51 protein-coding genes and 1 riboswitch (1 of these 52 running past the window's edge) are annotated in these 57362 nt (G+C 63.1%); of the genes, 14 read left to right on the top strand and 37 right to left on the bottom strand.

The features are described from left to right. The 11 genes from AAZU54_RS15365 to AAZU54_RS15315 form a co-directional block, all read right to left on the bottom strand. Positions 1–855, bottom strand: partial view of an adenylosuccinate synthase gene (locus tag AAZU54_RS15365; RefSeq protein WP_012316474.1) — the 5' portion only. Its footprint begins 438 nt before the window's first position; the window shows 855 of its 1293 coding nt (coding positions 1–855); its start codon is at positions 853–855; its stop codon lies beyond the left edge, outside the window. 57 nt (positions 856–912) lie between these two features. Next, positions 913–2100: an ATP phosphoribosyltransferase regulatory subunit gene (locus AAZU54_RS15360; RefSeq protein ID WP_186555598.1), complete on the bottom strand. Its 1188-nt coding sequence runs from the start codon at positions 2098–2100 to the stop codon at positions 913–915. 272 nt (positions 2101–2372) lie between these two features. After that, positions 2373–3242, bottom strand: a complete 870-nt coding sequence (gene hflC, locus AAZU54_RS15355; protein WP_186555599.1) for a protease modulator HflC — start codon at positions 3240–3242, stop codon at positions 2373–2375. Continuing rightward, a complete protein-coding gene (hflK, locus tag AAZU54_RS15350; RefSeq protein ID WP_186555600.1) occupies positions 3242–4423 on the bottom strand; it encodes an FtsH protease activity modulator HflK in 1182 nt (393 codons plus the stop codon). Before hflK ends, hflC begins: the two co-directional genes overlap by 1 nt. A gap of 96 nt (positions 4424–4519) precedes the next feature. Then, positions 4520–5821, bottom strand: a complete 1302-nt coding sequence (gene hflX / locus AAZU54_RS15345) for a ribosome rescue GTPase HflX (protein ID WP_312154262.1) — start codon at positions 5819–5821, stop codon at positions 4520–4522. 12 nt (positions 5822–5833) lie between these two features. After that, positions 5834–6094 (bottom strand): RNA chaperone Hfq, encoded by a 261-nt coding sequence (gene hfq / locus AAZU54_RS15340; protein WP_028631835.1) that lies wholly within the window; start codon positions 6092–6094, stop codon positions 5834–5836. A gap of 92 nt (positions 6095–6186) precedes the next feature. Beyond that, positions 6187–7158, bottom strand: a complete 972-nt coding sequence (gene miaA / locus AAZU54_RS15335) for a tRNA (adenosine(37)-N6)-dimethylallyltransferase MiaA (RefSeq protein ID WP_186555602.1) — start codon at positions 7156–7158, stop codon at positions 6187–6189. A 1-nt stretch (position 7159) separates the two neighbouring features. Further along, positions 7160–9052, bottom strand: a complete 1893-nt coding sequence (gene mutL / locus AAZU54_RS15330; RefSeq protein ID WP_434727340.1) for a DNA mismatch repair endonuclease MutL — start codon at positions 9050–9052, stop codon at positions 7160–7162. Then, the gene (locus tag AAZU54_RS15325) at positions 9049–10488 is read right to left on the bottom strand and encodes an N-acetylmuramoyl-L-alanine amidase (protein ID WP_312156019.1); all 1440 of its coding nucleotides are present in this window, start codon (positions 10486–10488) and stop codon (positions 9049–9051) included. Before AAZU54_RS15325 ends, mutL begins: the two co-directional genes overlap by 4 nt. Continuing rightward, positions 10489–10962, bottom strand: a complete 474-nt coding sequence (tsaE, locus tag AAZU54_RS15320; protein ID WP_434727339.1) for a tRNA (adenosine(37)-N6)-threonylcarbamoyltransferase complex ATPase subunit type 1 TsaE — start codon at positions 10960–10962, stop codon at positions 10489–10491. Next, positions 10950–11810: an NAD(P)H-hydrate dehydratase gene (locus tag AAZU54_RS15315; protein WP_434727338.1), complete on the bottom strand. Its 861-nt coding sequence runs from the start codon at positions 11808–11810 to the stop codon at positions 10950–10952. Before AAZU54_RS15315 ends, tsaE begins: the two co-directional genes overlap by 13 nt. Before the next feature lie 63 nt (positions 11811–11873). Here AAZU54_RS15315 and queG point away from each other — a divergent pair, with 63 nt between their 5' ends. Next, complete coding sequence (gene queG, locus AAZU54_RS15310) at positions 11874–12950, top strand: tRNA epoxyqueuosine(34) reductase QueG (RefSeq protein ID WP_186555607.1); 1077 nt, start codon at positions 11874–11876, stop codon at positions 12948–12950. 49 nt (positions 12951–12999) lie between these two features. Here queG and AAZU54_RS15305 read toward each other — a convergent pair whose 3' ends face one another. Then, the gene (locus AAZU54_RS15305) at positions 13000–13611 is read right to left on the bottom strand and encodes a trimeric intracellular cation channel family protein (RefSeq protein ID WP_186555608.1); all 612 of its coding nucleotides are present in this window, start codon (positions 13609–13611) and stop codon (positions 13000–13002) included. Positions 13612–13703: 92 nt separating this feature from the next. Next, complete coding sequence (orn, locus tag AAZU54_RS15300) at positions 13704–14246, bottom strand: oligoribonuclease (protein WP_312154954.1); 543 nt, start codon at positions 14244–14246, stop codon at positions 13704–13706. 145 nt (positions 14247–14391) lie between these two features. Here orn and rsgA point away from each other — a divergent pair, with 145 nt between their 5' ends. Further along, a complete protein-coding gene (rsgA, locus tag AAZU54_RS15295) occupies positions 14392–15423 on the top strand; it encodes a small ribosomal subunit biogenesis GTPase RsgA (RefSeq protein ID WP_405130001.1) in 1032 nt (343 codons plus the stop codon). Between the two features lie 182 nt (positions 15424–15605). Continuing rightward, the gene (locus AAZU54_RS15290; protein WP_434727337.1) at positions 15606–16085 is read left to right on the top strand and encodes a molecular chaperone Tir; all 480 of its coding nucleotides are present in this window, start codon (positions 15606–15608) and stop codon (positions 16083–16085) included. Between the two features lie 32 nt (positions 16086–16117). Here AAZU54_RS15290 and motB read toward each other — a convergent pair whose 3' ends face one another. Together motB and motA are read right to left on the bottom strand one after the other, a co-directional pair. After that, on the bottom strand, positions 16118–17125 hold the full coding sequence (gene motB, locus AAZU54_RS15285) for a flagellar motor protein MotB (protein ID WP_186555612.1): 1008 nt from the start codon (positions 17123–17125) through the stop codon (positions 16118–16120). Between the two features lie 3 nt (positions 17126–17128). Further along, positions 17129–17980 (bottom strand): flagellar motor stator protein MotA, encoded by an 852-nt coding sequence (gene motA / locus AAZU54_RS15280; protein ID WP_186555613.1) that lies wholly within the window; start codon positions 17978–17980, stop codon positions 17129–17131. A gap of 130 nt (positions 17981–18110) precedes the next feature. Here motA and AAZU54_RS15275 point away from each other — a divergent pair, with 130 nt between their 5' ends. The 3 genes from AAZU54_RS15275 to asd are packed head-to-tail and all read left to right on the top strand — an operon-like array spanning position 18111 to position 21376. After that, positions 18111–19646 (top strand): HDOD domain-containing protein, encoded by a 1536-nt coding sequence (locus AAZU54_RS15275; protein WP_434727336.1) that lies wholly within the window; start codon positions 18111–18113, stop codon positions 19644–19646. Between the two features lie 47 nt (positions 19647–19693). Further along, positions 19694–20503 (top strand): thiosulfate sulfurtransferase, encoded by an 810-nt coding sequence (gene rhdA / locus AAZU54_RS15270; RefSeq protein ID WP_186555615.1) that lies wholly within the window; start codon positions 19694–19696, stop codon positions 20501–20503. Positions 20504–20512: 9 nt separating this feature from the next. Further along, a complete protein-coding gene (gene asd, locus AAZU54_RS15265) occupies positions 20513–21376 on the top strand; it encodes an archaetidylserine decarboxylase (protein ID WP_186555616.1) in 864 nt (287 codons plus the stop codon). A gap of 92 nt (positions 21377–21468) precedes the next feature. On the opposite strand, the gene serB is transcribed toward asd, so the two are convergent. Further along, entirely contained in the window at positions 21469–22683 is a 1215-nt protein-coding gene (serB, locus tag AAZU54_RS15260) for a phosphoserine phosphatase SerB (protein ID WP_434727335.1), read from the bottom strand. A 135-nt stretch (positions 22684–22818) separates the two neighbouring features. Between serB and AAZU54_RS15255 the strand changes: the two genes are divergently transcribed. Beyond that, the gene (locus AAZU54_RS15255) at positions 22819–24282 is read left to right on the top strand and encodes a histidine kinase (RefSeq protein ID WP_186555618.1); all 1464 of its coding nucleotides are present in this window, start codon (positions 22819–22821) and stop codon (positions 24280–24282) included. Positions 24283–24355: 73 nt separating this feature from the next. Here the strand turns inward: AAZU54_RS15255 and AAZU54_RS15250 are convergent, their stop codons facing one another. From AAZU54_RS15250 to AAZU54_RS15210, 9 genes are all read right to left on the bottom strand, one after another. Next, positions 24356–25066 (bottom strand): PqiC family protein, encoded by a 711-nt coding sequence (locus AAZU54_RS15250; RefSeq protein ID WP_312151606.1) that lies wholly within the window; start codon positions 25064–25066, stop codon positions 24356–24358. Between the two features lie 173 nt (positions 25067–25239). Continuing rightward, the gene (gene parC, locus AAZU54_RS15245) at positions 25240–27498 is read right to left on the bottom strand and encodes a DNA topoisomerase IV subunit A (RefSeq protein ID WP_312151605.1); all 2259 of its coding nucleotides are present in this window, start codon (positions 27496–27498) and stop codon (positions 25240–25242) included. 10 nt (positions 27499–27508) lie between these two features. Next, a complete protein-coding gene (locus AAZU54_RS15240) occupies positions 27509–28027 on the bottom strand; it encodes a retropepsin-like aspartic protease family protein (protein ID WP_186555621.1) in 519 nt (172 codons plus the stop codon). After that, positions 28024–29010, bottom strand: a complete 987-nt coding sequence (locus AAZU54_RS15235; RefSeq protein ID WP_186555622.1) for an esterase-like activity of phytase family protein — start codon at positions 29008–29010, stop codon at positions 28024–28026. Before AAZU54_RS15235 ends, AAZU54_RS15240 begins: the two co-directional genes overlap by 4 nt. Continuing rightward, entirely contained in the window at positions 29007–30911 is a 1905-nt protein-coding gene (gene parE / locus AAZU54_RS15230) for a DNA topoisomerase IV subunit B (RefSeq protein ID WP_186555623.1), read from the bottom strand. The genes AAZU54_RS15235 and parE overlap by 4 nt, the downstream gene beginning before the upstream one ends. Before the next feature lie 35 nt (positions 30912–30946). Next, a complete protein-coding gene (locus AAZU54_RS15225) occupies positions 30947–31555 on the bottom strand; it encodes a YqiA/YcfP family alpha/beta fold hydrolase (RefSeq protein ID WP_186555624.1) in 609 nt (202 codons plus the stop codon). A gap of 150 nt (positions 31556–31705) precedes the next feature. Beyond that, positions 31706–32506: a 3',5'-cyclic-AMP phosphodiesterase gene (gene cpdA / locus AAZU54_RS15220; RefSeq protein WP_312151602.1), complete on the bottom strand. Its 801-nt coding sequence runs from the start codon at positions 32504–32506 to the stop codon at positions 31706–31708. A gap of 85 nt (positions 32507–32591) precedes the next feature. After that, the gene (locus tag AAZU54_RS15215; protein WP_186555626.1) at positions 32592–33044 is read right to left on the bottom strand and encodes a DUF1249 domain-containing protein; all 453 of its coding nucleotides are present in this window, start codon (positions 33042–33044) and stop codon (positions 32592–32594) included. Beyond that, a complete protein-coding gene (locus AAZU54_RS15210; RefSeq protein ID WP_434727334.1) occupies positions 33035–33652 on the bottom strand; it encodes an NUDIX domain-containing protein in 618 nt (205 codons plus the stop codon). The genes AAZU54_RS15215 and AAZU54_RS15210 overlap by 10 nt, the downstream gene beginning before the upstream one ends. A 184-nt stretch (positions 33653–33836) precedes the next feature. Here AAZU54_RS15210 and AAZU54_RS15205 point away from each other — a divergent pair, with 184 nt between their 5' ends. Further along, on the top strand, positions 33837–34583 hold the full coding sequence (locus tag AAZU54_RS15205) for an RsiV family protein (RefSeq protein WP_186555628.1): 747 nt from the start codon (positions 33837–33839) through the stop codon (positions 34581–34583). Here AAZU54_RS15205 and cytX read toward each other — a convergent pair. Continuing rightward, positions 34552–35835 (bottom strand): putative hydroxymethylpyrimidine transporter CytX, encoded by a 1284-nt coding sequence (gene cytX / locus AAZU54_RS15200; protein WP_186555629.1) that lies wholly within the window; start codon positions 35833–35835, stop codon positions 34552–34554. The genes AAZU54_RS15205 and cytX overlap by 32 nt on opposite strands. Before the next feature lie 145 nt (positions 35836–35980). After that, on the bottom strand, positions 35981–37867 hold the full coding sequence (gene thiC / locus AAZU54_RS15195) for a phosphomethylpyrimidine synthase ThiC (RefSeq protein WP_186555630.1): 1887 nt from the start codon (positions 37865–37867) through the stop codon (positions 35981–35983). Positions 37868–38023: 156 nt separating this feature from the next. Further along, positions 38024–38130, bottom strand: a riboswitch (TPP riboswitch). Between the two features lie 161 nt (positions 38131–38291). Between thiC and AAZU54_RS15190 the strand changes: the two genes are divergently transcribed. Then, positions 38292–39728, top strand: a complete 1437-nt coding sequence (locus tag AAZU54_RS15190; protein ID WP_405129996.1) for a TolC family outer membrane protein — start codon at positions 38292–38294, stop codon at positions 39726–39728. A gap of 127 nt (positions 39729–39855) precedes the next feature. On the opposite strand, the gene waaA is transcribed toward AAZU54_RS15190, so the two are convergent. Together waaA and AAZU54_RS15180 are read right to left on the bottom strand one after the other, a co-directional pair. Beyond that, complete coding sequence (gene waaA, locus AAZU54_RS15185; protein WP_186555632.1) at positions 39856–41127, bottom strand: lipid IV(A) 3-deoxy-D-manno-octulosonic acid transferase; 1272 nt, start codon at positions 41125–41127, stop codon at positions 39856–39858. Positions 41128–41229: 102 nt separating this feature from the next. Further along, a complete protein-coding gene (locus tag AAZU54_RS15180; protein ID WP_434727333.1) occupies positions 41230–42120 on the bottom strand; it encodes a LysR family transcriptional regulator in 891 nt (296 codons plus the stop codon). A gap of 86 nt (positions 42121–42206) precedes the next feature. Between AAZU54_RS15180 and AAZU54_RS15175 the strand changes: the two genes are divergently transcribed. The 4 genes from AAZU54_RS15175 (at position 42207) to AAZU54_RS15160 (ending at position 45611) form a co-directional block, all read left to right on the top strand. Then, on the top strand, positions 42207–42539 hold the full coding sequence (locus AAZU54_RS15175) for a DMT family transporter (protein ID WP_010221561.1): 333 nt from the start codon (positions 42207–42209) through the stop codon (positions 42537–42539). An 87-nt stretch (positions 42540–42626) separates the two neighbouring features. Next, positions 42627–43802 (top strand): NAD(P)/FAD-dependent oxidoreductase, encoded by a 1176-nt coding sequence (locus tag AAZU54_RS15170; protein WP_434727332.1) that lies wholly within the window; start codon positions 42627–42629, stop codon positions 43800–43802. After that, positions 43799–44611 carry an aldo/keto reductase gene (locus tag AAZU54_RS15165; RefSeq protein ID WP_312153097.1) on the top strand — a complete coding sequence of 271 codons (813 nt, stop codon included), beginning with the start codon at positions 43799–43801 and terminating at the stop codon, positions 44609–44611. The genes AAZU54_RS15170 and AAZU54_RS15165 overlap by 4 nt, the downstream gene beginning before the upstream one ends. Positions 44612–44648: 37 nt before the next feature. Beyond that, entirely contained in the window at positions 44649–45611 is a 963-nt protein-coding gene (locus tag AAZU54_RS15160) for a metal ABC transporter ATPase (RefSeq protein WP_405129995.1), read from the top strand. Positions 45612–45714: 103 nt separating this feature from the next. Here AAZU54_RS15160 and hldE read toward each other — a convergent pair whose 3' ends face one another. Both hldE and msbA read right to left on the bottom strand, forming a co-directional pair. Next, a complete protein-coding gene (gene hldE / locus AAZU54_RS15155; protein ID WP_186555637.1) occupies positions 45715–47136 on the bottom strand; it encodes a bifunctional D-glycero-beta-D-manno-heptose-7-phosphate kinase/D-glycero-beta-D-manno-heptose 1-phosphate adenylyltransferase HldE in 1422 nt (473 codons plus the stop codon). Positions 47137–47264: 128 nt separating this feature from the next. Further along, positions 47265–49073, bottom strand: coding sequence for a lipid A export permease/ATP-binding protein MsbA (gene msbA / locus AAZU54_RS15150; RefSeq protein WP_434727345.1), 1809 nt, complete (start codon positions 49071–49073; stop codon positions 47265–47267). 147 nt (positions 49074–49220) lie between these two features. Here msbA and AAZU54_RS15145 point away from each other — a divergent pair, with 147 nt between their 5' ends. After that, positions 49221–49826 (top strand): toluene tolerance protein, encoded by a 606-nt coding sequence (locus AAZU54_RS15145; protein ID WP_186555638.1) that lies wholly within the window; start codon positions 49221–49223, stop codon positions 49824–49826. Here AAZU54_RS15145 and AAZU54_RS15140 read toward each other — a convergent pair. The 6 genes from AAZU54_RS15140 to AAZU54_RS15115 all read right to left on the bottom strand — a co-directional run bounded on the left by AAZU54_RS15140 (position 49815) and on the right by AAZU54_RS15115 (position 57223). After that, positions 49815–50918 carry a glycosyltransferase gene (locus AAZU54_RS15140; protein WP_434727331.1) on the bottom strand — a complete coding sequence of 368 codons (1104 nt, stop codon included), beginning with the start codon at positions 50916–50918 and terminating at the stop codon, positions 49815–49817. The genes AAZU54_RS15145 and AAZU54_RS15140 overlap by 12 nt on opposite strands. Positions 50919–51049: 131 nt before the next feature. Next, positions 51050–52006, bottom strand: coding sequence for a glycosyltransferase family protein (locus AAZU54_RS15135; protein ID WP_312153090.1), 957 nt, complete (start codon positions 52004–52006; stop codon positions 51050–51052). A gap of 49 nt (positions 52007–52055) precedes the next feature. Further along, positions 52056–53459, bottom strand: coding sequence for a PIG-L deacetylase family protein (locus AAZU54_RS15130; protein ID WP_434727330.1), 1404 nt, complete (start codon positions 53457–53459; stop codon positions 52056–52058). Beyond that, positions 53456–54352: an antimicrobial resistance protein Mig-14 gene (locus AAZU54_RS15125; RefSeq protein WP_434727329.1), complete on the bottom strand. Its 897-nt coding sequence runs from the start codon at positions 54350–54352 to the stop codon at positions 53456–53458. Before AAZU54_RS15125 ends, AAZU54_RS15130 begins: the two co-directional genes overlap by 4 nt. Further along, positions 54352–55482: a glycosyltransferase gene (locus AAZU54_RS15120; RefSeq protein ID WP_434727328.1), complete on the bottom strand. Its 1131-nt coding sequence runs from the start codon at positions 55480–55482 to the stop codon at positions 54352–54354. The genes AAZU54_RS15125 and AAZU54_RS15120 overlap by 1 nt, the downstream gene beginning before the upstream one ends. Then, the gene (locus AAZU54_RS15115; protein ID WP_186555644.1) at positions 55466–57223 is read right to left on the bottom strand and encodes a carbamoyltransferase family protein; all 1758 of its coding nucleotides are present in this window, start codon (positions 57221–57223) and stop codon (positions 55466–55468) included. Before AAZU54_RS15115 ends, AAZU54_RS15120 begins: the two co-directional genes overlap by 17 nt. Positions 57224–57362: the final 139 nt, after the last annotated feature.

Here is a 57362-nt window from a genome sequence, read left to right as displayed (position 1 = left end):
GTCGAACAGCTCGGTCGGGAACGGACCGGAACCGACACGAGTGGTGTAGGCCTTGGTAATACCGAGGATGTAGTCCAGGTACATCGGGCCAACGCCGGAACCGGTGGAAATGCCACCAGCAGTGGTGTTGGAGCTGGTGACGTACGGGTAGGTACCGTGGTCGATATCCAGCAGCGAGCCCTGGGCACCTTCGAACATGATGTCCTTGCCGGCGCGACGCAGGTTGTGCAACTCGGCGGTGACGTCGAGCATCATCGGCTTGAGCTGCTCGGCGTAGGCCATGCACTCGTCCAGGGTCTGCTGGAAGTCGATGGCCGGCTCTTTGTAGTAATTGACCAGCTGGAAGTTGTGGTAGTCCAGCAGCTCACCGAGCTTGGCAGCGAAACGCTCGCGGTGGAACAGGTCGCCCACGCGCAGGCCGCGACGGGCCACTTTGTCTTCGTAAGCTGGGCCGATACCACGACCGGTGGTGCCGATCTTGGCTTCGCCACGGGCCTTTTCACGGGCCTGGTCCAGTGCTACGTGGTAGGACAGGATCAGCGGCGCAGCCGGGCTGATGCGCAGGCGCTCACGTACCGGTACACCCTTCTCTTCGAGCTTGGTGATTTCACGCATCAAGGCATCGGGAGCAACGACTACGCCGTTGCCGATCAGGCACTGCACGCCTTCACGCAGGATGCCGGAAGGAATCAGGTGCAGAACGGTTTTCTCACCGTTGATCACCAGGGTGTGGCCCGCGTTGTGACCGCCCTGGTAGCGCACTACGGCGGCAGCATGTTCGGTCAGCAGATCAACGATCTTGCCTTTGCCCTCATCACCCCATTGGGTGCCCAGGACGACGACATTCTTACCCATAACACTTGTCCTCATTCACGCAAACTTGGTTGCCGGCCTACTGCCGACCGAAAAATCTCAATGGGTCAGCGGCAGAACCTGCCAGCGCCCGTCTTGCTGAATCAATTGCCGATCACAATCCGCCTCAAGGGCAGCACTCAGCGGTTGCCCAGGCAGAGCCTGGACCACACGCTGGCCCTCGTTGCGCAACTGGCAGACCATCTGCCAGAGGGCCGCGTCACCGCTGTCGGGCATCCAGATCCCGCCAGACGGCAATACGACCTCCGCTCGCCCCAGTGTGACCAGGGTCTTCAAATCCGTGGAGAAACCGGTGGCCGGGCGTGCCCGGCCAAAGTCGGCGCCGATGTCGTCGTAGCGTCCGCCCTGGGCGATCGACTGACCGACCCCCGGTACGAACACGGCGAACACCACGCCGGTGTGATAGTTGTAACCGCGTAGCTCGCCAAGGTCGAAGTACAGCGGCAGGTCCGGATAACGCGCTGCCAGGCGATCAGCGATCGCCAGCAGGTCATCCAGGGCAGCCAGCACACTGGCCGGCGCACGGCCCAGGCGTACACGGGCCTCGGCCAGCACTTCGCGACCACCGCACAGCTCGGTGAGGGCGCGCAGCATATTGCCGACGTCCTTGGGCAGGTCGGCAGTCAACGCGTTGACTTCATCGACCGCCTTGCGCTGCAGGGCATCGAACAGCTGCTGCTCGGCATCGCCCGACAGGTTGGCGGCGCGCGACAGGCCGCGGTAGATACCGACGTGGCCCAGGTCCATGTGCACATCCGGCACGTCGGCCAGCTGCAGCATCGCCAACATCAGGCTGATGACCTCGACGTCGCTGGTTGGGCTGGCATCGCCGTACAGCTCGGCGCCCAACTGGATCGGGCTGCGCGAGGTGGACAACTGGCGTGGCTGGGCGTGCAGCACGCTACCGGCATAGCACAGGCGGCTCGGGCCTTCACGGCGCAGGGTGTGCGCATCGATGCGCGCGACCTGTGGAGTGAAGTCGGCACGGAAGCCCATCAGGCGGCCAGACTGCGGGTCGACCACCTTGAAGGTATGCAGGTCCAGGTCCTGGCTGGCACCGGTGAGCAGCGATTCCAGGTACTCGATATGCGGGGTAACGACCAGTTCGTAACCCCAACTCTGGAACAGGTCCAACACCTGGCGACGCGCGATCTCGATGCGCGCGGCTTCAGGTGGCAGTACTTCCTCGATGCCATCTGGCAGCAGCCAGCGGTCTACCGTTGCCATTACGCCATTTCCCCTCTGGTCCGGGCGGCCTGCCAATGGGCGAGCCGTCAGTGAAGCAGGCATTGGCCCACAGCAGCAGGCAGCACTAATCCCAGCGCTACCGCCGTGCCAATTACCCTCGAATTACTAGCGCGCTGGCTGATCCCTAATGGGCAATCAACCTTGCAGACGCAAAAAAGCCGGGAAATTTCCCGGCTGACTCATCATACACCCCTTTTCTGTCAGGATGCACCCCGCCGGCAGTTTTAGCTGCCAGGCGGGGTTTACCCGAGTCAGGGCTTGCTCTTGTCCAGGTAGCGGAAGAACTCGTTCTTCGGATCCAGGACCAGCACATCGCTCTTGTTCGAGAAGCTTGCGCGGTAGGCCTGCAGACTACGGTGGAACGCATAGAAATCAGCGTCCTGGCTGTAGGCCTTGGCATAGATGGCAGCCGCCTGGGCGTCACCATCACCGCGGGTTTCTTCGGACTCACGATACGCTTCGGCGAGCAGTACGCGACGCTGACGGTCGGCATCGGCGCGGATACCTTCAGCCAGCTCGTTACCCTTGGCGCGATGCTCACGCGCTTCACGCTCACGCTCAGTGCTCATACGATCGAACACGCTGCGGTTAACTTCCTTCGGCAGGTCGATGGCCTTGACGCGCACGTCGACCACCTCGATACCCAGCTCTTTGTTAGCCATGCGGTTCAGCGAAGCGGTGATGTCAGCCATCAGCGCGTCACGTTCACCGGAAACCACCTCGTGCAGGGTGCGTTTACCGAACTGGTCACGCAGACCGCTTTCCAGACGACGCGACAGACGCTCATCAGCGATCTGCTTGAGGCCCGAAGTCGCGGTGTAGAAGCGATCGGAGTCCTTCACGCGCCATTTGGCGTAGGCGTCGACCATTACCGCTTTCTTCTCAAGGGTCAGGAAGCGCTGGGTCGGAGCATCCAGGGTCATCAGGCGGGCGTCGAACTTGCGCACCTGGTTGACGTACGGGATCTTCACATGCAGACCAGGCTGAACATCGGCCTGAACCACACGACCGAATTGCAGCAATACCGCACGCTCGGTCTGGGCCACGATGTAGAAGCTGTTCCAGGCCACGATAGCCAGCACAACTGCGGCGATCAGGGCGATCAGCGATTTATTGCTCATCAGCGGCTCTCCCTAGTACGCAGCGACTGTTGTTGCTGTTGCAGGTCCTGCGCTGCACGCACGGCCGCATCGTTGACCGATGGCGACGCGCTGCTGCCGGCCGCGGCGGACGTGTTGCGGCTGCCTTCGACCATCTTGTCCAGTGGCAGGTAGAGCAGGTTGTTCTGCCCGTCCTTGGTTGCCACCATGACCTTGCTCGAGTTGCTGTAGACCTCTTGCATGGTCTCCAGGTACAGACGCTGACGGGTGACGTCCGGCGCCTTGCGGTACTCGCTGACCAGCTTGGTGAAGCGGTCGGCCTCACCCTTGGCGCGGGCAATCACTTCATCGCGGTAGCCGTTGGCATCCTCGATGATGCGCTGGGCCTGACCACGGGCTTCCGGCACCACGCCATTGGCGTAGGACTCAGCCTGGTTGCGGGCACGTTGCTCGTCTTCCCGGGCACGGATCACGTCGTCGAAGGCTTCCTGCACTTCACGCGGGGCTGCCGCGCTCTGTACGTTGACCTGGGTGACGGTGATACCGGTACGGTAGGTGTCGAGGAAGCGTTGCAGGCGTTCGCGGATATCCACGGCCATCTGCTCACGGCCTTCGGTCAGCACCTGATCCATCGAGGTGGAACCCACCACGTGGCGCAGGGCGCTGTCGGTCGCATGCTGCAAGCTCACTTCCGGCTGGTCGACGTTAAGCACGAAGTCCTGCAGGTTGGTGATCTTGTACTGCACGGTCAGCGGCACCTCGACGATGTTCTCGTCTTCGGTGAGCATCTGCCCCTGCTTGGTGTACGCACGCTCACGCGTGACGTTCTCCATGTACTTGCGGTCGATCGGCGGGAAATAGATGTTCAGGCCTGGACCCACGGTCTCATAGTACTTGCCGAAGCGCAGCACGACGGCCTGCTCCTGCTCGTCGACCACGTACACGGCACTGTACAGCCAGATCGCAGCCAACACCGCCAGGCCTATGCCCAGCAGCCCGTAGCCGCCACCCTTGCCGATATTGCGGTCACCACCGCCGCGTTTTTTGCTGCCGCCGAACATGCCGTTCAGGCTGTCCTGCAGCTTGCGGAAGGCCTCGTCGAGATCCGGTGGTCCTTTCTTGTCGCCACCACCGCCGCCGCCACGGCGGCCGCCCCAGGGATCCTGATTGTTCGAGTTGCCACCCGGCTCGTTCCAAGCCATAGCGCTCTCCATCTGATAAAGCAAAGACGCGCCCACGGCGCGCCGTCCAATGCTACAGAATGCCTGTCACGGCTGCCCGGCGACCTCGACGGGCATTTATTGCAAAGTGTGTTGCGCAATGAACGCTTGCGGCTCCATGCCTTCGCGGCTGACCAGGCGATTGAGCTCGACCATGGGCAGGCGCACGCTCAACAAGCTGCTGCCTTCATCGTCGTGTTCCTCGCCTTGCACTGCCCCCAGTTCAAAGAATTGCGCGCGCAAGCGAGCAAAACGCTGTTCGAGGCGCAGGGTTCCGACAAACAGATCATCCCCCAGCAATTCGGCAATCGCCTGGCCTACCAACTCCAGGCCACGTCCATCACGTGCCGATACCCAGACCCGCTCCGGCTTGCCATCGGCATCGCGCTGGATCTGCGGCTCGACATCTTCGAGCAGGTCGAGTTTGTTATAGACCTCAAGGATCGGCAAGCCTTCAGCACCGATCTCGCCCAATACTGCCAACACTTGCTCGATCTGCTCCATGCGCTCAGGCTCATGGGCGTCGATCACATGCAGCAGCAGGTCGGAGTTGCTCGACTCTTCGAGCGTAGCCCGAAATGCCTCGACCAGCTTGTGCGGCAAGTGGCGAATGAAGCCCACAGTGTCGGCCAGCACGATCGGCCCCAGGTCATCGAGCTGCAAACGGCGCAGGGTCGGATCGAGGGTGGCGAACAGTTGGTCGGCGGCGTAGACGTCGGATTCGGTGAGGGCGTTGAACAAGGTCGACTTGCCGGCGTTGGTATAGCCCACCAGCGACACCGACGGGATATCCGCGCGCTTACGCCCGCGCCGCGCCTGCTCACGCTGACTGCGAACCTTCTCCAGGCGTGCCTTGATCTGCCGCAGGCGTACCCGCAGCAAGCGCCGGTCAGTCTCAAGCTGGGTTTCACCCGGACCGCGCAGGCCGATACCACCCTTCTGCCGCTCAAGGTGGGTCCAGCCGCGCACCAGCCGCGTGCTCATGTGCTCCAGCTGGGCCAGTTCGACCTGCAGCTTGCCTTCATGGGTACGCGCCCGTTGGGCGAAGATGTCGAGAATCAGCCCGGTACGGTCGAGCACGCGACACTCGAAGACTCGTTCGAGGTTGCGCTCCTGACTGGGCGTGAGGGTGTGATTGAAAATCACCAGATCTACCTGTTCGGCTTTGACCAGGTCGCGTAACTCTTCGACCTTGCCGCTGCCAATCAGGTATTTGGCGGTAGGCTGGTGCCGCGTCACTGTAGACAGCGAAACGATCTCAGCTCCGGCCGACAGTGCCAGTTCCTGAAACTCCTGCGGGTCTTCGCGCGCCTCAGGGTTCTGACCTTCCAAGTGAACGAGCAGCGCTCGCTCACCACCACCGTGGCGCTCAAAGAACAATGCAGGCTCCTATCAGGCGTTGCCTGGCTCGCTGTCGCCGCTCTCGGAATCGGACGGGCTTGGCAGGCGAACCGGACGAGCTGGGACCACGGTCGAGATAGCGTGCTTGTAGACCATCTGGCTGACGGTGTTCTTCAGCAGTACCACGAACTGGTCGAAAGATTCGATCGAGCCCTGCAGCTTGATCCCGTTGACCAGATAGATCGAAACCGGGACCTTTTCTTTTCTCAAGGTGTTCAAGTAAGGGTCTTGTAGCGAATGCCCTTTTGACATATGCCGCACTCCTGTAAGGATCAATAGTAAAAAACACGAAAATTCGATAATTACGCCGCCCATTCGCAAGAGTAGACGGCAATTGCAGGGACTCAGCTCAATATGGAGACGGACCCAAGGTATTTCAAGGTGCGGGACAGATTGTCGCAGGCCAGGCTATCCAGCCAGTGTACGTCGGACCAGCCGCGCAACCAGGTGAACTGCCGTTTGGCCAGCTGGCGAGTGGCAATGATACCGCGTTCGCGCATCTCATTCTCATCTAGCTTGCCATCCAGGTAATCCCAGACCTGCCGATACCCCACTGCCCGTATAGACGGCAGCCCCGCGTGCAAGTCACTTCTGGCGCGCAGCTTTCGGACCTCGTCGACGAAGCCCTGTTCCAGCATCTGCGAAAATCGTAGCGCAATTCGCTGATGCAAAATGTGACGATCTGTAGGAGCAATCGCCAGGCTGGCGACAGTATAGGGCAAATGTCCGCCCGCGCCTGCGTCTGCGCCGCTACTTTCGGCCAATTGCCGCTGGCGATGGGCCGTCATGCTCTCGCCGCTGACCCGATACACTTCCAGCGCTCGGATCAGCCGTTGCGGGTCATTGGGGTGGATGCGTGCAGCCGACTCGGGGTCGACCTCAGCCAACTGCCGGTGCAGCTCAGCCAGGCCCAACGCACTGGCCTGGGCCTCAAGCTCGGCGCGTACTGCAGGGTCGGCAGCAGGCATGTCAGCCAAGCCATCGATCAACGCCTTGTAATAAAGCATGGTGCCGCCGACCAATAGCGGGATCTTGCCGCGCGCGGTGATCTCGGCCATGGCGGCCAGGGCATCGGTGCAAAATTGTGCGGCGGAGTAGCTCTGAGCCGGGTCGATGATGTCGATCAAGCGGTGCGGATAGGCGGCCAATAGCGCCTTGGAAGGCTTGGCGGTGCCGATATCCATGTCGCGGTAGACCAGCGCCGAGTCGACACTGATCAACTCGCACGGCAAGACCTTGGTCAGTTCGATAGCAAGGTCGGTCTTGCCGGCCGCTGTCGGGCCCATGAGGAATATTGCTGGGGGTTTACCGCTCATTTCATCGACCGCGCAGGAAGAGTTTGTCCAGATCGTCCAGGCCCATCTGGGTCCAGGTCGGTCGACCATGGTTGCACTGGCCGCTGCGTTCGGTGTTTTCCATGTCACGCAGCAGCGCATTCATCTCGGGAATGGCCAAGCGCCGGTTGGCGCGCACGGCGCCGTGACAGGCCATGGTGCCGAGCAGCTCGTTGAGGTGCGCCTGGATGCGGTCGCTGGTGCCGTATTCCATCAGGTCTGCCAATACGTCCTGGACCAGGCGATTGGCTTCGGCCTGCTTGAGCAGTGCCGGAATCTGGCGGATAGCCACGCTTTCCGGCCCCAGGCGCTGCAACTCGAAGCCCAAGCGCTGGAACCACTGCGCATGCTCTTCGGCGCAATCGGCCTCGCGCTGGCTCAGTGCCAGACACTCCGGCACCAACAGTGGCTGGCCGCTCAAGCCTTCGCTGGCCATGGCCACCTTGAGCCGCTCGTACATGATCCGCTCGTGGGCGGCATGCATGTCCACCAGCACCAGACCGACGGCGTTTTCGGCCAGGATGTAGATGCCTTTGAGCTGAGCCAGGGCATAGCCCAGTGGCGGTACATCACCCTGGCTTTCGGGCAAGGATGACGGTGCACCGCCAGGCAGTGGCGCGAAGAACTCGCGGTAGGCTGCCTGGGCTTCGGCAACGGGCAACGGCTGCGATGGGCGCGGCGTGTACTGATACTGATACCCGGCGCCAGCACCGGAGCTGGAAAACTGCTGCGGTTGTGCCTGCGGCTGTTCCAATACCGGTGAGGCCAGGCGCATTTCACCTTGCGGGCCAAATTCGCCAGCCTGCTGACCACTGGGCCGGACCATCTCACTGGCCGCCGCCGGGGCCGCCAGCTGGTCTTCCGGCCGTACATCGGCCAAAGCCCGGTGCAAGGTGCCGTAGAGGAAATCGTGCACTGTGCGGCCTTCGCGAAAGCGCACCTCATGCTTGGTCGGGTGAACGTTGACGTCGACGCCGTTGGGCTCAAGCTCAAGGAACAACACGAAGGTCGGGTGGCGGCCATTGAACAGCACATCGCGGTAGGCCTGGCGCACCGCGTGGGCGACCAGCTTGTCGCGCACGGCGCGGCCGTTGACGAAGAAGTACTGCAAGTCGGCCTGGCTGCGCGAGAACGTCGGCAGGCCAACCCAACCCCACAAGCGCAAGCCATTGCGCTCGACATCGATCGGCAGCGCCTGCTCAAGAAAGCCCGGGCCACAGATCGCACCGACCCGCCGCGCCCGCGCAATCTCGTCGGGGGCATCGTGCAGGCTGAGAATGGTCTTGCCGTTGTGGCGCAGGTGGAAGCCGACATCGAATCGAGCCAGGGCCAGACGCCGGATAACTTCCTGAAGATGGTCGAACTCGGTCTTCTCGGCCTTGAGGAACTTGCGTCGAGCCGGCGTATTGAAGAACAGGTCGCGAACCTCGACCGAGGTGCCCACCGGGTGCGCCGCAGGCTGCACCCGCGGGGTCATGTCGCGGCCTTCGGTCTCGACCTGCCAGGCCTCGCTGGCATCGGCCGTGCGCGAGGTCAGGGTCAGGCGCGCCACCGAGCTGATCGACGCCAGCGCCTCACCGCGAAAGCCCAGGCTCAACACCCCTTCGAGGTCTTCCAGCTCGCGGATCTTGCTGGTGGCATGGCGTGCCAGGGCCAGCGGCAAGTCATCAGGCGAGATGCCGCTGCCGTTGTCACGCACGCGCAGCAGCTTGACGCCGCCCTGCTCGACCTCGACCTCAATGCGCTTGGCGCCAGAGTCGAGGCTGTTTTCCAGCAGCTCCTTGGCCACCGAGGCGGGCCGTTCGACCACTTCGCCGGCGGCGATCTGGTTGGCCAGTCGCGGGCTGAGCAACTGGATGCGCGAACCACCACTCATTGTTGCGACGCCAGGGTCGTGCCCGGAATATCCAGGTGCTGGCCCACCTTCAGCTCATCAGTCTTGAGGCTGTTGCTGCTGCGCAGGCTGGCCACGCTGACCTGGTAACGCACGGCGATCATCGCCAGGGTTTCGCCTGGACGCACAGTGTGGTCGCGCGGGCCTTGGGCGATCTTGCCGCTGTCACGCAACCAGGCAATGTAGGTGCCAGGTGGCGGGCTTTGCTGGAAGTACTGGCGTACGCCGGTATGGATCGAGCGGGCCAAGGCCTGCTGATGGCTCCTGGTCGCCAGCTTGGCGGCTTCGTTGGCGTTGGAAATGAAGCCGGTCTCGACCAGGATCGAGGGAATATCCGGCGACTTCAACACCATGAAGCCTGCCTGCTCCACGCGTCGCTTGTGCAGCGAAGTGATGCGCCCCATGTTGCCCAGCACCTTCTGCCCCACATCGAGGCTGGAGCTGAGGGTGGCGGTCATCGACAGGTCGAGCAGCACGCCCGCGAGCATACGGTCCTTGTCGTCCAGGCTGACGTTGCCCGCGCCACCGATCAGGTCGGAACGGTTTTCGGTGTCTGCCAGCCAGCGCGCAGTCTCGGACGTAGCACCCCGGTCAGACAGGGCGAACACCGAGGCGCCGAAAGCAGCCTTGGAGGGTGCGGCGTCGGCGTGGATCGAGACGAACAGGTCGGCGCCCTTCTTGCGGGCGATCTCGGTGCGCTTGCGCAGCGGAATGAAGTAGTCACCAGTGCGCGTCAGTTCGGCCCGATAACCCTTCTCACTGTTGATCTGGCGTTGCAGCTCCTTGGCGATCTGCAACACGATGTCTTTCTCGTGCTGGCCACGCGAACCCGAGGCGCCCGGGTCTTCACCGCCGTGCCCGGCGTCGATGGCGACCACGATATCGCGCTTGCCGCTTGGCGCCGGTGGCAGCTTGATCGCAGGCTGGGTCGGCGTTACCGGGACAGCCGGAGTGGTAGCCGGGGTTTGTGCCGGTGGCGGCGTCGGCGTGCTGGCCGCAATGGCATCGGCTTCCTGGTCGTACAAATCGACCACCAGGCGGTTGCCGTATTGGGCATTGGGAGCCAGGGTGAAGCTTTTCGGCGTGACCGCTTTTTTCAGGTCGACCACCACGCGCAGATCGGTAGGCGTACGCTGGGCCGAACGCACACTGCTGATCGGTGTATTGGATGTGGAGACGTTGAGCGGCGCGGCCAAGGTCGCACCGTTGATATCGATGACCAGCCGATCCGGCGCGCTCAGGGTGAACACGCTGTGCTGCACCGGGCCGGACAGGTCGAAGACCAGCCGTGTGTTATCTGGCGCGCGCCACAGACGCATGCTCTTGACTTGCGTGGCGGCCAGAGCGTTGACGGTGACCGCTGTGAGCAGCAGACCGACAACGGCGACCAGTGCGCGTATGCGCATACCTATCCCCATTTACTGTTTGAATTGTTCGGCCAGCGCGGTGCACCAGGCTTCGCCGCGAGGCCCCTGCGGCGACAGATACAGCGAGCGTCCGCCCGCTTGCGGGCTTATGGTAATGGTCAGGTCAGGCTTTGGCAAAACGCCCGCACCTTTCTGGGGCCATTCGAACAGGCACAAGGCATCATCCTCGAAGTAATCGCGGATCCCCATGAACTCCAATTCTTCCGGGTCGACCAGCCGATACAGGTCGAAGTGGAAAGCGCGCACCGCGCCAATCTCGTAGGGTTCAACCACGGTGAAGGTCGGGCTCTTGACCGGGCCAACATGGCCCAAGCCGCGAATCAGGCCGCGCGACAATGTGGTTTTACCGGCCCCCAGGTCGCCCTCGAGAAATATCACGCCATGACCGCCGGTCACCTGGGCCAATTGCCTGCCGAAGGCCACGGTGGCCTCTTCGTCGGCCAGAAACAGGGTTACACCTGACACGCTGAATGCTCCTCCAATAATTCACGAATGATCGGCAGCAGATCACTGGCTGCCAGGCCTCTGCCTTTTACCCCCAAGCGCTCGCCCGCACAGGCATGCAGCCAGACGCCCAGGCAAGCCGCCGACCAGGCGTCCAGGCCTTGCGCCAGCAGCGCCGCCAGCACCCCGGTAAGCACATCGCCAAGGCCTGCGCCGGCCATCGCAGGATGACCTCGCCCGCACAGCGCCAACTGCCCCGCCGGGTCAGCGACCAGGGTGCCAGCGCCCTTGAGCACACAGACGCTGGCATATTTGCGCGCCAGCTTGCGCGCAGCGCCGGGCCGGTCGGCCTGCACGGCTTCGGTCGACACCCCAAGCAACCGCGCTGCCTCGCCCGGGTGCGGGGTAAGAATGCTAGCGCTGGGCAGGGCCAAGGGCGTGCGGGCCAGCAGGTTAAGGGCATCGGCGTCCCACACTTGGGGGCGCTCGGCATTGGCAACTGCCGACAACAAGCTGCGCCCCCAAGCCGCCTGGCCCAGGCCAGGGCCTACCACCAGCACCGATGCCCGTTCCAGCAGGGTCATCAGCTGATTGGCCGAATTCACCCCCAGGCACATGGCTTCAGGTAGACGAGCAAGCGCTGCGGGCACGTGTTCGGGCCGCGTGGCAATGCTCACCAGCCCAGCCCCACAACGCAGCGCTGCTTCGCTACTGAGCAACACCGCACCGCCGGTACCCAGGTCGCCTCCGACCACCAACACGTGGCCAAAGTCACCTTTTTGGGCGTCTGGACGGCGCGGCGGCAGGCTGGCCAAGCTGGCACGGCTGAGCAGTTTTACCGGGTTGGCAGGGTGTTTGGTCTGGGGCATGGGGTCAAAGGCTCCGATGTCTGGCAGAATTATACGCACCTGAGCCTGTAATGCCTGTCATCCATGTCCGCTTGTACTCCTGACCTCGCCGCGCTGGCCCAATCGATCAAGGATTGGGGCCGTGAACTCGGCTTCGCCCATGTCGGTATCGCTGGTGTAGACCTTGGCGAGCATGAGCTGCACCTGCAACGCTGGCTCGACGCGGGCTATCAGGGCGAGATGGACTACATGGCTGCGCACGGCAGCAAACGCGCCCATCCCGACCAACTGGTGCCCGGAACCTTGCGCGTGGTCTCGCTGCGCATGGACTACCTGCCCGGCGACACGCGCATGGCGCAGTTGCTGGCGCAACCAGACAAAGCCTATATATCGCGCTATGCCCTGGGTCGCGACTACCACAAGCTGGTGCGCAAGCGCGTGCAGCATCTGGCCGATCGGGTGCAGCAAGCCATTGGCCCGTTTGGCTTTCGCGCCTTTGTCGACAGTGCCCCGGTGCTGGAGAAAGCCATTGCCGAGCAAGCCGGGCTAGGCTGGATCGGCAAGAACACCCTGCTGCTCAACCGCAAGGCGGGCAGCTACTTCTTTCTTGCCGAACTGTTCGTCGACCTGCCACTGCCGGTAGATGACGCGCAGGTCAGTGAGCACTGTGGGCGTTGCCAGGCATGTCTGGACGTGTGCCCGACCCAGGCGTTTGTCGGGCCCTACGTGCTCGATGCGCGGCGCTGCATCTCGTACCTGACCATCGAATTGAAGCAGGCGATACCGGTCGAGCTGCGACCACTGATCGGTAATCGGGTGTTTGGCTGCGATGATTGCCAGATCGTCTGCCCGTGGAATCGCTTTGCCCGGCCAACCCAGGAGAACGACTTCAAGCCGCGTCATGGCCTGGATAATGCTGAGTTGGCTGCGCTGTTTCTCTGGGACGAGGCGACCTTCCTGGGCAACACCGAGGGCTCGCCGCTGCGCCGGGCCGGTTATGAGCGCTGGTTGCGCAACCTCGCGGTGGGGCTGGGCAATGCGCCTTCGACGATCCCGGTGCTGGAAGCCTTACAGGCGCGCCGCGAGTATCCGTCGGAGCTGGTCAGGGAGCATGTGGAGTGGGCGCTGGCCCAGCATGAGGCGCGCACAGCCCCGCTCTGAACTCACGCGGGAGCGGGCTCGCCCCGCGATAGAATCGGCACTGACGAAATCACTGCTGGTCGTTGTAGTGGAACTTGGGCATTTCCCAATGGAAACGAATCGCCAGCAAACGCACCAGAAACCCGCCAAACAAGGTCAGCAGCATCGCCTGCTCCGCTGGCACCTGGAAGTGCACGCAGCCCAGGTAGAACCACGCAGCGGCAAACGACACGCTGGCATACAGCTCTCGGCGGAACACCAAGGGAATGTCGTTACAGAAGATATCCCGCAGGATGCCGCCAAACACCCCAGTGATCACCCCGCTGATCGAGGCCACCAGCATGCCCTGACCCATTTCCAGCGCGGTCATGCAGCCAATCAGGGTAAAGGCCACCAGCCCCAGCGCATCGAGTACCAGGAACAGCGAACGCAGGTGGCGCATCAACGGCGCGATGAAGATGGTCAGCAGCGCGGCGAAGCTGGTCAGTACCAGGTACTCGGGGTGCTTCACCCAGGTCAACGGGTAGTGCCCGAGCAGCACATCGCGCACCGAACCGCCACCCAGGGCAGTCACGCACGCGATTAGCACCACTCCAAACCAGTCCATCCCGCGACGACCGGCAGACAAGGCACCGGTCATGGCTTCGGCGGTAATGGCGATGAGGTAGAGCATCAACAACATGGTGGCTGTCCGTGCAGGAAAGGCGCGCAGTCTACCCAGTTGTTCGGAGCACCAAAAGAGGGCGCGCCGAGTCTGATCGGCGCACGCGATGCTCAGACCTTGATGAAGTGCTCGCGGTAGTGACGCAGCTCGGCGATCGACTCGCGAATATCGTCCAGGGCCAGGTGCGTGCTGCCCTTCTTGAAGCTGTCACGCACATCCGGCGCCCAGCGCGCGGCGAGCTCCTTGAGTGTGGAGACGTCGAGGTTGCGGTAGTGGAAATAGCTTTCCAGGGTTTTCATGTGGCGATACAGGAAGCGCCGGTCCTGGCAGATGCTGTTGCCACAGATCGGCGACTTGCCCTTAGGCACCCATTGTTCGAGGAACTTGACGGTTTCAGCCTCGGCCTCGGCCATGCTGATGCGGCTTTCGCGCACGCGCTGGGTCAGACCGGAGGCGCCGTGGGTGCGGGTGTTCCACTCATCCATGCGCGCCAGCACTTCATCGCTGTGGTGGATGGCGATCACCGGGCCTTCGGCCAAGGTATTGAGGTTGCTGTCGGTGACGATGGTGGCCATCTCGATGATGACGTCGTTGTCCGGATCCAGACCGGTCATTTCCAGATCGATCCAGATCAGGTTCTGTGTGTTGTCCATGAAGGCGCTCCTCGAATAGGCCATCATCTTACCCTAGCGGCCAATGTCGATGCAGTCGCGAGCAAAAAGGTAACCGGATGGCACACAGGTGGAGCGTGCTAAACTGCCAGCCGTTTTCTTTCTGCCCCGCCAACACGGAACCTTCATGGCCAAACGCCAGCTCAATCGCCGCCAGAACTGGCGCATCGAAAAAATCCAGGGCGAGCGCGCCGCACGCGCAGCCAAACGCGAGCAACATGCCTTGCAGGAACTGGAGGGTGGCGACCTGGGGCCCGAGCAATTTGGCCTGGTAATCGCCCACTTTGGCGTACAGGTCGAGGTCGAGGCGCAGGACGGCGAAGTCGCCGGGCAGATCTTCCGCTGCCACCTGCGGGCCAACCTGCCGGCACTGGTCACCGGTGACCGAGTGGTTTGGCGCGCGGGCAACCAAGGAATTGGCGTCATCGTCGCGCAGTTGCCGCGCAGCACCGAGCTGTGTCGGCCAAACAACCACGGCCAGCTCAAGCCGGTGGCGGCCAACGTCGACCTGATCGTAATCGTCTTCGCCCCGGCCCCCGAGCCCCACGCCAACCTGATCGACCGCTACTTGGTAGCCGCCGAGCATGCCGGCATCCGCCCCTTGCTGCTGCTGAACAAGGCCGACCTGGTCAACGAGGAAAACGGCCCAGGGCTGAACGCCCTGCTTGAGGTCTATCGCGACCTGGGTTATCCACTGCTAGAAGTTTCCGCGCATCAAGGCGATGGCATGCAGCGCCTGCAAGAGCTGCTCGATGGCCACATCAGTGTGTTCGTCGGCCAGTCTGGCGTGGGTAAGTCCTCGCTGGTCAACAGCCTGTTGCCCGCCGCCCAAACCCGCGTGGGCGATCTTTCCGAGTGGTCCGGACAAGGCACGCACACCACCACCACCGCCCGCCTCTATCACTTTCCCAATGGCGGCGACCTGATCGACTCACCGGGCATCCGTGAGTTCGGCCTAGTGCACGTCAGCCGCGATGATGTCGAAGCAGGCTTCATCGAATTCAGCGACCTGCTCGGCAACTGCCGCTTCCGCGACTGCAAACACGACCGCGAGCCTGGCTGCGCACTGCTCAAGGCGTTGGACGAAGGGCGGATCAAGCCGCAGCGGATGCACAGCTATCGCTCGATCATCGCCAGCTTGAGTGAAGATACCTACTAGATTTCCGTAGGAAAAACTACCGACGCAAGTAGGACGGCTCTCGTTTAATCGTCAGCTATTGTTCCGCCCCGGTCTTTCCTTGATGGTCATGGCTCAAGCCTCATCAGGGAAGAGCCGACTATGACCTCCACACCCGCAACATTCGCAAAGCGCCCCGCCCTCCATCAAGGAGGGCCTAGCTGATGCCCGTCGTCATCTGCTACCGCCACAATGAACGGCTCGACGCCTTCATTCTCAATGAGCGCTTGCTGCTTGAGGATGTTCCAGCTCAACTGGTGCAATTCGACAGTACCGGGCAAACCACCGAAGACCTTTGCGGCGGCCTTTGCCAGCAACTCAGTGATGCCACCCATCTGATTGGCGTGCTCTCCAGCGAGGGCGCGCAGCAATGGTGGACGGCATGGTTGATGGGCGCAGCGGTCATGGCCAGTCGGCGGGTCAGCCTGTACCAGAGTGGCGCGCAGTCATTGCCAGAACATCTAGGTAAGTGGCCGGTTATGCGCAGCCGTGAGCACATCGAGCTGTTTGTGCGCGCCTACCATGATGAACGGACCTTTGAGCGGGCGATGTCGCTGCCACCGGTGCGTTTGCACAGTGTCGACCGGAGTAATGCGGATTTCTTTCATGCCGATCTCAAGGCCAAGATTCGGCGGGGCTTTTGAATGAAGTGGGGCGCTTAGCGCCCCACTTGCCCTTATTCCTTGGGCTCATCCATCTTCAATGTGCCATCTTCGAAGATGTTCAGCTTCTGGCGCAACTCGCGAGGCTGCATCAGCTCGGCGGCTGCTCCAGGCGCTGCTGGCGCCGCAGCGCCCGGGGCGGCTGGCGCTGCCGGTGGTGCCTCAGGCGTACCCTGCTCGCCTTCGATGTTACGCTGGGCCTTCTTGGTCAAGACGATGATATCGATGCGCCGGTTGACCGGGTTGAACGGATCCTTGCGATCGAACAGCGACGACGAGGCATAACCGACCACGCGCGCCACCTGATCATCCGGATAACCACCCGCCACCAGTGCCCGCCGCGCAGCGTTGGCACGGTTGGCCGACAGCTCCCAGTTACCGAACTCCCCAGCGCCGGCATACGGTTTGGCATCGGTGTGGCCGCTGACGCTGATCTTGTTCGGCACCGCCTTGATGGTGTCGGCCATGGCCAGCAGGATGTCTTCGAAGTACGGCTGCAAGCGTGCGCTGCCGATATCGAACATCGGCCGGTTCTCGGCATCCATGATCTGGATGCGCAGGCCGTCCTGGGTGATCTCGAACAGGATCTGGTCCTTGAACTTCTGCAGCTGCGGGTTTTCCTCGACCTTGTTCTGCAACTCTTGCAGGAGCAGGTTCAAACGCTCCTTCTCGACCTGCTCGGCCATGGTCTCGACCTGGTCCTTGTCCAACTGAATGCTGGTGTCAGGGGTCGGCTCGGACTTTTCTTCTGGGTTGATGGTCTTTTCTGGCGCCAGCTGCGGCGAGCCGCCCAGGTCGATGACGTAGGGCGTGCCGCTTTCAGAGAAGCCAATCGGATCCTTGAAGTAGCCGGCAATGGCGATCTTCTGCTCAGGTGTGGCGGTCGACAGCAACCACAGCACCAGGAAGAACGCCATCATCGCCGTGGCGAAGTCGGCGAAGGCGATCTTCCAGGCGCCGCCGTGGTGCCCGCCACCAAAGCGCTTGACGCGCTTGATGATTATCGGCTGATTGTTTTCCATGACTCAGCGACCGCGAACCGCTTGTTCCAGCTCGGCGAAGCTCGGACGGTGCTTGGGATAGAGCACCTTGCGCCCGAATTCGACGGCCAGCGATGGCGGCATGCCAGAGGCCGAAGCAACCAGCGAAGCCTTGATCGCCTCGTACAGGTTGACCTCTTCCTTGGCGTCGTGCGCCAGGCAGGTGGCCAGGGGGCCGAAGAAGCCGTAGGCAGCCAGAATACCGAAGAAGGTACCGACCAGTGCCGCACCCACGTGCAGGCCGATCGAGGCCTGGTCGCCTTCACCCAGCGAGGCCATGGTCACGACGATACCCAGTACCGCGGCGACGATACCGAAACCAGGCATGCCGTCGGCGATGCCGGTCACCGCATGGGAGGGGTGATCGAGTTCTTCCTTCATGCTCAGCAGCTCCATGTCGAACAAGCCTTCGAGCTCGTGCGGGGCCATGTTGCCGGTGGACATGATGCGCAGGTAATCGCAGATGAACGCGGTCATGCGCTCATCACCCAGCACTGCAGGGTATTTAGCGAAGATCGGGCTGGCCGCAGCGTCTTCGATATCGCTCTCGATTGCCATCATGCCTTCACGACGGCTCTTGTTGAGGATCTCGTAAACCAGGCCAAGCACCTCCAGATAGAAGGTGTGGGAGAAGCGCGAGCCGAACATCTTCATCGACTTCTTGATCACATGCATGGTCATGTAACCAGGGTTGGCCTGCAGGAACGCGCCAAAGGCCGCACCGCCGATGATCAGCACTTCGAACGGCTGGATCAGCGCCGCGATCTTGCCGTGGGAGAGTACGTAGCCGCCGAGCACGCTCGCGAATACGACGATGATGCCGATAATTTTAGCCATAGGTTCAAAGCACTTGCTGTCGTGGTCAGGGTCGGGGACGGGAGCTTTAAAACTCTTCTTCTACTTATCGGCAGAACTGCGCCAGACTATAGCCACTCAAAGCGAAAAGCCAGTTTGGACTGATGTCAAAATGCCAATTGAAGCCAAGGTACCAGGTCAGATTCCGCGCACCCTCGATGGCTGGATAAAGCTGCTCGACAGCGTCCGCCTGCCGGTGCCGAAAGAAAGCCACGACCGTGTTTTAGCCGCAATCAATGACAGCCGTAGGTCCCTGCGCGAAATCGCCGAACTGATGCAGGACAGCCCGGCCCTGGTGCTTTGCGTGATGCGTGAGGCCAATCATCCAGCCAATGCCAGCCAGGCCGAGCCCGCCGAAAGCCTTGAGGTGGCCGTCAACCGCCTGGGCCTGGAGCGTACCGCCCAGTTGCTGACGCGCCTGCCCGCGCTGCCGGGCGACGACATCCCACCAGTGCTGCGCCAATTTCTACTGATCAGCCAACACGCCTCGCAGCAGGCCAGCGGCCTGTTCGCCAGCCGCCTGGCTCGACTGTGGCAGGAAATCCACTGGGGTAGCCTGTTGTTCCTGTCGCCGCTGTGGCCATTGGCCCTGAGCCACCCCAAGCTGCTGGACGCCTGGGAGCTGCGGGTGATCCACAAGGGTGAAGATGCCACCGAAGTCGAACAGGAGCTGTTCGGGGTGCGCATCATGGAGTTGTGCCAAGCCGTTGCCAGTCACTGGCGCCTGCCCGAGTGGGTGACCCAGGGCTATCGCTTGCTGACCAGCGAACGCGAGTTGCTCGCCCAAGTGCTGAACATCGCCCGCGAACCCGACAGCCTCACCCAGCAACACCGGCTGGATGAAGAGCCCGGCCTGCGCCGCTGGTTCAACCAGCCGGCCAACACCGTGCTACTGGCCAACGGCCTGGCCCTGGCCGCCCAGGTTGGCTGGGACAACCCGCACCTGCTGCGCTGGCAATTGCTGACTGCGCTGTATTTGCAAACCAGCCTCGATGACGTGCAGCAGCAGGTCCACCAACAAGCGGCGGCCAGCGCCCGCCACCATGCGCGCCACGCCCTGTTCCACCCAGCCGAAGCGCTGATCTGGCCGTGGCAGCAACGCCGGCCGCACCCCGACATGCTCACCCCGCCGCCGCCGCCCAGTGAAGACCTGGTCCGCTGGCGTAAGCTGTGCAGTGAACTGTTGGCCCAGCCAAGCCCTTTCAGCAACGCCGTGCACCTGGCTAGCCAGGCCTGCGAAGCGCTGTTGGCCTGCGGCATGCAGCGGATCATGCTACTGATGCACGATAAGCCCAATGACGCTTTGCTCGTGCAACAAGCGGCTGGTTTGCCCAGTGAAGCCGCAGCCCTGAACTTGCCAGTAGCCCAAAACAAACTGTTACAGCGCTTGACCAGTCAGGCCGGACAGCTGCGCCTGACCCCGGACAACCATGCGCAGTTTTCTGCCCTGCTGCCCGCAGCACTACGCGCGTTGTTCCGCGGCGAGCACCTACTGCTGCGCTCGCTGGCCGTCGATGGCCAGGTACTGATGCTGATGATTGCCGACCAGGGCGGTAAGCCGCTGGCTGATGTCGGTGTGCAAGCCTTTGGCAAAACCGCGCAGTGCGTAGAGCGTGCCCTGGCCACCTTCAGCAAGCCCAATCGTTAAGCCTTACGCTACAATCGCCCCCTCACGTTCCACCCTGGAGACTGTGGATGACTGACTTTTCCGGCTTGCCGCTGGTGATCGAACCGGCTGACTTGCTGTCGCGCCTGGATTCGCCACAGCTGATCCTGGTCGATCTGACCAGTGCCAACCGTTATGGCAGCGGGCACATTCCCGGCGCTCGCTTCGTCGACCCCAAGCGCACTCAGCTTGGCCAGCCGCCGGCCCCCGGCCTGCTGCCGGCACGTGCCGACCTGGAAAAACTGTTCGGCGAACTCGGCCACCGCGATGACGCCGTTTACGTGGTGTACGACGACGAGGGCGGCGGCTGGGCTGGGCGCTTCATCTGGCTGCTGGATGTCATTGGCCATAGCAAGTATCACTACCTCAATGGTGGTATCCAGGCATGGCCGGCTGACAAGTTGTCCACCGACGTGCCGGCCAGCGCTGGCGGCCCGCTGAGCCTGACCTTGCATGCCGAACCCACCGCCACCCGCGAATACCTGCAAAGCCGCCTGGGCGCTGCCGACCTGGCCATCTGGGACGCCCGCGCGCCCAGCGAATACCGCGGCGAGAAGGTCTTGGCGGCCAAAGGCGGACATATCCCTGGCGCGGTCAACTTCGAGTGGACCGCCGGCATGGACATGAATGACCATCTGCGCATTCGCAAGGACATGGCCGAGATCCTCCAGAACCTGGGCATCACCCCGGACAAGGAAGTGATCACCCACTGCCAGACCCATCACCGCTCCGGTTTTACCTACCTGGTGGCTAAATCCCTCGGCTACCCACGGGTCAAGGCCTACGCCGGCTCCTGGGGCGAATGGGGTAACCATCCGGACACGCCTGTAGACGTTTAAGGAAATTCAATGAAATCCCGCTTGTTCATCATCAGCCAGTACCTGCTGCCGCACCATTTGCTGTCGCGGCTGGCCGGTTGCATTGCCGAGTGCCGTGCGCGCTGGTTCAAGAATGCCTTCACCGCCTGGTTCGCCAAGCGCTATCAGGTCGACATGTCCGAAGCGCTGGTCGAAGACCTGAGCGCCTACGAGCACTTCAACGCCTTCTTCACCCGCGCCCTCAAGCCCGGTGCCCGCCCGTTGGATGAAACGCCAGGCGCCATCCTGTGTCCGGCAGACGGTGCAGTGAGCCAGCTCGGCCCGATTGAGCATGGCCGCATCTTCCAGGCCAAGGGCCACGGCTACAGCGCGCTGGAGCTGCTGGGCGGTGACCCGGCCCTGGCCGCGCCGTTCATGGGCGGTGAGTTCGCCACCATCTACCTGTCGCCCAAAGACTACCACCGCGTGCACATGCCGCTGGCCGGTACCTTGCGCGAGATGGTCTATGTGCCGGGTCGCCTGTTCTCGGTCAACCAGACCACCGCGGAAAACGTTCCAGAGTTGTTCGCTCGTAATGAGCGCGTGGTCTGCCTGTTCGACACCGAGCGCGGGCCAATGGCCGTTGTGCTGGTGGGGGCGATGATCGTGGCCTCGATCGAAACCGTCTGGGCGGGCCTGGTCACGCCACCGAAGCGTGAGCTGAAGACCTTCCGTTATGACGAAGCCAGCCGGGCACCGATTCATTTGGAGAAAGGTGCTGAATTGGGCCGCTTCAAGCTGGGTTCGACGGCGATCGTGCTGTTCGGGCCAGAGCAGGTGAAGTGGGCCGAGAGCTTGGGTGCTGGGTCGGCAGTGCGCATGGGCCAGCAATTGGCTGTGCCTAGCCAAGCCTGACCGTAGCGCAAAGAAAAGGCCCCGCATGACATCAGTCATGCGGGGCCTTTTTCATTTTTAGGGCCGCAAAGCGGCCCCATTACAGTATCGGATCAGCCGCGAGCGTCGCGATCGCGCAAGCCAAGCAGATACAGCACGCCATCCAAGCCGAGGGTAGAAATCGCCTGTTTGGCCGACTGACGCACCAGCGGCTTGGCGCGGAAGGCAACCCCCAGCCCCGCCAGCGACAGCATCGGCAAATCATTGGCGCCGTCGCCCACGGCAATAGTCTGTGCCAGTTGCAGGCCTTCCTTGCTCGCCAGCTCCTGCAGCAGATCAGCCTTGCGCTGCGCGTCGACGATCGGCTCGTTGGCCACGCCAGTCACCTTGCCATCGACCACTTCCAGCTCGTTGGCAAACACATAGTCGATACCCAGGCGCGCCTGCACTTGCTTGGCAAAATAGGTGAAGCCGCCCGACAGAATCGCTGTCTTATAGCCCAGACGCTTGAGCTCGGCGAACAGGTTCTCAGCACCTTCAGTCAGCCGCAGCGAGGCGCCGATCTCATCCAGCACGCCCACGTCGAGGCCCTTGAGCAGCGCCATCCGCTCTTTGAAGCTGGCGCGGAAATCCAACTCGCCGCGCATCGCCCGCTCGGTGATCGCGGCCACTTGCTCGCCGACGCCGGCAGCCTTGGCCAACTCGTCGATCACTTCGGCCTCGATCAGGGTCGAGTCCATGTCGAACACTGCCAGGCGACGGTTGCGACGGAACAGGTCGTCCTTCTGGAAGGCGATATCCACCGCCAGCTCTTGCGACAGGGCGAAGAACTCAGCACGCAGGGCCTGGGCATCGCTCGGCTCACCGCGTACGGAAATTTCCAGGCAAGCCTTGCCCTTCTCTGTTGGCGCATCCAGCACCACCCGGGCGGACAGGCGCTCGATCCGCTCGATGGTCAGGCCATACTGGCTGATCACCGCACTGACCCGCTGCAGTTGCTCGGGGGTGACCTTGCGGCTGAGCAGGGTGACAATCTGCCGGGCCTCGCCCTGGCTGTCGGCCCAATGCTGGTAATCGGCCTCGGAAATCGGCGTGTAACGCGCTTGCAGGTTGAGCTCGTGGGCCTTGGCTTGCACGCTCTGCAGCAGCTGAGTGGCCACTTCGTTGTCAGGAATGTCGACCAGAATGCCGAACGACAAGGTGCCGTGCATGACCGCCAGGCCGATGTCGAGGATGTTCACACCGCCCTGGAGCAGGACGCCGGTGATGGCGGCAGTGAGACCGGGACGGTCCTCACCGGTGATGTTGATCAGGACGATTTCGCGCACAACCTGGCTCCGACTTCGATGAAAAATGCGCATTCTACCGATTTTCCATGACTATCGGGCGCCGCTGATACTTTGCCGACAAATCCCGGCTCGCTATACTGCGCAGCACTTTCTCGCCATAAAGAGCCGCGCTCTGTGAACCGGCCCACGCCAGTTAAACCCGATAACTTCTTCCTGATGATCTTCCGTGCCCTGCGCCAGCGTCGCGTTCCCCTGGCACTGCGTATCGCCAGCACCAACATTTTCCTGGTGGCGCTGGCGCTGGTGATCTATGCCTGCGTGATGGGCCTGCAGTTCAAGCAGGCCATGCACGAGCAGGCCGATGCGCTCGGCCAGAGCCTGACCATCCAGACCGCTACCTCGGCTACCGAGCTGCTGGTGTCCAACGACATCCTCAGCCTCAACGTGCTGCTGGGCAACCTGGTGAAGAACCCACTGGTGGCCCACGCGGCGATCTACAGCGTCGACAACCGCATCCTCGCCGAGGCCGGCCAACGGCCGAAAAACAGCCTGCTGGGTGAGGCCGAAGGCCTCTATCAGACCAAGATCACCTTCCAGGATGTCACTGCCGGGCAACTGCGCATCAGCCTGGACATGAGCCAATTCCAGCAGCCCATGCTGATCAGCCTGCAAAGCATGGGCATTCTGGCGGCAATCCTGCTGGCGCTGGCGCTGACCTTGAGCCTGCGCCTGGGCCGCTTCATCTCCACTCCGCTGTTGCAACTGCGGGTCTGGCTACGTGATCCGCACCCCTATACCCCGGCGATCGATCGCCAGGACGAAATCGGCGATATCGCCCGTCAATTGCATGCCCGCCTTGCCCCTCCTCCTCCACCAGAACCGGAGGAGGAAGAGGAAGACGACGACGAAGCGTTCGACGATTTGCACGATACCCCTGTCGTCGCCAAAGCTGCGCCACGGGCAAAAGTGGCAGCGCATGATGACGACGAAGACGATGAAGCCTTTGCGGGCCTGATCGACATCGAAGAGCCGCGCGCCAAACCTGCGCCGGTCGAGTCTGACGAGCCGCAATACACCGCCGTGCTCGCCGTGCAGCTGGGCTCGCAGGAGCAACTGCGGCGCCTGCCACGCACCCGCCTGACCGAGCTGCTGGAACGCTACACCGACTGCCTGGAACAGGCGGCATCGCTGTATGAGGGCGAAACCCACACCCTCAACGATGGCAGCACCTTGCTGCTGTTCCACAGCCGCGACAGCGGCGAGGACTACCTGACCAACGCTATCTGCTGCGGCGAGCTGCTGCGCGCCCTGGGCCATGCCCTGCAAATTGAAGTGGCGGACAGCGGGATTACCCTGCAGCTGCAATTGGGCCTGGTGTTGGCCGATGACCTGCAAGGCCTGGAGCAGGTCGATTTGCTGATGGCGGAGAAAGCCCAGGACGCCTTGGCGCTGTCGCAGCACAGCCGCAACCTGCTGCTGGTAGAGCGCCAGATCAGTGATGACGCCCTGGTTCGTCAGCGCGCGCGTATCCGCCCGATTGCCAGCCCTGAAGGGGCTTGCTGCGTGGAGCGCCTGATGGAGCCATATCCGTCGATGCTGGAGCGGCAGTTGGCGCGGATGCACGAGCGGCGCGCCTGAGGCCAGCTAAACATCCCAATCGGCCGGCCACAAAAAAGCCCGCATCTCTGCGGGCTTTTTTGTGGCTGGAAGATCAGAACCGATAGACTTCCATATCGGTGCGAATTGGCGAAGCCATTGGAATCTTCGACTTCTCCCGCTCTTTCTTCACTTGAACCGGTGCGGCAGGCTTCTTCGGCGCCTCTTCAGCAATCGCCGGCTGGTTGGCCAACGGCTTGACGGCGCTGCTCAGCTGTTCGGCGAGCTTCTGCAGCAACTGGCCCTGGGCCTGCACCTGGGAAGACTCCGTGCCCTCATGCTGCTGCTCAAGGTGGACGATGCGGTTGTCACGCACGTTGCCGCGGCGATCGAGCAGACGCCACTGGGCATCGAGGATCGCCGGCTGGTTCTTGCCTGAATCAAGCCGGGTAATCGACAGCAATACCTGCACGTCAGGCGCAAAGCCCGTGCTCGCCGGTGCCAGCACGACTCGTTGGCTATCCAGACGCCAGGCCAACTGACGCACCAGCAGCTGGTCGATATCCGACGAAAGGCTGCCCGCCCAACGACCGTCCGTCGCAGAAGTCAGGCTGCCATCAGCTTGACGCTGCAAGAAGGTTTCACGTTGCAGGTAGTCGGCAACCGATACCGGGCCGAGCACCACAGCCATGCCCGCGCTTTGCGAAGGCTGGCCAGGATCACCGCTGTCGAGCTGATACAGGGCAACCGGCTGGTGCATGCTGCACCCGCTCAGGCCCAACAGGCCAGTCATCAACAGCGCAAATGGAAGGCGCAGAACTTTCATCATCCCATCCAAGCGGCCGCCCTCGGCACACCGCAGTGATACACATGTAGATTCTTCTGGGCGCACGGCCACGCCGGCGCCACAGGGGCACTATCATCCGCGAAATAGCCGTCCGACTCCAGTGTTTCCGCCGGTAACAACGCCGAAATTGCCATTTCAGACAATTGGCACGGCTAGCTCGAAGCTTCTACCAGCAACCCGTCGACCCGCTGGAAGCCGCGTGGCAGCTTGCTGCCGCGTCGACCGCGCTCACCTTTATAGTGCTCCAGATCGTCAGGTTTCAGAGACAGGGTACGCTTGCCAGCCTGCAATACAAGGGTCGAGCCCTCGGCGATCACGGCCAGATCGGTAACGTATTCTTCCCGACTGGCCACCCGATCGCCTGGCACACCAATGATCTTGTTGCCCTTGCCCTTGCCCAGTTGCGGTAGGTCGGCGACCTTGAACACCAACAGCCGGCCTTCGGTGGTCACCGCTGCCAGCCAGTCCTGCTCGCGGTTAGCCACCGGACGTGGGGTCATCACCTTGGCGCCATTGGGTAGGCTGAGCAGGCCCTTGCCGGCCTTGTTCTTGGCCTGCAAATCCTCGCCCTTGACCACGAAGCCGTAACCGGCGTCGGAGGCGACCACGTACAGTGCATCATCCTCGGGCAGCAATACGCATTCGAACGTGGCCCCAGGCGGTGGCGTCAGCCGGCCAGTCAGCGGCTCGCCCTGCCCCCGTGCCGATGGCAGGGTATGGGCCGCCACCGAGTAGCTGCGCCCGGTCGAGTCGATGAGCACGGCAAACTGGTTGGAACGCCCAGCGGCAGCGGCCTTGAAGCCATCGCCGGCCTTGTAAGAGAGACCGGTGGCGTCGATATCGTGGCCCTTGGCGCAACGCACCCAGCCTTTTTCCGACAGCACCACAGTGACCGGCTCGGTCGGCATCAGCTCGTTTTCCGAAAGCGCCTTGGCTTCGGCGCGCTCGACAATCGGCGAACGGCGCTCGTCGCCATAGGTTTCGGCGTCCTTGATCAGCTCGCTGCGCACCAGTTTGCGCAGTTTGGCGTCGCTGCCCAGCAGGGCCTGCAACTTGGCTTGCTCCTTGAGCAGTTCGTCCTGCTCGCCACGGATCTTCATCTCTTCCAGACGTGCCAACTGACGCAGGCGAGTCTCGAGGATGTAGTCGGCCTGGATTTCGGTCAGGTCGAAGCGGGCAATCAGCGCCTGCTTGGGGTGCTCCTCGGTGCGGATGATGTGGATCACTTCATCGAGGTTGAGGAACGCTGTGAGCAAACCGTCCAACAGGTGCAGACGTTTCTCGACCTTGTCCAAGCGGTGCTGCAGCCGGCGACGCACGGTGCCAATACGGAACTGCAGCCATTCTTGCAGCAGCACACGCAGGTTCTTCAACTGCGGGCGGCCGTCCAGGCCAATGATATTGACGTTGACCCGGTAGCTGCTCTCAAGGTCTGTGGTGGCGAACAGATGCTGCATCAGCTCGTCGGCATCCACCCGATTGGAACGCGGGATGATGACGATACGGCACGGGTTCTCGTGGTCCGACTCGTCACGCAGGTCAGCGACCATCGGCAGCTTCTTGGCCTGCATCTGCGCGGCGATCTGCTCCAGCACCTTGGCCCCGGAGACCTGGTGCGGCAGCGCGGTAACGACGATGTCGCCATCCTCGACGCGGTAGACGGCGCGCATGCGGATCGAACCACGGCCGCTCTCGTAGATCTTGAGAAGATCGGCGCGCGGCGTGATGATCTCGGCTTCAGTCGGATAGTCCGGACCCTGGATGTGCTCGCACAGCTGCTCGACAGTGGCCTTGGGCTCATCGAGCAAACGTACGCAGGCGCTGGCCACTTCGCGCAGGTTGTGCGGCGGCACGTCGGTGGCCATGCCCACGGCGATGCCGGTGGTGCCGTTGAGCAGAATGTTCGGCAGGCGCGCAGGCAGCACGGACGGCTCCTGCAAGGTGCCGTCGAAGTTCGGCACCCAATCGACGGTGCCTTGGCCTACTTCACTGAGCAGTACTTCGGAATAACGTGACAGCCGTGCCTCGGTGTAACGCATTGCTGCGAACGACTTCGGATCGTCCGGCGCACCCCAGTTGCCCTGGCCATCGACCAGGGTATAGCGGTAGCTGAACGGCTGGGCCATCAGCACCATGGCTTCATAGCAGGCCGAGTCGCCGTGCGGGTGGAACTTACCGAGCACGTCGCCGACGGTACGCGCCGATTTCTTGTGCTTGGAATCGGCATCCAGCCCCAACTCGCTCATGGCATAGACGATGCGCCGCTGGACCGGCTTGAGGCCGTCGCCGATGTGCGGCAGGGCGCGGTCCATGATCACGTACATGGAGTAGTTGAGGTAGGCCTGTTCGGTGAAGTCAGCCAGGGAGCGGCGTTCGACGCCGTCGAGACTGAGTTCCAGTGAGTCGCTCATGCGGGCCTCGTCATTTCAGGTTCTGGCGCAACAGCATGCTGCCGCCGCGCTGGGTAAATTCAAGTTGTTTGAGGGCGCTCATGCCCAGCAGCACGGTCTCGCCGTCCAGGCCGGGGACCACCAGGGCGCGCACGCCCTGTAGGCGGATATCGCCCAGTTGCAGGCTGTCCAACCGGGTCCGATAGCCTTCGGTGCGGCCGTTGGCGGTACTGAGGATCACTGGCGCGCCGCGCTGTAGTTGCAAGTCCTTGGCCAACGACTCGGGAATCGCCACATCGGTGGCGCCGGTATCGAGCATGAACCGCACACCCTTGCCGTTGATCGCGCCATCGGCGACGAAATGGCCCTGGCCGTTGCTCAACAGCCGTACTTCGATAAAACCTTCGCCGTGCTCGGACTGCGGCTGGGCATTGGGGTTTTGCTGGTGGTCTTCCCACTGGCCGAAAAAGCGCGTTGCCAGGAACATGGCCGCCGCCCAGGCGACCACCATCAGCACCTTGCCTGCGCGCTTGCCGGCCGGCTGGCTCATGGCTTGGCGCTCCAGCCGCCTTCAGGCGCCGCGAAGCGCCAGACGATCGGGCGAGTTTCACCATCGGCGCGGTCGCCGTTGTTGTTGTCCAAGCCGATCCAGGCGCCCTTGGCATCGATCACCAGGGCTTCGGCCAGACCGAACGGTTGATCGTAGCGGCGCGAATCTTCCAGCGCCTCGACCGCGAACGACCAACAACGCTCGACCTTGCCCGTATCGGCATCCCGGCGACAGACGCGGAAGGCGTTACGCTCCAGGGTAAACAGCTTGCCGTCGTACCAGGCGAGATCGGCGAAGTCACGTGACAGCGCCCGGGGATTGGGCATCTGCGGCGGCTGCATTTCAACCCCGGCCTCGCTGAGCAGCACGCAACTGCGCCCGCAGGTCCACACCGACTGCTGGCGTTGGATCGCCACCAGACCACGCCGCTCGCGCTCGGCAGCCAACCACAGGCGGTCGCCCGCCGGATTGATCGCCAGGCCCTCGAACAGCGCATTGAAGTGCAGCAGCATGCCGCTGGCCCGCGCCTGGCGGACCATGGCCGGGTCGATCTTCAACCAGTCAGGTTCGCCCTCGACCGGCACTTGCAGCACCGCCGCGTGGGCTTCGCTGACCAGATAGAAGTTGCCCGCCTGATCGCAAGTGATGCCCTCGTAATCGAGCTCGCCGCCACGAATGTAGGAAACCGCCCAGTTGCGCGATTTCAAGCCCCAGGGCAAGCCACTTTCCGGCACTGGCGGCGGCGTGAAGGTCAGCGCCTGGGCACGCCAGACGCCGTTGTGCCGGTCCATGCGATAAATGCGGTCGTCGTCGCGATCCGAGACGCCCCACAGCGCGCCGCGGCACCAGGCCAGGCCAGACAAGTTGCCGCCGCGCATGCCGTCAATCGGATGCTCGGCGGTCAATTTCAGCTCTGGCCAGTTGCCCGCGAAGCTTGGAAGCGCAACCAGCGCCAGCACCGCTGTCAGGAGCAGACGGATCAAACCATGACCTCAGCCAGGTTGCCTTTGGTTTCCAGCCAGCTCTTGCGATCACCTGCACGTTTTTTCGCCAGTAGCTTGTCCATCAGCTCGCACGTGGCTTCGACGTCATCCAGGGTCAACTGGACCAGGCGGCGGGTGTTCGGGTCCATGGTGGTCTCGCGCAGCTGCGGCGGGTTCATTTCGCCCAGGCCTTTGAAGCGGGTGACCTGTGGCTTGCCGCGCTTCTTCTCGGCCACCAGGCGGTCGAGGATGCCGTCACGCTCAGGTTCGTCGAGGGCGTAGTAGATCTCTTTGCCCAGGTCGATGCGGTACAGCGGCGGCATCGCGACGTAGACATGCCCGGCCTCGACCAGCGGGCGGAAGTGCTGGACGAACAGCGCGCACAGCAGGGTCGCGATGTGCAGGCCGTCGGAGTCGGCGTCGGCAAGAATGCAGATCTTGCCGTAGCGCAGCTGGGTCAGGTCGGTGGCACCTGGATCGACGCCAATGGCCACGGCAATGTTATGCACTTCCTGGCTGGCCAGGACTTCACCGCCATCGACTTCCCAGGTGTTGAGGATCTTGCCGCGCAGCGGCAGGATCGCCTGGAACTCTTTATCCCGCGCCTGCTTGGCCGAGCCACCGGCCGAGTCACCCTCGACCAGGAACAGTTCGGAGCGCATCGGGTCTTGCCCGGCGCAGTCGGCCAGCTTGCCGGGCAGGGCCGGGCCTTGAGTGATGCGCTTGCGCTCGACCTTCTTGCTCGCCTTGAGGCGCCGGCCGGCGTTGCTGATGGCCAGTTCGGCCAATTGCATGCCCAGCTCTGGGTGGGCATTGAGCCACAGGCTGAAGGCGTCCTTGACCACGCCGGAGACGAACGCAGCCGCCTCGCGCGAGGACAGGCGTTCTTTGGTCTGGCCGGAGAACTGCGCCTCCTGCATCTTCATCGACAGCACGAAGCTGATGCGTTCCCAGACATCTTCTGGAGCCAGCTTGACCCCACGCGGCAGCAGGTTGCGAAATTCGCAGAACTCACGCATGGCATCGAGCAGGCCTTGGCGCAGGCCGTTGACGTGAGTGCCGCCCTGGGCAGTGGGGATCAGGTTGACGTAGCTTTCCTGAACGCTGTCGCCGCCTTCTGGCAGCCACAGCAAGGCCCAGTCGACGGCTTCCTTGTTGCCGGCCAGGCTGCCGCAGAACGGCTCGTCGGGCAGGCGCTGGAACTCGCTGACCGAATCGACCAGGTAGGAGCGCAGGCCGTCTTCATAGTGCCATTCGACTTTCTCGCCGCTGGCCTTGTCCTCGAAGCTGATCGACAGGCCCGGGCAAAGCACGGCCTTGGCCTTGAGCACATGCTTGAGGCGGCTGATGGAGAACTTCGGCGAGTCGAAGTACTTGGGGTCAGGGCTGAAATAGACGCTGGTGCCGGTGTTACGTTTGCCGACGCTGCCAACCACTTGCAGTTCCGTGGCCTTGAAGCCATCGGCGAAGGTCATCTGGTACTCGTTGCCGTCGCGCTTGACCCGCACGCGGACCTCGGTCGACAAGGCGTTGACCACCGAAATACCGACACCGTGCAGGCCGCCGGAGAACTGGTAGTTCTTGTTGGAGAACTTACCGCCGGCGTGCAGCTTGGTGAGAATCAATTCGACGCCAGAGACGCCCTCTTCGGGGTGAATGTCCACCGGCATGCCACGACCGTCGTCGCTGACTTCCAGCGAGTGGTCCGCGTGCAGGATCACCTGGATCGAGCGGGCGTGACCGGCCAGGGCTTCGTCGACACTGTTGTCGATGACTTCCTGGGCCAAGTGGTTCGGCCGGCTGGTGTCGGTGTACATGCCCGGCCGCTTGCGAACCGGGTCGAGGCCGGAGAGGACTTCGATGGCGTCTGCGTTATAGGCGCTAGCGCTGGGATTGGCCATGGGTTCTCGTCGTCAGTCTGGTGAATGCGAAAAAATCAAAATACAGAAAAATCGAGCGCCGCGTACTGCCCGCGGGCAATTCCGGCGAAGGCCAGCAAGGCCGGCAGGCGCTGGCTGAAGCCCTGGAAGCTGTGATCGCCGCCGGCTTCGATACGCAAGGCGCAGGCCCGGTAATAACGCTCGGCCTGGCGATAGTCCAGGGTTTCATCGGCCGTCTGCAACCACACTTGATAGCGCTCGGCGTCAGTTGGCGCCGGCACTTCCAGCTCGGCCAGCGCCTGCACGTGGTCCAGGGTCAGTTCCCAGGCCTCATCGGTGTACAGGTTGCGCTGGGTGCCCAGGTAGCCGTCGAACAGCCGGTGCGGGGCGACCGCCGGGTTGATCAGCAGGGCCTTGAGGCCATGCTGCTCGGCCAGATGGGTGGCATAGTAGCCGCCGAGCGAACTGCCGACCAGCAAGGGCGCGCCGAGCTCGGCGATAGCGGCTTGCAGTTGAGCGATCGCCTGGCGCGGGTGATGGTGCAGCGCGGGCACTCGCAGTTGCTCGGCCAGGCCCAGCTGCTGCATCACTGCCTCAAGCTGGCGCGCCTTGGTCGAAAGCGGCGAGCTGTTGAAACCGTGGATATAAAGGATAGAACCCGACATGCTGCCCCCGTGGCGATTGCGATGCACCCGTCAGTGTGGGAGCAGGACGCGCAGTGTAGCGCGTTCGCCGGGCGTTGGCGCAGCATCGGGATTTTCGCAACAAATTCTTCAAATGGGGCGCCACCCGCTCCTACAAATGTGCGGCGGTGTTCAGTAGCCAGGGCTGTCGAAATCCAGGGTCACGACGAAATCCCGCGCCCGCTCCACGCCCGTCTCCAGCCGCCCGTCGGCGTGCAGGCGCAACCAGCGATACCCCGGCTGCTCTTCGCTGACCTTGAAGTCCTCGCTACCCGGCGCGAACTGGATGCAGGTGGACGGTGTGGCCAGCAGGCGCAAGCCGTCGCGCTGCTCATCCCATTGCTGATGGATATGCCCCCAGAGCAAGGCCTTCACTCGAGGCAGGCGCAGGCGGGCGAACAACTCATCGGCGTTGCGCAGGCCGATCGGCGCGATCCAGGCGCAGCCGATGTCCACCGGCTGGTGGTGGCAGCACACCAGGCAATGCCGCTCGCCCGCGCCCGCCAATGCGGCATCGAGCGCTGCCAGTTGCGCAGGCTCGAGCAAGCCATGGGTGGCCCCGGCCACTGCCGAGTCGAGCATGACGATGCGCCAGGCGCCGATGTCGGTCACCGCCCGCACCAGAGCCGGCGCCACTTCGGCCATTACCCGCGCCTCGTCGTGGTTACCCGGCAACCAGCGGGTCGGCACGTCGAGCACCGCGGTCAGTTCGCGGAACGCCTCATAGGACGCCACGCTGCCATCCTGGGACAGGTCGCCCGTACACAGCAGCAGGTCGATACGCGGCTGCTCCCGGCGCACCTGGGCGATCACATGACTCAGGCTGTCGCGCGTATTGAGGCCCAGCAAGGTGCCCGCCGGGTCAGCGAACAGGTGAGCGTCGGTCAGTTGCACCACATGGATGGGCGCGGGGGGATGGTTGGGTTGCGGCAACGGCCGTCTCCTCGAGCGGATTCAGCGCGATTATCGCCTGTGCAGGGTTTCGCGCAAACACTCGAAACCGACCCAGCTCACATTTTCAGCGTACGACTGCCAGCTCGTGGCCGCAGGCCAGGCAGTGACTCAACCATTCACCGAGGAACAGGTTGAGCTGGGCCTTTTCGTCCGGCTGGTGCATGCCGGTATTGGGGTACGGATAAATGCTGCGCAAACGCCGCGCGTGCTCGGCACTGACCACCTCGGCCATGCGCGCATCGTGGTAGACCTGCACTTCCAGCTGCGGCACTGGCAGCCACGGCAGGCTGTGTTCCTGGCGCACGCGCAGGGTAGTGGTATAGGGACAGGTCAGCACCACTTCGAGCACCAGCACGCCAAGCATCTGGTCGCCCTGGGTCATGCCAATACGGCGCGAGCTCTGCGTGCTGCGCATATCGGGCAGCAAGCGCATCAGCCGGGCATAGTTGGCCTCGCAGGCTGATTGCAGCCCGACCAGATCGACCCGATAACGCTCGCGCAACAGATTCACTTCCACATACCTCGTACTTCGTCACGATTGAGCGCCAGCCATTGCAGGCCGATGATCGCTGCGGCGTTACAGATGCGGCCATCGCGCACCGCCTGCAAGGCATCTTCGAACGACCAGACCGTTACCCGGATATCCTCGCCCTCTTCTTCCAACCCATGCAAGCCACCCGCGCCCTCGCTGACGCAGCGCCCCAGGAACAGGTGAACGTACTCATCGCTGCCACCAGGCGAGGGGAAATACTTGGTCATTGGCCACAGGGCAGAGAAGGTCAACCCGGCTTCTTCTTCGGCCTCGCGGTGGGCGACCTCTTCCGGCTGTTCATCCTTGTCGATCAGCCCGGCGACCATTTCGATCAGCCAAGGATTGGCGACTTTGCCCATGGCGCCCGCACGAAATTGCTCGATCAGCACCACTTCATCGCGCTGCGGATCGTAGGGCAGCACGCAGACCGCATCATGGCGCACGAACAGCTCGCGGCTGATCTCGCGTCCCATGCCACCGGCGAACAGCTCGTGGCGCAGGTGGACCTTGTCGAGCCGGTAAAAGCCTTGGAAGCAGTTCTCGCGCTTGACGATCTGGACCGCCTGGGGCAGCGAATTTGACGTATCTGTCATTGGAATCCTCATGACCTCGTGTACCGCATCGCGCCATCCTACTCTGCGTCCGGCTGGGTTTCATCCCTTTCAAGCGACCGTTCATGCGTTCGGGACAGGCCGTAATCTCTCTGATAGCTTAGTGGCGAACCGAAGGCTTTGCCGACGGTCCAAGGCCGACTATTGCTGTTCTACAAGGATCATCATGACGCTTGTCAAACTGACTTCCGTGGCTGTGCTGGCTGTGGCGCTGAGCGCCTGCCAGAGCCTGTTCACGCCCAACTATCGGGCCCCGCTCGAGGTCAAGCGCGACGCCTGGGAGCACGTCAAGCCGGGCTGCAGCGAAAGCGACTGCCCGCTGGTGAACATCGACACCATTCACTTCCCCGACCTGCCCAAGCTCGACGCCATCGTCGAGCGCCGCCTGCTGCAACTGACCGAGGACAACCAGCGCAGCAGCGCGCCGACCTCGCTCAAGGCCTATGAAGATCAATACCTGGCCAGCGCCGACAAGCGCAACAGCAGCTACTTGCAAGCCAAGGTACGCGAGCAGCATGACGGGCTGGTGATCATCGAGCTGTCCAGTTATCTGGACAGCGGTGGTGCCCATGGCATGCCTGGGCGCGGTTTCATCAACTATTCGCGCAAGCAGGACAAAGTCCTGACCCTGCAAGACATGCTGGTGCCGGGCCAGGAAGAGACGTTCTGGAAGACCGTCGAAGAGTCGCACCGTGCCTGGATGATCAGCACCGGCATGGACAAGGACCCGGAATTCGTCAAGACCTGGCCGTTCAAGAAGTCCCCGCACATCGCCCTGACCTATGGTGCGGTCGTGGTGAAGTACGAGGTCTATGCCATCGCGCCCTATTCCATGGGCCACATCGAGCTGAAAATCCCTTACCCACGCCTGAACGGCGTGCTCAAGCCTGAGCTGTTTCCCGGGCGCGGCTAAGGTTTAGCAGCCCGTATAGCACCCCTGCCAACAGCACTGCTGGCAGGGTCGCGCCCACCTCTGGCGCCTGGCTGGCCATTACGTGATAGGCCGCCACTCCCGCCACCCAGGCCAGCAGCGCCTGCCAGTGCAGACCGTCGACCCGCAGCGGCATCTGCCGACGGCGAATCACGAAGTGATCCATCAGCACCACGCCGAACAGCGGCGCGAACACCGAGCCGATCAGCAGCAGGAAGTTCTCGTACTGGGCCAGTGGCGCCAGGTAGGCGATCAGCGTGCACAGCACACCAATGGCCAATGCCAGGTGCTCGACCTTCAGGCGCACCAGCAACCCGCTCGAGACCGCGCCGGAATGGATATCGGCGAAGGCGTTTTCAGTTTCGTCGAGCAGAATCAGCAGCAGCGGGATACCAAGACCGGCACCGGCCAGTGCCAGCAACAACGCATTGGCTTCGCCACTTGGGGCGAACGCCAAGGTGTAGGCCACGCCCAGGCTCATCAACCAGGCGTTACCCAGCAAATAACCCAGCGCGGTGCCGGCGAACACCCGGCTGGCGCGCTGGGCGAAGCGCGAGTAGTCGGCAATCAGCGGCAACCACGACAGCGGCATGGCGATCACGATGTCAAAACCCACTGCCAGCGACATCGAGCCATCGCCGGCACGGTTCCAGATCTGGGCCAGATCGGCCTTGGCGAACAGGTTCCAGGTCAGCCACAGGCAGGCGCCGAGCAACAGCCAGATGCCCCACTTGCGCAGGATCTTGCGCACGAACGTCAGCGGTCCGCAGATCGCCAACAATGTGGCCAGGGCGCCGAAGCACAGGGTCCACAGCAACGGGCTGGTCCAGGCGCTGCCTTCACCGAAAGCGCGTGCCGAGAGCAGGCTGGCGGCGTCGCGCATGACGATGATCTCGAACGAGCCCCAGCCGATCAGTTGCAGCAGGTTGAGCACTGCCGGCAAGCGCGCGCCATGTCCACCCAACGTCAAGCGCAGGGTGCCCATCGCCGACAGGCCGGTGTCGCTGCCGATCACCCCGGCGGCCGCCAGCAGCAGCACGCCTACCGCCGTGCCAAGGACGATGGCCAGGACCGCGCCAGCCAGGCCCAGGCCTGGGGCGAGCATGGCGCCGACTTGCAGCACCATCAAGCCGGTGCCGAGGGAGAACCACAGGACGAACAGGTCGCGAGCGCCGAACAGGCGTTGGCTGGCGGGGATCGGGTGATCGGGGGAAAAGTGGCTGGGGGTGCTCATGCGTTGACTCGCCGCAAAGGTTGGAGTGGGGGAACGTGGGGGCGGACTTGCCCCGCGATAGCATCAGCAGGTGCAACCTGGTTGCCTGCGCTGACGCTATCGCGAGGCAAGCCCGCCCCCACGATTGATCGAGCCCTGAAAGCCTCTAGACTTTCTGGTACAGCTGGCTACCTGCCTGGCGGAACCGCTCGGACTGCTCGCGCATGCCCTGCTCAACCGACACATCCACGGCATCGATCCGCTGGTTGGCAGCGTACTCGCGCACTTCCTGGGTGATCTTCATGGAGCAGAACTTCGGCCCGCACATCGAGCAGAAGTGCGCGACCTTGGCCGATTCCTTGGGCAGGGTCTCGTCGTGGAACGCGCGCGCGGTGTCTGGGTCCAGGCCAAGGTTGAACTGGTCTTCCCAGCGGAACTCGAACCGCGCCTTGGACAAGGCGTTGTCGCGAATCTGTGCGCCCGGATGGCCCTTGGCAAGGTCGGCGGCATGCGCGGCGATCTTGTAGGTGATGATGCCGGTCTTGACGTCATCCTTGTTCGGCAAGCCCAGGTGTTCCTTGGGCGTCACGTAGCAAAGCATGGCGCAACCGAACCAGCCGATCATCGCCGCACCGATACCGGAGGTGATGTGGTCGTAGCCCGGCGCAATGTCGGTGGTCAGGGGGCCGAGGGTATAGAACGGCGCCTCATCGCAGCACTCCAGCTGCTTGTCCATGTTTTCCTTGATCAGTTGCATCGGCACATGCCCTGGGCCTTCGATCATGCACTGCACGTCGTGCTTCCAGGCGATCTTGGTCAACTCGCCGAGCGTCTCCAGCTCACCGAATTGGGCCTCGTCGTTGGCATCGGCGATCGAACCCGGACGCAGGCCATCACCCAGCGAGAAGCTGACGTCGTAGGCCTTCATGATCTGGCAGATTTCATCGAAATGGGTATAGAGGAAGTTTTCCTGGTGATGCGCCAGGCACCACTTGGCCATGATCGAGCCGCCGCGACTGACGATGCCGGTCACCCGCTTGGCAGTCAGCGGCACGTAGCGCAGCAGCACGCCGGCGTGAATGGTGAAGTAGTCCACGCCCTGCTCGGCCTGTTCGATCAGGGTGTCGCGGAACAGCTCCCAGGTCAGGTCCTCGGCCACCCCGCCGACTTTTTCCAGGGCCTGGTAGATCGGCACGGTACCGATCGGCACCGGCGAGTTACGGATGATCCACTCGCGGGTTTCGTGAATGTGCTTGCCGGTGGACAGGTCCATCACCGTGTCCGAACCCCAACGGATGCCCCAGGTCAGCTTGGCGACTTCTTCCTCGATCGAAGAACCCAGGGCGCTGTTGCCGATGTTGCCGTTGATCTTCACCAGGAAGTTACGGCCGATGATCATCGGCTCGAGCTCGGTGTGGTTGATGTTGGCCGGAATGATCGCGCGGCCACGGGCGATTTCTTCACGGACGAACTCAGGGGTGATTTCTTTCGGAATGCTGGCCCCGAAGCTGTGGCCGGCATGCTGCTGGCTGAGCAGGCCGGCGGCGCGGGCCTCTTGCAGCTTCATGTTCTCGCGGAGGGCGACGTATTCCATCTCGGCGGTGATGATGCCCTGGCGCGCGTAGTGCATCTGCGTGACGTTGGCGCCCGCCTTGGCCCGGCGCGGGTTGCGCACGTGGGCAAAGCGCAGTTTGGTCAGCTCGGCGTCGTTCAGGCGCTGCTGGCCGAAGTTCGAGCTCAGGCCTTCGAGGCGCTCGGTGTCACCGCGGTCGTCGATCCAGGCCGAGCGCACATCGCCCAGGCCCTTGCGCACATCGATGATGACCTCAGGGTCGGTGTACGGGCCAGAGGTGTCATACACCAGCACCGGCGCGTTGCTTTCGCCGCCGAAATCGGTGGGGGTGTCATCCAGGCTGATTTCACGCATGGGTACGCGAATGTCGGGGCGCGAGCCTTGGACATAGACCTTGCGGGAACGGGTGAAGGGTTGCACGGACTGCTGATCGACTTGCGCCGATTCGCTGAGGTTGATCGTTTTTTCTTGTTTGCTCATCACAGGCTCCAGACGGCTTCCTAGCGGCGGAATGTCGGGGAGAACCTGAATGACGCGGACGCAGCCCCAGAGGGGTGCAGTGCCGGATACCTGGAGTGCCATTGAGCGTGTGAGCTGCTCGACAAATCCCGGACCTGGCACAAGAGACTCGCCGGGAAAGCGAGAAATCTTGTTCCCTACGCAGGCGTTAACCTGATCAGGTTCAACGGGATCCGCACCTATGCGATCTCAGCCTTTGCTTCAAGGCACCCCGACAAGAACATGCGCAGTCTAGACTGGAGTGGCAGCTCAAGCCAAGAGTGCTTGTGACACGGATGATGAAAGGCGCAACTGACCGATTGTTGCCGGCGGCGCGCGGCACTACACTGGCCCATCGCTCGAAACTCAACAGTTCAGTAATTCAAACTCGTACAAGGATTGCCCTATGCTGCGCAAACTTTCACTGGCGATTGCCGTGTCTTGTGCGTCCAACGGAGCGGTATGGGCAGCGGATGTGCCCATGACGATCAAGACCGACCTGGTCAGCGTCTATCAGGAGGCCGCCAGCAACAACGCCGACCTCGCCGCCGCCCGTGCCGACTACGGCGCCCGCCGCGAGGTGGTGCCGCAAGCCCGGGCAGGCCTGCTGCCGAATCTCTCGGCCGGCGCCGAGATGATGAATACCCGGACCAAGCTCGACGAGCCCTCGCTCACCTCCAATCGCAGTGGCAACTCGTGGAGTGCGACCCTGTCGCAGCCGATCTTCCGCGCCGACCGCTGGTTCCAGTTGCAGGCGGCCGAAGCGGTCAACGAGCAGGCCGCGCTGGAACTCTCGGCCACCGAGCAGAACCTGATCCTGCAAACCGCGGAAAACTACTTTGCCGTGCTACGCGCCCAGGACAACCTGGCCTCGACCAAGGCCGAGGAAGCGGCCTTCAAGCGCCAGCTGGACCAATCCAATGAACGCTTCGACGTCGGCCTTTCCGACAAGACCGACGTGCTGCAATCGCAGGCCAGCTACGACACCGCAAGGGCCAATCGGATCATCGCCGAGCGCCAGGTGCAGGACGCCTTCGAAGCCCTGGTGACCTTGACCAACCGCGAATATGGCTCGCTGCAAGGCGTGGTTCACAGCCTGCCAATCCAGGTACCGACCCCCAACGACGCCAAGGCCTGGGTCGAAACGGCAGCCCGGCAGAACCTCAACCTGCTGGCGACCAACCACGCCGTCACCGCCGCCGAAGAAACCCTGCGCCAGCGCAAGGCCGGCCACGCGCCAACCGTGGACGCGGTGGCCCGCTATCAGAAAGGTGACAACGACAGCCTTGGCTTCACCAACCCCGCGCCGCAAGCCGGGGTGCGCTATGGCGGCGATGTCGAGCAGACCAGCATTGGCTTGCAGTTGAATATCCCGATCTACAGCGGCGGCTTGACCAGCTCGCAAGTGCGCGAGGCCTATCAGCGCCTGAGCCAGAGCGAGCAACAGCGCGAAAGCCTGCGCCGCCAGGTGGTGGAGAACACCCGTAACCTGCACCGAGCAGTGAACACCGATGTCGAGCAGGTACAGGCGCGCAAGCAGTCGATCATTTCCAACCAGAGTGCGTTGGAAGCGACCGAAATTGGCTATCAGGTAGGTACGCGCAACATCGTCGATGTGCTCGATGCGCAGCGTCAGCTGTACACCTCGGTGCGCGACTACAACAACAGCCGCTATGACTACATCCTCGACAACCTGCGCCTGAAGCAGGCGGCCGGGACCTTGAGCCCGCAAGATCTGCAGGATCTGGGGCGCTACCTGAAGGCCGATTACAATCCGGACCGGGATTTCCTGCCGCCGGACCTGGCGGCGGCAGCGGCGAAGAATTTCGAACGCAGGCCCTGAAGGCCAGGCTAGACCGGCCTCGTCGCGGGGCAAGCCCGCTCCCACGCTGTCGACGCACCCTCATGAACGTGCAACACAACGTGGGCGCGGGCTCCCCCCGCGATGAGGCCCGAGAGGACCGCCTCGTTCAGCGAATCAGCGCGCCCAGCCCATCCAGCAACCGCTGCAACGCGCCTTGATTGGCCTGCATCACCGCCCGCCCCGCCTCGCCCATGCGCCGCGCATCCTGCGGCAACTCAACCAGCCGGCGCACAGCTGCAGCCAGCCCCTCGGCATCGTCCACCGCCTGCAAGGCCCCGGCATCGCGCAGCATCGCGCTGATCTCCAGGAAGTTGAACACGTGCGGCCCCATGATCACCGGCAGCGCCAGCGCCGCCGGCTCCAGCGGGTTATGCCCGCCAGTGGCCACCAGGCTGCCGCCAACGAAGGCGATATCGGCCAGCGCATACAAGAACAGCAACTCACCCATGGTGTCGCCCAGTAGCACCCGCGTCTGGCCATCGACTGCATCGCCGCTCGAACGCCGCACCGTGGCGAACTGCTCACGACACAGCTCATGCACCGCGTTGAAGCGCTCAGGGTGGCGCGGCACCAGGATCAACAGCGCATCGCCGTGCACTTCCAGCAACTGCCGATGGGCCTCGAGCACCAGGGCATCCTCGCCCTCATGGGTACTGGCGGCGATCCATACCGGACGCTGCTCGGCCTGCCACTGCTCACGCAATTGCCGGGCGCGCGGCAACAGCTGCGCGTCGAGCTTGAGGTCGAACTTGATCGAGCCGGTCACCTGCACGCATTCGGGCCGCGCGCCCAGACTGCGAAAGCGCTCGGCTTCGACCTCGGTCTGCACCGCAATCAGGTTCATTTCGGCCAGCATGGGCCGGGTCAGGCCGGCGAAGCGCCCATAACCACGGGCCGAACGCTCAGACAACCGGGCGTTGGCCAAGGCCACCGGGATGCCGCGCTTGGCGCACTGATGAATGTGGTTCGGCCACAACTCGGTTTCCATGATGATGCCCAGCCGCGGCCGCACATGATCAAGAAAGCGCCCTGCAGCCCACGGCAAGTCGTAGGGCAAGTAGCAGTGCTGGACGCGCGGCTCATCGGCGAACATCGCGCGAATCCGTTCCGAGCCGGTCGGGGTCATGCAGGTCAAGGTAATGGGCAGGTCTGGATAGGCCTTGAGCAAGGCCCGCACCATTGGCGCGGCAGCGATGCTTTCACCGACCGAAACCGCATGCACCCAGATGCCACCCTGCTGCATGGCCGGCAGACCCAGGGCGAAGCGCTCGCCGATGCGTTGGCCATACGCGGGCGCCTTGCGCGCCCGCAGGAACAGGCGCAGCGCAACCAGCGGCAGGCCCAGGTGAAACAGCAAGGTATAGAGGGTTCTGTTCATGGCGGCGCAGTTTACTAGGAACTGTATGAAAAGGCCTGCGCTTAGGCCTGTCCGGTAAAAAAACGCCACACAATCACTTGCCCGGCCGCTTTTCCTACAGCTCTAGCCAATTGCCCGCAGGTGCACGGCGAAACGTTCCGCAAGCCATTGTGCTGCCGGCCCCAGTGGCTGATCGCGACGCCAGGCCAGCTCCACCACCAACGCAGGCGGGCGCCACTCACTGTCGAGCTCGACCATCTGCGCCTGATAGGTCGGGTACTGCACCACATGCCGCGGCAACCAGGCCCAACCCAGGCCACGCATGAGCAGCTCGGCCATCGCATAGAAACTGTCGGCCCGCCAGATCTGCGGGCTGATCGCCTCGCCGCCGGGATAACCGCTCTGTTGCGGGGTGATCAACAGCTGTCGATGGCGGGCCAACTGCTGACGATTGACCCGCCTCTCGCGGGCCAGCGGATGATCGACGGCGCACACCGTGACCATTTCCACGCTACCCAGGGCACGCCGCTCCAGCGAGGCGGGAATGCGCTCGTGGTGAAAGAACAAGCCCAGGTCGGAGTGGCGCTCGACCAGCTTGCGTGCCACATCGCCCTGGGCGCCGCTGGCCAACTGCACCTCCAGGAACGGAAAGCGGCTGGCCAGCTCATCCAGGCTGTCGATTACCGGCTGGTAAGGCATCGCCTCATCCTGGGCCACCCGCAGCAGTGCCTCCTGGCCGCGCATCAATGCCAACGCCCGCCCCTCCAGGCGCTCACACTGGCGCAGCAATTCGCGGGTATCTTCGAGCAAGGCCGCGCCGCGTTCGGTCAATTGCGGCTGACGCCCACTGCTGCGCTCGAACAGCGTCACGCCAAGGTCGGCCTCCAGCAGAGCGATGGCGCTGCTCACCGCGGACTGCGCCTTACGCTGTTCGCGGGCAACCGCAGAAAACGAGCGCAGCTCAGCCACCCGGACGAACAGACGCAGCTGTTCAAGGTTCCACTGCTCGGCCATCAACCTATCTCCTTATATGATAGGTAATGACTTTACCGCATCCCAGGAACGCCTAAAATGCCTGCCTAGCAACCGAGGATCACCGCATGAACGCCTACACCTACCTGGCCATCGCCATCTGCGCCGAAGTCATCGCCACCGCTTCGATGAAAGCCGTCAAGGGCCTGAGCACTCCCCTGCCACTGCTGCTGATGGTCTGCGGCTACGCCGTCGCGTTCTGGATGCTGACCCTGGTGGTGCGCAGCATCCCGGTGGGCATTGCCTACGCCATCTGGTCGGGCCTGGGTATCGTCCTGATCAGCATCGCCGCGCTGGTGATCTACGGGCAGAAACTGGATGTCCCGGCCATGCTTGGGATGGCCATGATCGTCGGTGGCGTAGTGGTGATCCAGGTTTTCAGCAAGACTGCTGGACACTGATCCAGCGCACGCAGATAAGCCCTCACGCCAGCCTCGATCGCAACACCCTGTATACTGCTCAACTGTCCCAGTATTCGAGGTGCCCGCATGCCATCTGCCATTTCCACTGACGTGTTGATCGTCGGCGCCGGGGTCGCAGGCCTCTGGCTCAATGCCCGCCTGCGGCGCCTGGGCTACTCGACCGTGCTGGTGGAACGCGCCAGCCTCGGCGGCGAGCAGACCATCAAATCGCAAGGCATCATTCACGGCGGCATCAAATATGCCCTGACCGGCAACCTGACCGGCGCTTCCGAAGCCATCGCCGACATGCCGCGCCGCTGGCGCGACGCGCTTAACGGCAGCGGTGAGCTGAACCTGGATAAGGTCCGCCTGCTCTCCGACGCCCACTACCTGTGGTCGCCCGGCAGCCTGCTGGGCAATGTCACCAGTTTCTTCGCCAGCAAGGCCATGCGTGGCCGAGTCGATCAGGTCAAGGGCGAGCAACTGCCGCCAGCCCTACAAGACCGTGCCTTCAAGGGCAAGGTCTATCGCCTGGCCGAACTGGTCATCGACGTGCCCAGCCTGCTGGCCAACCTGGCCGAGCTGGCCGGTGACAGCCTGCTGGCCGGCGAGCAGATCGAACCGCTGCACGACGCTGACGAACTGGTCGGCCTGCGCGTCGACGGCCGCGACATTCGCGCCCAGCGCATCGTCCTCAGCGCCGGCGCCGGTACCGAAGAGCTGCTCCACGCCCTGGGCTTGAGCCAACCCGCCATGCAGCGCCGACCACTGCACATGGTCCTGGCCAAAGGCCCGAACCTCAAGCCGCTGTACGCCCACTGCCTGGGTGGCGGGCCAAAGCCACGCATTACCGTGACCACCCACCCGGCCGCAGATGGCCAGTGGGTCTGGTACCTCGGGGGCGATCTTGCCGAAGCCCATGGTGTGGCCCGCGAGCCGGCTGCACAAATTGCCGCCGCACAGAAAGAAGTCGCCGACCTGCTGCCCTGGGTAGACCAGAGCCAGATCCGTTGGGCCACCCTGCGCGTCGATCGCGCCGAGCCTGCGCAATCGGGCCTGGTCCGCCCAGACAACGCTTTTCTCGCCGAGCAACAGCGCCTGCTGGTTGGCTGGCCAACCAAGCTGGCCTTGGCCCCGGACTTCTCCGACCGGGTGCTGGCAAGTCTTGAGCGTGACGGCATCCGCCCGGCAGCCCAACCTGATCTGGCCGACCTGCCGCGCCCCGCGCTCGGCGTTGCGGCCTGGGAGCAACTGCTGCCATGAGCCTGCCAACCCTGCATGACTGGCACCGCGCCTTGGGTAGCACCGGGCTCAAGGTTTCCCCGCTGGGCCTGGGCACGGTCAAGCTCGGCCGCGACCAGGGCGTCAAATACCCCAACGGCTTCACCATCCCTGGCGACGACGACGCGCGCCTGCTGCTGGCACAGGCCCGGGAGCTGGGGATCAACCTGATCGACACTGCCCCGGCCTATGGTCGCAGTGAAGAACGCCTCGGCCCGCTGCTGCGCGGCCAGCGTGATCAATGGGTGATCGTCAGCAAGGTTGGCGAAGAGTTCGAGGACGGCCAGTCGCGCTTCGATTTCAGCGCGGCGCACACGCGTTTTTCCGTTGAGCGCAGCCTCAAGCGGCTGGAGACCGACCACATCGAACTGGTGCTGGTGCATTCGGACGGCAACGACCTGGCGATCCTTGAGCAGCAAGAGGTCTATCAAACCCTCGCCGCCCTCAAGCAAGAAGGCAAGATCCTCGGCTTCGGCTTCTCCGGCAAGACCGCTGCGGGCGGGCTCAAGGCGCTGGAGCAAGGCGACTGTGCGATGGTCACCTACAACCTCAACGAGCAAGCCGAACGCCCGGTGCTGGACTACGCTGCCGAGCACGGCAAGGCCATCCTGGTGAAAAAGGCCCTGGCCAGCGGTCACGTATGCCTGGCGCCTGGGGTCGATCCTGTGCAGGCCAGCTTTGAGCTGCTGTTCGCCCACCCAGGGGTGAGCAGTGCTATTGTCGGCACCATCAATCCGCTGCACCTGGCCCATAACGTGGCCACCGTCGCCCGCATCCTGGGCCAGCATTGAGCCGACCTGTCGGCAGTTCTGCGCAAGGAGGAGCCTCGTGCCGCGTACGCTGATTCGCAAGAACCCGAGCAACTTCAAGACCCTGCCGCTGCACGTCGAAGCTACCCCGGACGGCCTGAGTTACCAGAGCATCGGCATGCCGCTGAACTTCGCCCAGACCCTGCAACGGCGCAAGGCCGTGCAGTTGGCCGACAGTGAACGTTTCGTGGTCGAGTTGGCCAACCTGGGTGTTTCGGTACGCCTGACCCTGCACTGGCAGAACCGCGATTACTGGGTGCTGGTACGCCAGCGCCGCCAGGACCGTGGCGATGTGGTGCTCAAGCTGATTTCCGGCTACGTGCCAGCGCAGGAGCTCAACCTGCCGCTGCACACCGCGATCCAGGAAGTTGCCGAAGAGTGCCTGCTGGAGACGCCCGAAGGCTGGCTCGGCGGGCGCTTCAACGATACCTGGCTGCCCGCCCCGTATGCCGCGGCCCTGCACTACCGCGAAGCGCTGCCCTTTGTGCTCACCCCGCAGTCGGGTGCAGCGCGACCGGTGCACTGTGCCAACCTGGTCTTGATGGAACGGCCACGGGCCTATGTGCACCTGCCGACGGCGTCATTGCAGCTGATCTATGACCTGCGTTTGCAGGTGCCGAGGGAAGCCAAGTCGCTGAGCCTGTTTCATGTCGATGAACGGCTCGAGGGTGATCAATTGGTCGCCCGCCTCAATCGCAAACGGCCTGATCTGTACCTGATGCCGCTCAAGGACGGGCAGCCGACTGCCGAGCTTTACACCCTGAAGAAAGATGAGCTGATACCTGCCAGTACCCGTGGCCTGTACCTGGCGGAGAGCTTTGCCCAGCAGGAAGGCTGGGTGGTACGCGATGAGCGGATTCGCTGGAAGGATTGGGTGAGGCAGCAGGGGCTGGTGGAGCCCAAGCCGGATTCGCGGATGCAGCGCTTTACCGGTAAGGCGCGCGCGCTGCTGGAGCGAGCCAGGACAACCCTGCAAAAGTAGCTAGATGCATCGCGGGGCAAGCCCGCTCCCACCCCGCGCCCCACGTCTTTCTCGGCAGTGGAGTGGGGGCGTGGGAGCGGGCTTGCCCCGCGATGGACTCAACTCAATTCTTGCGAATTTTCTCGACGATGGCGGTGGTAGAGCTGTTCTCCACCAAGCCAAGCACCTTCACCGTACCGCCGTAGCCTTTGACGATATCGGCCCCGACTACCTGGTCGATACCATAGTCGCCGCCCTTGACCAGCACATCCGGCTTGACCTGGCTCAGCAGGTTCTCAGGCGTCCCCTCAGGGAAGCTGATCACCCAGTCCACCGCGCCAAGGCCTGCCAGTACCGCCATGCGCCGGTCGACACTGTTGATCGGCCGACCCGGCCCTTTCAGGCGGCTGACCGAGGCATCATCGTTGACCGCCACGATCAAACGATCGCCCTGGGCCCGCGCCTGCTCCAGGTAGGTCACGTGACCGGCATGGAGAATATCGAAGCAACCGTTGGTGAAGACGATCTTCTCGTTGTGCGCGCGTGCGTCGTCAATCGCCAGCAACAGCTGGTCAAGACTCAGTACGCCGCGCTCGGAGCCTTCCTCGCGCTGAATCGCACGGCGCAGCTCCGGGGCACTGATCGCCGCAGTACCCAGCTTGCCGACCACGATGCCGGCGGCCAGATTGGCCAGAGCCACCGCATGTGGCAGATCCTCGCCAGCGGCGATGGCAGCAGCCAGGGTCGAGATGACGGTATCGCCGGCACCGGTAACGTCGAACACTTCACGCGCTCGCGCAGGCAGGTGCAGGGCCGGGTGATCGGCGCGTATGAGGGTCATGCCATGCTCGCCACGGGTCACCAGCAGCGCGCCCAGCTCCAAGTCCTGCATCAGTTGCAGGCCCTTGGCGACCAGGTCGGCCTCGTCGACGCAGCGGCCGACGATGGTCTCGAACTCGCTCAGGTTCGGCGTGATCAAGCTGGCGCCACGGTAAATCGAGAAATCCTTGCCCTTGGGGTCGGCCAACACCGGAATGCCCTTGGCACGAGCGGCCTGGACCAGGCTCTGGTGGTTCTTCAGGGCGCCTTTGCCGTAGTCGGAAAGGACCAGCACCTTGACCCCGTCGAGCAGGTTATCGACCTCTTCGCCCAGCGACAGCGGGTCGGTGGCGAACGGTTCTTCGAAGTCGATGCGCAGCAGTTGCTGGTGACGGCTCATGACCCGCAGCTTGACGATGGTCGGCTGGTGGGCGATGCGCTGGAAGATCGAGCGCACACCCGCCGCTTGCAGGCTGTTGGCCAGGCTATCGGCAGCTTCATCCTGGCCGGTCACGCCAACCAGCGATGCCGGGGCGCCGAGCGCGGCGATGTTCAGCGCGACGTTGGCCGCGCCGCCTGGGCGATCCTCGATCTGTTCGACCTTGACCACAGGCACTGGCGCTTCCGGCGAAATACGTGAAGTACCGCCATGCCAGTAGCGGTCGAGCATGACATCGCCGACCACCAATACCGGGGCTTGATCGAAACGCGGCATGGACAACTTCATGGGCAACCCATATGGAAAAATTAACAGGGGCAGGATATTAGCACAGGGTAGGCGATGGCTTTACGGCCAACCTGCACCAGACAATCGCAGTGACAATCGGGGCCGCTAATGGCCCCGATTGAAGTGTTTCAGGTGATATCGACCTTTTCTGGCTCGTCCAGGCCCATGGCGTGCAGGCGGGCATAATAGCCATTAGCCTGCAACAACTGGGCATGAGTGCCGCGCTCGACCAATTTGCCCTGGTCCATTACCAGGATCATGTCGGCCTTCTCGATGGTCGACAGGCGGTGGGCGATGACCAGGGTGGTGCGGCCCTTCATCACATGATCCAGGGCTGCCTGAATGTGCCGCTCGGATTCGGTATCAAGCGCCGAAGTCGCCTCGTCGAGAATCAACAAAGGTGCGTTCTTCAGCAATGCCCTGGCGATCGCCAGGCGCTGGCGCTGGCCACCGGACAGCAGCACGCCGTTCTCGCCAACCTGGGTATCAAAGCCCTTGGGCAGCTGATCGACGAAATCCTTGGCATAGGCATCGGCTGCGGCAGCTTCGATGGCCTCACGCGGTGCGCCAGCCAGGTCGCCATAGGCGATGTTGTTGGCCACGGTGTCGTTGAACAGGGTGACGTGCTGGGTCACCTGGGCGACGTGCCGGCGCAGGTTGCGCAGCTTGTACTCTTCGATCTCGACGCCATCGAGCAGGATCTGCCCTTTGTCGTGGTGGTAGAAGCGCGGAATCAACCCGGCCAGGGTCGACTTGCCGCTACCGGAGCGACCGACCAGGGCAATCATCTGCCCAGGCTCTGCGGTGAAGCTGATGTCGCTGAGCACCTCGCGCTCGGTACCTGGGTAGGTAAAGCTGAGGTTACGCACGTCCAGGCGACCGTCGACCCGCTCTTTTTCCACGGTGCCGGTGTCCTGCTCGGGCTTCTCGTCCAACTGCTCGAAGATGCTCTCGGCGCCGGCCAGGCCCTTCTGGATGGTCGAGCTGACTTCCGACAGCTGGCGAATCGGCTTGGGCAGCAGGCCTGCGGCGGTGATGTAGGCGACCAGGTCACCCGCCGAGGCATCGCCACGCAGGAACAGCACCAGGAACATCAGCGAAGCCATGGCGCTGTAGATCACCAACTGCAGCATCGGCGTGTACAGCGCGCCGGTCTTGGTCATGCGCAGCTGCTTGTCGGTGTTGCTCTGGCTGGCGGCGCCAAAACGGCGCTGCTCGTAAGCCTCGCCGCCGAAGCTACGCACCACGCGATAACCCTGAATGGTTTCGGAGGCAACGTGGGTCACGTCACCCATGGCCACCTGGATCTTCTTGCTCTGCTTACGGAATTTCTTGCTGGCGGTGCTGACCATCACGGCGATGATCGGCAGGATGGCGAGCATTACCAGGGTCAGTTTCCAGTTCATCCACAGCAAGTAGGCGAACAGGAACACCACGGTCAGACCTTCGCGGATCACCACCTTGATCGCATCGGTGGCGGCACCGGTGACCATGGTCACGTTGAAGGTGATGCGGGAAATCAGGTGACCGGAGTTGTGGTTGTCGAAATAGCGGTTGGGCAATACCAGCAGCTTGTTGAACAACTCAACGCGCAAGTCGTGCACCAGGCCCAAGGAGACCTTGGCCAGGAAGTAGTTACCCAGGAACGAGCCCAGGCCTTGCCACGCGGCGATCAGGATGATCAGCAGCGGCACTGCCTGCAGCAGCTGCAGGTCACGCAGATAGGGGACATTGGGGAACAATACCGCTTGCGGATTGCTCAACCCATCGACGAAATACTTGAGAATCCCCGCCAGCATCGGCTGAGTCGAGGCGAAGATTATGAAACCAACGATACTCAGCATGAAAATGCCAATGTAGGGTTTCACGTAGCTCAACAGCCGGAAATAGATTTTCAGGCTGGAGGTGTGCTCCGCAGGTAGCGGTGTTTCGGCCATCATCGAGCTCACTGTTCAGGTTGAACCGCAAATTTTAACACAGGCGTTTCCTTGCCAAAGTATCGGGCAACACCATCATGGTACTGCTGCCTGTTTTTCGGCATTATGGCCGGTCATTTTTGCTTGCCAGACGACAAGGCCCTATCCATGCAATGCTCCCGGCTCTCCCAGGTCGACTTCGATCAGCTGACACTTGGCGCCCAGGTGCTTGAGGCAGATAGCCACGGCGCCAAAGTCTACCTGCTTGAGGATGGAAATATCCTCAAGGTTTTTCGTCGCAAGCGATTGATTTCATCTGCGCTGCTGCGGCCGTACTCGCAACGCTTCGTCGACAATGCCGCGCGCCTGGCGCAATTGGGCATCCCCACCCTCGAAGTGATCAGCCAGCACAAGCTCGAGCTGCCGGGGCGCACCGCCGTGCTCTACCGTCCGCTGCCAGGGCGCACCTTGCTGCAGTTGTCACGCGAAGCGGGCTTCAGCTGGGACAGCTACCTGCCAAGACTGGTCGAGCTGATTCGCCAGCTGCACCGCTCGGGGATCTACTTCCGCTCGCTGCACCTGGGCAATGTGGTTGAAACGCCTGACCAGCAACTTGGCCTGATCGATGTGGCCGACATGCGTTTTCTGCGCGCCCCACTGTCGTCACGCATGGTTCGGCGCAATGTGCAGCACATGGCGCGTTACATCGAACGGGAAAACCTCGCCAGCCGCTTCCCTCTCGCCGAGCTTGAAGCGGCCCTGCTACCGGGCTGAGCCCGAGCCACGCAGCAGCTCGGCCGAGCCTTGCTGGAAAGCCTGCCAGGCCTGCTCCGGCGCCAATGCCTGGCGTTGGCGCAGCGCCACCTCAGCAGCACCGAGCTGTGCACAGCGGGCGATTGCCTGGGCCCAGGCCTGGGTATCCCCGACCGGCAGGTAGCACCCCCCCTCAGCCAACTGCTCGCGAAACACCGCAAGGTCGCTGCACACCACCGGCACATCGGCCATCACCGCTTCCTGCACCACCAGGCCCAAGCCCTCGGCGCGCGAGGGCACCAGCAGCCAGTCAAAGGCGCGATACAGCTGATGCAGGCTTTCCCGGTGGCCGCACAGCCAAACATTGGCTGACAGCCCCAGCGCCTCGATTCTTGCCTGAAGACTGGCCCGCAGCGGGCCCTCGCCCAGTATCGCCAGGTGCAGATCGGGCTGGCCGGCATGGGCCTTGGCGAACGCCTCGAGCAGTACCTCGAAGCCTTTGCTGGCTACCAGGCGACCCACCGCGCCGAAAATCTGCCCTTGTTGCGGCAAGCCCAGGGCCTGGCGGGCCTGATCCTGGGTCAGCAAGCTGGCAGAGAATGCCGCAGGATCCAGGGCCATGCGCAACGTTCGCACGGGGCGGCCAAGATCTTGCTCAAGCGACTGGGCCAAGGTCTGCGATACCGCTGCAATATCCAGCCGATCGAGCGGGACACTCAGCAACAGCTGAACATCGGCGCGGCTCAGGCGAGTTTCGCCATGAAACAGGATCGCCGCCCGCACGCCCGGCAATTGCTGCAGCAGCGGCAGCACCAGTCGGGCGACCCCGACCCCATCGAGCAACAGCACATCGGCCTGGGCAGCCAGCAATGCTCGGCGCAGCCGCCGGCGCAAAAAAGGCACCAGCAAGCGCCAGGCATGACGGCCCTTGAGCGCGCGCTGCGGCATGTTCCACTGGCGCGTGCTACCCACCCCGCAGCTCAGTTCGCCGCCAAGCAGCAACCAGTTACTAATACGCGCGTGCGCCCCAGCCTGGCTCAGCACCTGATGGTGAACCTTGTGGATCGACATGTAGGGCGAGCCGCCGGCCCACATCATGTTGACGATATTCATGCGCATGACTCCGCGCGTGCGAGATAGCCTGCCGTTACAGCGGAATCAATAAACAAAAACAGTGTTTCCCATTTCAAACACATCTTGAGGCGCGACATTGACGCCCCCTTGGCGAACAACCCACTGCCGACTTAGAACCCCAGGCTCAAGCGCAGTCGCTGCCAGGTGGACAAAGGGGCGCGCGGGCGCAGCGGCGGGCGCATATGCTCGACGATATCTCGTCCAACTTGGGCAAAGCTGAAGCGTGAAACGGCCAGTTCACGTCCGTTCACGGCAATTTGCCCAGCCAGCGCCGGATCGGCACGCAGCACCTTGAGCTTTTCCTGCAACGTCGGGATGCTGTCGTACAGCACCACGTTGTGCATGTCCTGCAAGCCTAGAGCACGGTTCTCGGCTTCGCCTTGATCGAAGGCGAGCAACACGCAGCCACAGGCCATCGCCTCGAAATTCTTGATCATGTATTCGCCCATGCCGACATCGGCACTGACGAAGAAACGAATACGGTTGAGCGTGTTGCAGTAGTCCTCGCCCGAATTGGTCCGAGTGACCACCAGGTTCTCGACCTGGCCCAATTGATCGAGCAGCGCCTTGCGGCCACTGTAGGCGACGCTTTTGGTGCTACCAACGAAGGCCAACTCGATATCGCGCGCTCGCCCTTGGTCGACCAGCAACTGCTCGTCATAGCCCTTGGGCACGAACACCGCGTCGAAGCCCTCCTGACGCAGACGCTCGCTGACCATGAAGCCCGAACTGATCACCCGCGCCCACGGCAGCTTGCGATAATGCTCGCTGAACTTGCCGGTGTACTTGCAGGGGATGTAGTTCTGGTAGGCGTCGTGCTCAAGAATGACCAGGTTGGGCACTGTGCGAATGAAAGCGGCCTGGCGGATCTCCTGCTTGAAGCGCAGGAAGAAGACGATGCGATCGTAACGCTCGACGTCCACTTCGCGCTTGAAGTAGCGGCGCAGGTTGCGTTGATCGTCGCTGCTCAGCCAGCGCAGGTCGCACTCGCAGTTGGCGGCAACACCGTCGTAGAGGCGGTCAAGGATCGCCCGCTGTTCCTTCTGCACCAGAAATAGGACTTTCATTGCGTTCCTTGGGCTCTCTACGCCATCGCGATCAATCATAGGTCAGGGTCTACAGTTCTCGGCGCCAGAACAGCTCATGACGGCGCACCGCCTTACGGAAAAACTCGTTCTCGCCATAGGGCGATGGCTGGCGCCCGGCCAGATAGCGCTGGAGCAACCGACGCAGGCGGCGCTTGAACGGCGCTGGCGGCTGCAGGTCGTGCATCATGCCCAGGGCCATTGCCTTGTCGCGCTGGGTAGGCAGATCAAGCGGCAGGCTACATGGCGCCCACGCCTGTTCAGCGCTCAACTGCGGCGGCAAGGCCACGCCATCGCCGCTGTCGCCCATCGGCCAGCGGTCGTTGTCATGCAGGTGGTTGGCGTAGCACAGCAACGTGCTGGGCTGCCAAGCTATGCCCTGCAACGCCTCGAGTACCGCGGCCTGGGCGCAGAGGTGATCGGGATGGGGGTCGAGGGTTGGATGCGGCATTACCAGGATTTCTGGCTTGGCCATTTCCAGCAGCGCCCGCAGGTCAGCCAACAGATTGTTCCAAGTCGGCTCGCCGTCGGCGTCGGCCGGCAGCGGGAAAGGGTTGAAGCAGCGGAAGGGGCGGATGTCGGCCATGTCGGCTTCACGCGAGGCGGCAGGCTGATCTGGCGCGGCTTGCATGGTCGGCAACTGCAGGCAGAAGTAACCCAACTGCACGCAGCGCGACTCCGGCACCCCAGCCCAACGCGGCACGGCAATGCTGTCCCAAGCACGCAGGCGCCCTTTCAGGCGCGCGGCCTCGGCCTTGGCCAGGCCCATCTGCTGATAATGTTCGGCTTCGATCTCGCCAGCGGTCAGGGTCACCACCCAGGCTTCATCGGCCTGGCTGTAGAGCCCATAGGCGGCCAGCTCGGCATCGTCGGCATGCGGTGCGATGACCATGATGCGGCGACGGCGCAACTCGCTGTGCGGGGTTACCCACAGGCGCGGCGCGCCTAGCAAGCGGCAGTAGCGGCCGCGCAGCCGCAGGCGACCAGCGCTCAAGGCGCCGCCCAGGCCGGTCAGATTGAGAAAACGCAGGCCATCGGCGCCACGTTCGAAGGTTTGCTGATCGACCTGCTCGCCATCGAGCAGCTCGACCCGCGGATCGACGAAGCGACCGAGCCAGCCGCTCTTGACCCGGATTTCCAGGACCAGGGTTTCATCGCCGGCCAATTGCGCATCCGTCGCCAGCAGCCCATCGCTCAGGCTCGCCGCGGCCTCGCGGGTCTGCTCGCCAAAGCGATACTGGTAGTCCTCACCCGGCGAATAGAACAGGTGATCGGCAAACCAGGCTTCATGGGCCGCCCAGATCAACGGCAACAGCAGCAGCGGCAACCACCACCAGCTGACAACGCCCAACACCAGCAACAGGAGCAAACCTGCCAGCAGACCTAGGCGCTTGAGGCGCCGGTGGCGTTTGAGCAACTGCTGCTTGCGGCTCATACCTGATAGACCGGCACAGAGGTGCACCAACGGTCCTTGTACTCGCGGTCAGCACGACCGAAAGAGAACCGCAGCGGCTTGTTGCGCGCCCGGGCATCTTCCCAAGCGGCCTGGGTATTGAGGAAGCTCAGCACGCTACCCGGGCTGAACGCCTTGGTTTCGGGGTCTACCCCACCGTTGACGTATTCGACGCTGATCCATTCTGGCGCCTCGACGCGGTACACCAGCTGGATCGCAATCGGTGCGCCGTCGAGCAGCAGCACCGAACCGATCAGCAGCTCGCGCAGCCGCTCCAGCACTTCGGCCATGCGCTCGGCGCCAGTGGCCGGAAAACCCCAGCGACGCTGGAACAGGTCGCAGTACATGGCGGCGATTTCAGTGGCGCTGAAGTCGCTGATCGGCCGCACCACGCCGCCCGCCTCTTCCAGCAGACGCAACTCACGGCGCTGGTTGTAGCGAAACTTCTTCGACAAGTCTTCATGGGCGCGGGCCATCGCCAACTGCTCGGCTTGAGCCTTGAGGCCGGTAAAGCGGCCCTGGTTCAGCTCAGACAGATAGCGCCCAGCATGGCGCAACGGCGCGCCGGCATCAGCGGCCGCCGGCAGGATCAGCTCGGCGTTACCCAGGTCGAACAGGCCTTTCTTGCCTTGACGCTTGAGCACGTCCTTGGACAAGGCCAGATGCCGCCCCCAGGTAGGAATCGCCGCTTTGAGCTCACCGTTGTGCTGCCAGCCCAGATAACGCACAGGGATCTGCGCCAGGTCCGCCAGTTGTTCGATCACCAAGGGGTGAGTCGCCACGCTGCCGCCGAAGCGTTGCCAGGCGTCGGCGTAGGCCGATGCGTCGATGGCCTGCCAACCGCGTTCACGCAGCGCGCGGATATGATTGAGCATCACGGCTGCACCGCCAACGCCCGCACCTGCGGCAGTTGCCAGAAGGTGTCGCGTACCGCCTGGTCGCTGAAGCGCTCGTGCAGGCGTTGCAGCATGTGTGCGGCACACGCCTGGCGCTGCTCGGCATCCAGCCCGGCCATGTGCTTCAGGCCCTGGGCCAACTGCCCGGCATCGCCGAGCGCGAACAACACCCCCACGCCTTCGACCACTTCACGCGCGCCGCCGCAGGCGGTGGCCAGCAGCGGCACACCAGCGACCATCGCTTCGAGCAGGACCATGCCGAACGGCTCATGGTCGGAGCTCAGGGCAAACACGTCGAATGCCTGGAAGTAGCGCCGAGCGTCCGGCACCTGCCCCAGAAAATCGACCTGAGCGGCAATGCCAAGCTCGGCGGCCAAGGCCTTGAGCTGGTCTTCCAGGCGCCCGCTGCCGAGCACCGCCAGGCGTGCGCCAGCGGGCAGCTCCGGTAGCGCCTGGGCGAAGCCCTTGAGCAGGGTCGCTTGGTCCTTGTCCGGGTGCAGGCGACCGACGTTACCGACAATCCACGCCTGCGGTTCCAGACCAAGCGCACTGCGCGCTGCCTCCCGAGCGACCAGGCTGGCCCGCAAGCCTTCGACATCGATGCGGTTGTAGAGGGTCTGGATCCGCTCGGCCGGCCAGTTCGGCAGGCAGCGGCGCATGTCATCGCGCACTGCATCGGAAACCCCGAGCAGGCTCAGGCGCTTACTGAACAGATTGGCGAACAGTCGGCGGCCTTTACGCTGGTAGTCGCCGAAGGCGTGGTGCACGCCGATCACCGGCAGCTTGGTGCCGAGCAAGGCGACGTAGATCGGCTTGAAGCGATGGGCGATGCAGAAACTGAAGTTGCGCTCGGCGGCAATTTTGCGCAAAGCAGCAATGGCGCCCAGCTTCAGGCCGCGTACGGCCTTGGAGCTGAACTCCAGAAACAGCACCTCATCCGACGCACAGCCGGCCGCCACCTGCGGGTCGGCCTTGCCGGTGAGGAACACCGTGGTCACCTGATAACCGCTGCCCTGGAACAGGCTGGCGTACTGACGGGCACAATCCAGGAAAGGCCCGTCATAGCCATGGCAGAACTGCAGGACGCGCGGTTCAGAGCGGCTGGTCATAAGGCGCGGCGCCATCCTTGACGACCAGAATGTCTTCCATTATCAGGTACTGCAGGTCCGAGCCGAAGAACATGTTCAGGGCATCGGTCGGCGAGCAGATCATCGGCTCGCCACGACGATTGAGCGACGTGTTGAGCGACACGCCGTTACCGGTCAGGTCTTCAAGCGCCTTCATCATGTCGTAGTAGCGCGGGTTGTACTCGCGCTTGAGCACCTGGGCGCGCGAGGTGCCGTCTTCGTGGACCACTTCTGGCACACGGGTTTTCCACTCTTCAGCCACTTCGAAGGTGAAGGTCATGAACGGCGCCGGGTGATCGACCTTGATCATCTGCGGCGCGACGGTGTCGAGCATCGACGGGCAGAAAGGCCTCCAGCGCTCGCGGAACTTGATCTGGTGGTTGATGCGGTCGGCCACGCCTTCCACACTCGGACAGCCGATGATCGAACGACCACCCAGCGCCCGCGGACCAAACTCCATACGGCCCTGGAACCAGGCCACCGGGTTGCCGTCGACCATGATCTTGGCGATTTGCTGCGGCATGTTGTCGAGCTTGCGCCATTTCGGCTGGCTCGGGTGACGGGCACAGGCCGCGATCACGTCCTCGTTGGAGTACGCAGGGCCGAGGTAGACGTGTTCCATCTTCTCGACCGGCACACCACGGGCATGCGACACGTAGGCAGCAGCGCCCACGGCAGTACCGGCGTCACCGGAGGCTGGCTGGACGAACAGCTCCTTGACGTCGGAACGGGCGATGATCTTCTGGTTGAGCTTGACGTTCAGCGCGCAGCCGCCCGCGAAGGCCAGCTTGCCGGTTTCCTTGAGGGTGTCGCCCAGATAATGATCGATCATCTGCAGGGCGAGCTTCTCGAACAGCGCCTGCATGCTGGCCGCGTAGTGGATGTACGGCTCGTCGGCGATATCGCCTTCGCGCTTGGGCCCCAGCCACTCGATCAGTTTCGGCGAGAAGTAAAAGCCCTTGCCCTTCTCTTTATAGCGGCGCAGGCCGATGACGTTGGCGTACTCGGTGTTGATCACCAGTTCGCCGTTTTCGAAGCTGGCCAGGCGCGAGAAGTCGTACTTGCTGGCATCGCCGTACGGCGCCATGCCCATGACTTTGAACTCGCCATCGAGCATTTCGAAACCGAGGAACTCGGTGATCGCGCCGTACAGGCCGCCCAGCGAGTCTGGATCGAAGAACTCCTTGATCTTGTGGATCTTGCCGTTTTCGCCATAGCCAAAGAAGGTGGTGGCGTACTCACCCTTGCCGTCGATGCCGAGGATCGCGGTTTTTTCCTTGAAGCCCGAGCAGTGGTAAGCACTGGAGGCGTGAGCCAGGTGGTGCTCGACCGGCTCGATCTTGATCTTCTTCGGATCGAAGCCCAGTTGCTCCAGGCACCAGACGATCTTCTTGCGGTAGCGCTTGTAGCGACGGTTGCCCATCAGGATCGCGTCGAGGGCGCGGTCCGGGGCGTACCAGTAGCGCTTGGCGTAGTGCCAGCGAGCCTTGCCGAACAGGCTGATCGGGGCGAAGGGAATGGCTACCACATCGACGTCCGACGGCTTGATGCCGGCCTGCTCCAGGCAGAACTTCGCCGATTCGTAGGGCATGCGGTTCTTCGCATGCTTGTCACGCACGAAGCGCTCTTCTTCGGCGGCGGCAATCAGCTTGCCGTCGATGTACAGGGCCGCGGAAGGGTCATGGCTAAGGGCGCCGGACAGGCCAAGAATCGTCAATGCCAAGGGTCTAGCCTCTTCATTCGGTAGAGATGCGCCATCGGCCTCGTGGGCGGAGGACGGCTAAAGGGCGGGATTATAACGCAAAGATGGCCCGGCGCGATGGCGTGGGAGCGGGCTTGCCCCGCGATGGTGGTGGATCTGC

Origin of the sequence: Pseudomonas sp. Je.1.5.c (assembly GCF_051129895.1) — a bacterium.
In the GTDB taxonomy this organism is placed as follows: domain Bacteria; phylum Pseudomonadota; class Gammaproteobacteria; order Pseudomonadales; family Pseudomonadaceae; genus Aquipseudomonas; species Aquipseudomonas urmiensis.
Note: the sequence above shows the minus strand (reverse complement) of the source record. Positions and strands in the feature narration are given on the sequence as shown.

Bases quoted from the DNA above. Each gene is read 5' to 3' on its own strand.
- AAZU54_RS15360 (WP_186555598.1), bottom strand. From the start codon at position 2,100: ATGGCAACGGTAGACCGCTGGCTGCTGCCAGATGGCATCGAGGAAGTA.
- hflC (WP_186555599.1), bottom strand. From the start codon at position 3,242: ATGAGCAATAAATCGCTGATCGCCCTGATCGCCGCAGTTGTGCTGGCT.
- hflK (WP_186555600.1), bottom strand. From the start codon at position 4,423: ATGGCTTGGAACGAGCCGGGTGGCAACTCGAACAATCAGGATCCCTGG.
- hfq (WP_028631835.1), bottom strand. From the start codon at position 6,094: ATGTCAAAAGGGCATTCGCTACAAGACCCTTACTTGAACACCTTGAGA.
- miaA (WP_186555602.1), bottom strand. From the start codon at position 7,158: ATGAGCGGTAAACCCCCAGCAATATTCCTCATGGGCCCGACAGCGGCC.
- mutL (WP_434727340.1), bottom strand. From the start codon at position 9,052: ATGAGTGGTGGTTCGCGCATCCAGTTGCTCAGCCCGCGACTGGCCAAC.
- AAZU54_RS15325 (WP_312156019.1), bottom strand. From the start codon at position 10,488: ATGGGGATAGGTATGCGCATACGCGCACTGGTCGCCGTTGTCGGTCTG.
- AAZU54_RS15315 (WP_434727338.1), bottom strand. From the start codon at position 11,810: ATGCCCCAGACCAAACACCCTGCCAACCCGGTAAAACTGCTCAGCCGT.
- queG (WP_186555607.1), top strand. From the start codon at position 11,874: ATGTCCGCTTGTACTCCTGACCTCGCCGCGCTGGCCCAATCGATCAAG.
- AAZU54_RS15305 (WP_186555608.1), bottom strand. From the start codon at position 13,611: ATGTTGTTGATGCTCTACCTCATCGCCATTACCGCCGAAGCCATGACC.
- orn (WP_312154954.1), bottom strand. From the start codon at position 14,246: ATGGACAACACACAGAACCTGATCTGGATCGATCTGGAAATGACCGGT.
- rsgA (WP_405130001.1), top strand. From the start codon at position 14,392: ATGGCCAAACGCCAGCTCAATCGCCGCCAGAACTGGCGCATCGAAAAA.
- AAZU54_RS15290 (WP_434727337.1), top strand. From the start codon at position 15,606: ATGCCCGTCGTCATCTGCTACCGCCACAATGAACGGCTCGACGCCTTC.
- motB (WP_186555612.1), bottom strand. From the start codon at position 17,125: ATGGAAAACAATCAGCCGATAATCATCAAGCGCGTCAAGCGCTTTGGT.
- motA (WP_186555613.1), bottom strand. From the start codon at position 17,980: ATGGCTAAAATTATCGGCATCATCGTCGTATTCGCGAGCGTGCTCGGC.
- AAZU54_RS15275 (WP_434727336.1), top strand. From the start codon at position 18,111: ATGCCAATTGAAGCCAAGGTACCAGGTCAGATTCCGCGCACCCTCGAT.
- rhdA (WP_186555615.1), top strand. From the start codon at position 19,694: ATGACTGACTTTTCCGGCTTGCCGCTGGTGATCGAACCGGCTGACTTG.
- asd (WP_186555616.1), top strand. From the start codon at position 20,513: ATGAAATCCCGCTTGTTCATCATCAGCCAGTACCTGCTGCCGCACCAT.
- AAZU54_RS15250 (WP_312151606.1), bottom strand. From the start codon at position 25,066: ATGAAAGTTCTGCGCCTTCCATTTGCGCTGTTGATGACTGGCCTGTTG.
- parC (WP_312151605.1), bottom strand. From the start codon at position 27,498: ATGAGCGACTCACTGGAACTCAGTCTCGACGGCGTCGAACGCCGCTCC.
- AAZU54_RS15240 (WP_186555621.1), bottom strand. From the start codon at position 28,027: ATGAGCCAGCCGGCCGGCAAGCGCGCAGGCAAGGTGCTGATGGTGGTC.
- parE (WP_186555623.1), bottom strand. From the start codon at position 30,911: ATGGCCAATCCCAGCGCTAGCGCCTATAACGCAGACGCCATCGAAGTC.
- AAZU54_RS15225 (WP_186555624.1), bottom strand. From the start codon at position 31,555: ATGTCGGGTTCTATCCTTTATATCCACGGTTTCAACAGCTCGCCGCTT.
- AAZU54_RS15210 (WP_434727334.1), bottom strand. From the start codon at position 33,652: ATGACAGATACGTCAAATTCGCTGCCCCAGGCGGTCCAGATCGTCAAG.
- AAZU54_RS15205 (WP_186555628.1), top strand. From the start codon at position 33,837: ATGACGCTTGTCAAACTGACTTCCGTGGCTGTGCTGGCTGTGGCGCTG.
- cytX (WP_186555629.1), bottom strand. From the start codon at position 35,835: ATGAGCACCCCCAGCCACTTTTCCCCCGATCACCCGATCCCCGCCAGC.
- thiC (WP_186555630.1), bottom strand. From the start codon at position 37,867: ATGAGCAAACAAGAAAAAACGATCAACCTCAGCGAATCGGCGCAAGTC.
- AAZU54_RS15190 (WP_405129996.1), top strand. From the start codon at position 38,292: ATGCTGCGCAAACTTTCACTGGCGATTGCCGTGTCTTGTGCGTCCAAC.
- waaA (WP_186555632.1), bottom strand. From the start codon at position 41,127: ATGAACAGAACCCTCTATACCTTGCTGTTTCACCTGGGCCTGCCGCTG.
- AAZU54_RS15180 (WP_434727333.1), bottom strand. From the start codon at position 42,120: ATGGCCGAGCAGTGGAACCTTGAACAGCTGCGTCTGTTCGTCCGGGTG.
- AAZU54_RS15175 (WP_010221561.1), top strand. From the start codon at position 42,207: ATGAACGCCTACACCTACCTGGCCATCGCCATCTGCGCCGAAGTCATC.
- AAZU54_RS15170 (WP_434727332.1), top strand. From the start codon at position 42,627: ATGCCATCTGCCATTTCCACTGACGTGTTGATCGTCGGCGCCGGGGTC.
- AAZU54_RS15165 (WP_312153097.1), top strand. From the start codon at position 43,799: ATGAGCCTGCCAACCCTGCATGACTGGCACCGCGCCTTGGGTAGCACC.
- hldE (WP_186555637.1), bottom strand. From the start codon at position 47,136: ATGAAGTTGTCCATGCCGCGTTTCGATCAAGCCCCGGTATTGGTGGTC.
- msbA (WP_434727345.1), bottom strand. From the start codon at position 49,073: ATGGCCGAAACACCGCTACCTGCGGAGCACACCTCCAGCCTGAAAATC.
- AAZU54_RS15145 (WP_186555638.1), top strand. From the start codon at position 49,221: ATGCAATGCTCCCGGCTCTCCCAGGTCGACTTCGATCAGCTGACACTT.
- AAZU54_RS15140 (WP_434727331.1), bottom strand. From the start codon at position 50,918: ATGAATATCGTCAACATGATGTGGGCCGGCGGCTCGCCCTACATGTCG.
- AAZU54_RS15135 (WP_312153090.1), bottom strand. From the start codon at position 52,006: ATGAAAGTCCTATTTCTGGTGCAGAAGGAACAGCGGGCGATCCTTGAC.
- AAZU54_RS15130 (WP_434727330.1), bottom strand. From the start codon at position 53,459: ATGAGCCGCAAGCAGCAGTTGCTCAAACGCCACCGGCGCCTCAAGCGC.
- AAZU54_RS15125 (WP_434727329.1), bottom strand. From the start codon at position 54,352: ATGCTCAATCATATCCGCGCGCTGCGTGAACGCGGTTGGCAGGCCATC.
- AAZU54_RS15120 (WP_434727328.1), bottom strand. From the start codon at position 55,482: ATGACCAGCCGCTCTGAACCGCGCGTCCTGCAGTTCTGCCATGGCTAT.